The following is a 57,671-nucleotide window of genomic DNA, read 5'->3' on the forward strand; positions in this document are numbered from 1 at the left end:
CGCACCGTCAACGCTTCCGAAGTGATCGCCCGATTAAAACTCAAACTGGCCGAATTGAGCGGCGTTACCTTGTATTTACAACCGGTACAGGATCTGACTATGGAAAATCGGGTCAGTCGTACCCAATACCAGTTTACCCTCGAAACCCCGGATCCGGAGGAACTTAACCGCTGGACCCAACGGCTGGTAGAGCAACTTACCGGCCAACCTGAATTTAGCGATGTCACCAGTGATGTCCAGGACCAAGGCCGGCAGGTCTATGTCAATATAGACCGCAGTACCGCCAGTCGCCTTGGCATCACGACTGCTGCAGTCGATAACACACTGTACAGCGCTTATGGGCAGCGACTGGTATCGACTATTTTTACCCAGTCCAACCAATATCGGGTCGTGCTTGAAGTTGATCCTGCCGACCAACATTCCCCGGAAACCCTCAAGGATTTACGTATTCCTTCCGGCAATGGCACTCAAGTTCCGTTATCGGCGATAGCTGAAATATCGGAACGGCCAACACCATTATCGATCAATCATCTCGACCAGTTTCCGGTAGCCACGCTGTCGTTTAATCTGGCTCATGGTGCCGCACTGGGCGATGCCGTGAAAGCTATCGACCGCGCCAAAGACGAGATCGGTTTACCATTAAGCATCCGTACCAGTTATCAGGGCGCGGCACTGGCTTTTAAAGCCTCTCTGGATAACACGCTATGGTTGATTCTGGCGGCCATTATTACCGTGTACATTGTCCTTGGCGTACTGTACGAAAGCTATATTCACCCGATCACCATTTTATCCACACTACCTTCTGCCGGAGTCGGTGCATTACTGGCACTGATAATTTCTGGCGGTGATCTGGGTATTATCGGCATCATCGGCATTATTTTGTTGATCGGCATTGTCAAAAAGAACGCCATCATGATGATAGATTTTGCCCTGGAAGCCGAGCGCAAAAACCTTATGCCGCCAGCCGATGCTATTTTTCAAGCCTGTTTACTGCGCTTTCGACCGATTCTAATGACCACGTTGGCAGCATTACTGGGCGCGTTGCCACTGATGTTGGGCAGTGGCGTTGGCTCGGAGTTACGCCATCCCTTGGGCATTACCATGGTCGGCGGTTTATTGGTCAGCCAGTTATTAACCTTATATACCACGCCGGTCATTTATTTATGGATGGATAATCTGGCCAGACGGGTCTCCGGTTGGGTGCGCCTTAATCCAACCGAAGTTGTCGAAAACGAGGGCAGTTTGTAATGAATCTATCGGCACTGTTTATCTATCGACCGGTGGCCACCACACTATTAACAATTGCCATCGCTCTGGTGGGTACGCTGGCCTTTTTAAATTTACCGGTGTCATCGTTGCCGCAGGTGGATTTCCCGACGGTAAGTGTGCAGGCCCAGCTTCCCGGCGCCAGCGCTGAAACCATGTCGACTTCGGTCGCCACGCCACTGGAACGGGCGTTGGGACGCATCGCGGGCATTACCGAAATGACCTCCAGCAGCTCATTGGGATCTACCCAGATTACCCTGCAATTTGATCTGGATCGTGATATCAATGGTGCTTGCCGTGATGTGCAAGCGGCGATTAATGCCGCTGCCAGCCTGTTGCCCGTCAATATGCCCAATCGCCCTACTTACCGGCGCGATAATCCGGCCGACTCGCCAATTTTGATATTGGCGTTAACCTCGGATAGCCTTAGTCGCGGTCAACTATACGATGTGGCATCGACCATTCTGGCACAGAAAATAGCACAGACTCCCGGTATTGGCCAGGTACAGATCGGCGGCGCCGCCTTACCAGCGGTAAGGGTTGAACTAAATCCCAACGCTTTGAGCAAATATGGTATCGGTTTGGAGGATGTCAGAAATACCATCACCCAAACCAACGTTACACGCCCCAAAGGAGTCATAGAAAACGGCAAGCAACGCTGGCAGGTTCTGGCTAACGATCAGGCTCGTAAAGCCATTGATTATATGCCGTTAATCGTCAGCTATCGCAACGGCGCTCCGGTTACCATCGCTGATCTTGGTGAGGCCATTGATTCTGTAGAAGATCTGCGCAATACCGGACTTAAAAACGGTAAACCGTCCGTATTGCTGATTATCAGAAAACAACCACTCGCCAATGTCATTCAAACTGTCGATGAAGTTCTGGCCTTGTTGCCGGAACTACGCGCCAACATTCCCGGCACTATTGATTTGTCGGTAGTGGTTGATAGATCGTTAACTATCAGGGCCTCAATTACCGAAGTCGAACACAGCTTGTTAATTGCCATTGGCTTGGTGATTCTGGTGGTACTGGTGTTTTTACGGGATTTTCGCTCGACAGTTGTACCGATTATAGCGGTACCTGTATCACTGATCGGCGCCTGTGCCGTCATGTATTTATTTAACTACAGTCTGAATAATTTAACCCTGATGGCATTGACCATCTCCACAGGCTTTGTCGTTGACGATGCCATTGTCGTTCTGGAAAACACCAATCGCCATATCGAAAAAGGTGTCCCGCCTTTTAAGGCGGCATTATTGGGAGCCAAGGAAGTCGGCTTTACCGTAATGGCGATGAGTGTCTCGCTAATTGCCGTATTCTTACCTATTTTATTGATGGGTGGTGTAGTCGGCCGCTTGTTCAGGGAGTTTGCGGTAACGCTGTCAGCGGCGGTACTGGTGTCGTTGCTGATCTCGCTGACGGTCACGCCGATGCTCTGTGCGCGTTGGCTGGGCAAGGAAAGTCCAAAGCATGGCTGTATTTATAATGGTATAGGATCTGCCTTCGACTGGTTGCAAGCGGCTTATGAACGTTCACTACGCTGGGCACTGCATCATGGCCGTATCATGATGTTGATTTTGCTCGGCACCATCGGCCTCAATGTTTATCTGTACACAATAATCGACAAAGGCTTTTTCCCGACTCAGGATGGCGGCAGATTAATCGGTGAGATTCAAACCGACCAAGGGACGTCTTTTTTGTCCCTGCAAAAAAAGCTTTATGAATATTCCGAACTATTAATGAAAGATCCGGCCGTCAGTAATGTGGCCGGATTTGGTGGAGCCGGTTCCAGCAGTAATAGTGCCAGAGTCTTCGTGATACTCAAACCGCACAATGAACGCGCGCCCATTGAAGAAGTCATGGGGCGCTTGCGTGATAAAGTCAAACGCATTCCCGGTGCCGAACTGCACATGTTTCCTGCGCAAGAATTACGTATCGGCGGCCGCCCGTCTTTCGGATCTTTTGACTATGCGCTGCAATCCGACGACCTTACCCTGCTTCGGGAATGGATGCCAAAAGTCATTGCTGCGCTGTCCAAGCTACCGCAACTCAGCGATGTCAATACCAGCCAGCAAGACAAAGGCCAACAGATCGGTTTGGTGGTTAATCGGGATATGGCATCCCGCTATGGCATCAGCCAGGCCATGATCGACAACAGTCTTAATAGCGCCTTTGGTCAACGTCAGGTATCGGTGATTTACAATCCGCTTAACCAATATCGGGTAATCATGGAATTGGCACCCGAATACTGGCAAAGTTCTGAAGCCTTAAAACAGATTTACATTAGTGTCCCCGCCGAACGTTTACCATCCGGCGAACAGGTTGGTGCACGCCAGGTACCATTGTCGACGCTTGCCAGCTTTGCACCGACCACCACGCCGTTGTCGGTTAATCATCAGGGTCAGTTTGCTGCGGCTACCTTGTCGTTTAATCTTCAACCCGGCACTTCACTGTCTACTGCTACCCAACTAATCGAGAAAACCATGCTTGATATTGGCGTGCCTAATTCGATACAAGGTAGTTTTCAAGGTTCTGCAAAAGCCTTTCAGGAATCGTTACACAATCAGCCTTTTTTAATCCTGGCCGCTTTGCTCAGTATTTATATTGTGCTGGGAATTTTATACGAAAGTACCATTCATCCGTTGACCATCCTGTCCACTTTACCCTCGGCAGGAGTCGGTGCCCTGTTGGCGTTGATAGCTTGTAGCACCGAATTCAGCATCATTGCCTTGATCGGTGTCATTTTGCTCATTGGTATCGTCAAAAAAAATGCCATCATGATGATAGATTTTGCCTTACAGGCCGAACGTGAGCAAGGACTGGAGGCTTCCGAAGCGATTTTTCAGGCCTGTTTGCTGCGTTTTCGCCCGATCATGATGACGACACTGGCAGCAATGTTCGGTGCCCTGCCACTGGCTCTGGGTAGTGGTTACGGCGCAGAACTACGTCAACCACTGGGCATTGCCATTGTCGGCGGACTGATTTTCAGTCAGCTGCTAACGTTGTACACCACTCCCGTCGTTTATATTTATCTGGATCGTTTCCGGCTGTGGTTTCATCGCCGTTTTTTTAATCGCGCCGCTACACTGGCTGATAAACCTGCTTAGTGCATCTGAGATTTTCATGAATTTTCGTATTATCCCAACCCTGATTTATTCATTATCAACCCTGCCACTGACCGGCTGCACCGTCGGGCCTGACTATGTGCGCCCACAAACAGCCATTCCCGATAACTTTAAGGAAATAAAAGGCTGGAAGCAGGCTCAGCCCCGTGACAATTTACTGGCAGGCAAATGGTGGGAAATCTTCAACGATGCCCGGCTTAACGGTCTGGAAGAGCAGGTTATCAGCGGTAATCAATCGATTGCCCAGGCCGAAGCACAATACCGCCAGGCTCAGGATCTGGTGCGCTCCGCACAATCGGCTTACTTTCCCACCGCGACTGTTACCGGTACTACTAACCGGTTTCGTGCTGCCAGTGGTCAAAATGTTGCTGTCAGTGGCGTTAAAAATCTTTTCGGTGCCGCCGTGGCATTGGCTTGGGAGCCGGATTTATGGGGCAGTATCCGACGCCAGGTTGAAGCCAATGAAGGTAGCGCCCAAGCCAGTGCCGCTACCTTGCAGGCTTTGCAACTATCTACCCAGGCGACTCTGGCTGAAGATTATTTTATATTGCGGTCTCTGGATGCACAAAAAGCAGTATTTGATGAAACCGTAACCGCTTATACCAAAACCCTGGAAATCACCAAAAATCGTTATGCCGCCGGTGTTGTCGCCAGAACCGATGTCGTACAAGCCCAAACCCAGCTGGAATCAGCCCGTGCACAAGGCATTAATCTTGGCGTGCAGCGTGCAAAACTGGAACATGCTATTGCGGTTTTGACAGGTAAATCGCCTACCGAGTTATCCCTGATTGCAGTACCGCTGGATATCACACCGCCGCCGATTCCAGTCAGTCTGCCGTCGGAATTACTGGAAAGACGTCCTGATATTGCCGGCGCTGAACGTAAAATCGCCGCTGCCAACGCCCAGATCGGTGTTGCAAAAGCCGCCTTTTTCCCCACGATAAATCTGGGCGCCAGTACCGGCTTTCAAAGCAATACCTTGTCGACACTATTTACTGCCGCCAAACGTTACTGGGCCTTGGGACCTGCAGGAGCAGCGTTGACGCTCTTGGATGGTGGCGGAAAAAACGCACAGTATAAGCAAACCCTGGATGGTTTCGACGCCAGTGTGGCTTTCTACAAACAGACCGTACTTACCGGTTTTCAGGAAGTTGAAGATAATGTGGCGGCACTGCGGATTCTCGAAGAAGAAGCGCAAGTTCAGGACAAAGCCGTGACAGCGGCTCGCGAAGCGTTGGCGATGATCTCCAATCAATATCAGGCCGGCATGGTCAGTTATTTGAATGTAATGACCGCTCAGGCGGTGGCGCTAAATAACCAGCAAACGGCGGTACAACTCTTGGGCAATCGACTGGGAACCTCGGTTCAGCTGGTTAAAGCCTTGGGCGGAGGCTGGAATGTTGCCATGTTACCGACACCTGACGAAGCCGGTGGCGAAGTTAAGTGGACGGATTTTTTACCATATCCGGTTAATTGAGCAGTTTGACTGATAGCAGTCAGGTAGCAGCCCAATAGCGGTCATTAATCGGTAAACATAGTCAATATGCAATGTAGGTGTTTCATTTACCTTGTTAAATTTATGTCTATCTTTATCTAATCTTAATCAAACCTACAGGCTTCCTCTCATCTTGTTTATGTAAGCTGTACGCAGTCGTAAACTTGCACGTAAAGTCGGCTTTAAATCAAACAATATAAGAAGTAGTAACTTAGCGGTGACTGGAAATGGACAATGAACTTTTAATAAATCAAGCCCAACATCTTTTTGTTCTGTTGAATACCAAACAAAAAGAATCCGACCTGGAAAACAGGATGGGGTTTGATCGACTGTACCCTATCGTAAGACGTGCTTTCCGCCGTTATCATCGTCGACTAAGACACTTAAACAGGTAAAACCTGCCTCCAATATTTACTATTTTCAGTGACTGCTATTTCAGTCCATCATGATAGTAACCGCCATAAAATCAGTAAACTAGCGATGATTACCGGAAAATTTTTCACGCTATTTGACCTATATCCTTTTTTGGAGAAAAACATGAAAAAATATAATTTACCCATAATATTGGTGGTTTCCGCATTAGCCACAGGGTGCGCCTCTATGAGTGGCTGGCGTCCGATTCTTGATCCTCGCATGGACGAACATCCGGAAACCGTTCAGCGCGACATGGCTGAGTGTAAGACACTGGCAGATCAAGCATCCGATATCACCAAAGAAGTCGCTATGGGTGCCGGTGTTGGTGCTGTTACCGGTGCAGCAGGTGGTGCAGCTATTGGCGCTATAGCCGGCAGTGCGGCAACAGGTGCCGCAGGGGGTGCTATATTAGCTATCCCCGTTGGCTTGTGGAAAGGCTATGAAGCCAACGAGGACTTTAAACGAGCATTCAGAACCTGTATGCGTCAACGCGACCATAAACTGGTCAACTAAAGATAATCTTGAAAAATCGTCATTTTGGGCAAAGCAGTTGTACCTGAAAAAAACCGAAATTTCTGCTGTAGATTGTCTTAATATTTATTGACAGCAGCCATTAACCTGACTAATCCCACTCAATAGCGCCACCAAAATATCGTATCAATCACGAACGATGCGCTTCGTACCTCAGCACAGCCCATGACTTTGGTGCCTGTAGAGTACTTGTTACCATTCAAAACCCGACTCACTATTTTTAGTCGTTATTGTTTATTTACGGTTTTGAAATAGCAACAATTTTAAGCATTTATAAGCAGGCCAGCTTGCCTGCTTAAAGAAATTTCAAGATTATGTCCCACTTTTATCCAAGTGCGCATGATTGACGAATAAAAAAGCCAAACTTATTACAAGATAAGGACGGACAGCCACGGCGCCTTATAAGCCAGTCGGGTTACATTAAATTTAATAAAAATTTTCTATAGGTAACAATATGCAACCTAAAAAAACACGTTTAGCACTAGCCTTGATTATTGGCCTCGTAGCAACTGGTACTGCCCATGCGTCATTAATCCCCAGTGGCCCTTTGACGGTTTATGACTCATTGCAAGACCTTACCTTGATCCAAAATGCCAGCGCTGACTACCCGGGCCCTTCCATTCAGTCTAAGGAGCTGGATGCATGGGCTGTTCATCCGGGCAATGTTGCCGCCGCTTCAATAACTGCTGCTATGCCATTACCCGGTGCAGTCTGGCTATTCTTGAGCGGCATGATCGGCGTAATGGGCTTAAAACGTCGTAAAAATATCGGTTTATTCGGCGATTGACTGGTTCCCAATCGAAAATAATTTCTTAATGGCAGTAAAGCTTCAGCTTGAGAATTAGTCAGAGTAAAACAATTTTACCGATAACATCCCTTACCGGAAAAGCAATAAATTCGTGCCTTTTTTCGTAATTTCGTGGACATTGGCTTTTGCTTGTTAACCTTACTTCTCCAATATGACACGTTGTATTGCGCTCTATTTAGGATAAGACTAGCTTTTTTTCCCACCAATACAGGCAATATTTGCGGCCTTCTTAAATTCCACCTTCAGCCAGTGGACGCTGATCATAAAAAACTTCTCTCGGTAAGGTAGACAACGATTTTTTGCCCACTGCTTTTGGCCGATGACTTAATTAACCGGATGAAGTATAAAAAGATTGCAAACCCAATCCCCGCTTAATAATTAATAACAAAAACTCCGTATTTATTTCGTGTCTTTCGTGCTTTTCGTGGACAACAAATAGATAGATGCTTTTCTACACCCCTCCCGCCTTACCCATGATTTAACTCCAGCATGTCTTTCCTGTTGACCCTATTGTCTGAAAATTGGTCAGGCCTGACTTCATAAACTGTTGCTCAGGAAACACCCAAGTAACAAAAGGTTATTCAAACTGATGATCAACAAACAGTCGTTCATTGAGTAATCATTACCATAAAGTCAAATTCTCACCCTAAAAACCTGCTTTACAAAACTCGTCGCAACGCTTTAAAACCATTAAATACAAATGGTTGTCGTCATTTTTTATAACACTTCCCTCTAATCTTTATGAATTTAAGCAGATATGGCACGGTACCTGCTTTATCTATATCAACAGTATTAATTAAAGCCGGTCAGCACTTGAGTTATCACGCTGATTCATTATTGAACAGATAAAGTCCGGCGACTTTTAAACAACGGGAGATATCGCATGAGTAGTCAATTAAAGGTTTTTAATAGAGTTGATCCAGCTACATTTGTACCGGAAAAGAAAAAGGGTAATGTCATTTCCATTAATGCGGGTACCAGTCGCCTGATAAAAAGATTCTCCGGTTCATCGGTCGCCGTAGTATTGAGTGATTTTAGACATAACTCAGAAGTTCGCGACAACAAAGCCATCGATTATCTACTTATCGGCATCTTGTCGATAGTCATACACTCCTTTGTAGTCGATCACTTCAAGCAGTTACCTGTTGAGGAAGAGTTGGTCGAACCGGTTAAACCGCCATCAAAGGTGCAAATTTCATTTGTTCGCCCCCAGCCACCCAAGCCGGTTATTCAGCCACCGCCACCGCCGCCACCCAAAGTAGTTGCGCTTAAAAAACCGCCCAAACCCAAGGTAAAACCCAAAGCGACGCCACCGGTCATCGAACAGCCACCTGCTCCATCAACCAGTACGATCACTGACGCCGCCGCTCCGGTAGTTCCGGCTCCTGCCGCACCGATAGTAGAAAAAGTAACTCAACCACGTGCAGGTGCCGGTTATCTGAATAATCCACCGCCGGTTTATCCTGAAATAGCCATGGATCGTGGCTGGGAAGGCAAAGTACTAATGAAAGTACATGTTCTCGCCAGTGGCAAACCTGACACTGTTGCTGTACTTAAATCCAGCGGCAAAGATGTCTTGGATGATGAAGCGGTTAGAACCGTTAAAAAATGGTCATTTGTTCCGGCTATGCGCGGAACCACGCCAATCGATGGCTTGGTAACAGTTCCTATTTCTTTTAATTTACAAGGTTGAGGTTTTAATCATGACAGAAACAACATCTGCTGCAGCGGAAATTCCACAAGCAGCTACTCAAACACCCCTTTCAGGCTCACCAATTTCAGGTACTGATATTGGTGGCGCGGCTAAGGGAGCGGCAACAACCGTTGCGGATGCTGCACCTGCAGCGACCAATCTGGCTACTTCGGCAGCGGATATAGCACCTGCAGCTCCTGAAATCACCTCAGCTTTGATTGTGGACGCCACATTATGGATTTTAATCGCTTTTTCTGCCGTAACATGGGCTTTGATACTGATTAAGGGCATACAGCATCTGCGGATTTCGCATCACAATCGGGTTTTTAGCAAGAAGTTTTGGGGAGCCGAGGATTTTCAGGCCGCATCTGCGCTACAAGGTAATAACGGCCCTGCCGCCAGAGTTGCTGAAGCGGGTTTCGCTACGTTACTGGAAGCCGATGGCGGTACAACGACCCATGATCTGGAACATACCGGCGATCGCCAGGAACTGCTGGACCGACGTTTACGCCAACAAATGCAAAAAGAACGCAGTGCGTTGGAAGGCGGACTGGCCATATTGGCAACCGTAGGCAGTATCTCGCCATTTGTGGGTCTGTTCGGTACCGTCTGGGGAATTATGGGCGCACTGACCAGTATCAGTAAAAGCGGATCAGCCAGTCTCGATGTAGTTGCAGGCCCCATCGGTGAAGCCCTTGTTGCTACCGCCGTTGGTATTGCCGTCGCGGTACCGGCGGTAATCGGATACAACTTTTTTATTCGCAGAAACAAGGTGATTTGGGCATTTCTTGACGATTTTTCTATCGATTTTGTTCATCTTGCCTTAAAAACGGCATTTTTGATTAAGCGCCAAGGTTACAGTACGGTTGCCCCGTCACGCTCTAACGAGTCGATAACAAGAAAATCCGCTCTCAAAACCAATCATGATGAATTACAACCAGAAGGAGCACAAATCTAATGGCTTTTAATACCAAAGATAGCGGTGATGATGATGTGATGAGTGAAATCAACGTCACACCGCTGGTTGATGTAATGCTGGTACTGTTGGTCGTATTTATCGTAACAGCGCCTTTATTGACTCAAGCCGTACACGTCAATCTGCCCAAGACTGCAGAAACTGCGGCCCCCGAAGAAAAAGATGCGGTTTATATCAGCGTTGATGCCAAAGGGAAAGTATTCATGGACAAAACAGAGATTGCTATTGAAGCCTTTGAAAATGAACTGATAACCCGTAAGGCCGCTGATCCAGAAATTGCTCTCAATCTTAACGCAGATGACGCCGTCCAATACGGCATTGTCGCCAAAGTGATGGCATCGATAGAACGCTCCGGCATTACCAAGTTAGCAGTATTAACGATCCCCAAGTAATCAGGGCAAAAAATCAGACAACTGACCGGCTCTTTTAGGGCTGGTTAGCATCTACAACCGGTTTACCAGAAAAGATCTGAAATCACAGGCTACAAATAAGACTAAAAGCTGATTGTTATCCGCCAAACTTTTACTTTAAAAGACTATTTAAGATTAATTCAAAGGATAAAATAGATGTTACTTAAAACTTCACACACGAAATTATTTTTAGCGTTGGCTGCCTTGGCGTTTACCGTCTCGGCGCAAGCAGACGATCCGGTTACCCCTCCTATTCCTGGCGTGGCAGCAGGCGGTGTGGTCATTGAATTAATCAAGGATGGTTTTAAAGGTACCGAAGGACCTATTGGCTACTCGGATGGTAGTTTGTTGTTTACAGAAACACAAGCTAACCGGATTATCCGTATCGCACCTGATAATACTGTTTCAACATTCCTGGAAAACTCTAATGGGGCTAACGGCCTTGCCTTAAATGCCAGTGGTGAGATTATAGCCGTGCAAACCCTCAAACCTCAGGTAGGCATTATTTACCCGCTTGATAAACAAAAAACCTTCACTGAAAATTTTGAAGGAACACCGTTTCAACGACCCAACGACGTCGTCCTGGATAAGAGTGGCGGTATTTTCTTTACCGACAGTGGTACGCGTCCGACGAAAGAAATCCCGACCCCTCCTGTTTCTCATCCGGGTGTATTTTACATTACCCCGGCCGGTCAGTTAACGCGACTGGCTAACGATATTGAGCGTCCCAACGGTATTCAGCTGAGTAAAGATGAAAAAGTGCTGTATGTCGCCAACACGCTCGGCGAAAATATTTTGGCTTATGACGTTGGCACTGATGGTGCAATCTCAAATAAAAGAAATTTTGCCAAGCTGGATGGCTGGAAAAATGAAGATAACACTTGGTCTAGCGGTGCAGACGGTCTTGCCATCGATGATAACGACAGACTTTATGTCGCCTCCAATTCCGGTATTGAAGTATTTAGTGCCAAGGGCGAAGCGCTGGGTATTATTATTCTGCCCAAAAAGCCGCAAAACATCGCTTTTGCGGGCACCGATAAAAAAACACTTTATGCCGTAGGACGCGGAGCGGCTTACAAGATTCCTCTGCTTGCGCAAGGATTTAAAGGCCGCGCGAAATAATTTTGTTGCACGGCAAGTTCAGGTCGGGTTAGGCGCTAGCCGTAACCCGACACAGATACGTTGATTTGTAATATCCGTAAATAAACAATATCCAAGGAAATCCTATGACACGTAAAACCGCGAAAGACTTCGAACCGGAAGTGCTGAAACTATTTGACAGCTATGTCCACGGCCAATTATCACGCCGGGGATTTTTGGCTTCGGCGGCAAAATTTACCGTATTGGGTTTGACTGCCGAAGGCTTGCTTGAAGCCTTAAGTCCAAACTTTGCACAAGCGCAACAAATAGGCAGTGATGATCCTCGACTGACGGCAAAATACGTTGAATATCCCTCGCCTGCCGGTTACGGAAAGATTCGTGGTTATTTGGTTCAGCCGGCAAAATTTACCGGTAAATTACCGACCGTGTTGGTAGTGCATGAAAACCGCGGCCTTAACCCACATATCGAAGATATTGCAAGACGTATTGCCCTTGATAATTTTATCGTTTTTGCTCCCGATGCCCTGTTTCCGTTAGGGGGTTATCCCGGTGATGAAGATAAGGCGCGTGAGCTGTTTAAAGGACTGGATCAATCTAAAACGCACGCCGACTTTATCACCGCTGCCGGCATCTTGAAAAATCTGCCCGAAGGCAACGGTAAAGTGGGCGCGGTAGGTTTTTGCTACGGCGGCGGTATTGTTAATTTTCTGGCAACACAAATTCCTGATCTGGCCGCTGGTGTACCTTTCTATGGCAGCCAACCCACTGCAGAAGACACGGCAAAAATCAAAGCGCCCTTATTACTTCATTATGCCGGCGAAGATGAGCGTATCAATGCGGGTTGGCCGGCTTACGAGGTAGCCTTAAAAGCCTCCGGCATTCACTATCAAGCCTACATTTATCCGGGCGTACAACATGGTTTTAACAATGACACCACGCCGCGTTTTGACGAAGCTGCCGCAAAATTGGCATGGCAACGCACGATCGAATTTTTTAACCAACAATTGCGTAGTTAAAGCCGAGGTTGGTTTCCAATAAGGAATCAACCCACAAAAATCTTGTAATAATATTATTTTGACTATTTTTTTCGTGATTTTCGTGGCCCCTATTTTTTCTTGGCAATCAGATTCTTGATACAAGATTCTTTCTCGGGAATCACTTTATTACCGATAATTCTGGATGTTTATGTTTGAATTTCGCCTACTGACTATTATATTTATTTTGCTTGGCATGTGCAGTCTTAACGCACAGGGCGACTCGTTTGCAGCAGAAACCGATCAGGTCAAGGCGCAACTGATTGCCTCTGTCGGTGCCGTACATCCGGGCGATGAAATTTTGGTAGGTGTGCATCAACGCATTATTCCTCATTGGCATACCTATTGGATAAACCCCGGAGATTCCGGTTTACCCACGACAATTGTCTATACTCTGCCTGCCGGCGCAACAGCCGGTGAAATTCAATGGCCGACTCCTGGTCGCATTGTTATGGGACCGGTAACCAATTACGGCTATGAAAACGAAGTTACCTTACTTTCCAGCATTAAAGTGCCGCTTGATAGTGTCGTCGGCAGCGAATTTCGTATTAATGCCAAAGTAAAATGGCTGGTTTGTGAAGAAATATGTATTCCTCAAAAAGTCGATTTAACGCTGTCTTTACCGATTGTTTTACCCGGTACCAACACTGGAAACGGCAGTCCGCTGATCAAAACCGCTCTTGCCGGTTTGCCGAAGATAAATCCTTGGCCGATAAAATTGACGCACAGCGAAAAGACCTTATCGTTGCAAATAACGGATGCCGAACTACAACCCATCGCGGTTAAAAATATCCGGTTTTATCCAGCCAAATGGGGAAATGTTGCACACGGTGCGGAACAACCCTGGCAATTTTCAGGTAATACCATTGAGTTACAACTAAAACCGGGAGATGCACCATTATCTCCCGGCGAAAACCTGACCGGTATTTTAACAATTACCGAAAATGGTAGCAGCGGCACGGTTACACGCGGATATAGTGTAAACGTTACAGGCAAAGCGGTTGCCGGTATCGCACCCATCAATACCGAAAAACCCGACTTGGTGCTCGCCTCCGCCTTACTGTTGGCCTTCCTGGGCGGCATTATATTAAACCTGATGCCCTGCGTTTTTCCGGTATTGTCCATTAAAGCCTTGGGCTTAATAAAACATGCACAGCAAGCACCGCGGCAAAACCGCCTGCATGGCTTGGCCTACACGCTAGGCATACTGGTGAGTTTTGGGTTGCTGGGTATCGCACTGATTGCGTTAAAAGCCGGTGGAGCTGAAATTGGCTGGGGCTTTCAATTTCAATCACCGCTGTTTGTGCTGACAGTTGCCTATTTAATGTTTACCGTCGGACTTAGTCTGTCCGGTGTATTTTCAATTGGCGGCTCGGTAATGGGAATCGGTTCCTCATTGGCCGGACGCACCGGGTACAGTGGCAGCTTTTTTACCGGTGTCTTGGCCACTATTGTTGCGACACCTTGCACCGCGCCGTTTATGGGAGCGGCACTGGGCTTTGCTTTAACCCAACCACCCGCAGCCTTGTTAGCGGTATTTTTCTGCCTGGGTTTGGGACTTGCATTACCTTATCTACTATTAAGCCAGTGGCCCTCCTTACAAAAACGATTACCCAAGCCTGGCCTGTGGATGGATAGGTTAAAACAGGGCTTGGCATTTCCCATGTATGCAACAGCAGTTTGGCTGGTTTGGGTGTTGGCACAACAAGCCGGCGTTAATGCCGTTGCTATCGCTTTAGGCGGGATGGTTATCATCGCCTTTGCTGCCTGGCTCTACGAAGCCACCAAAACAGCAAAAAGATCCACACAACTCAGTGGCGCCAGCGTTGCCGGATTCTCGCTGTGGCTGGCTTTAATCGGAAGTTACTTTGGTATAGAAACTGCCCCTGCCTCGCCCTCGCTAAAGGTTGCCTCTGCAAATAATTACGAATCTTACTCGGCAGAGCGTTTAACCAAGTTACGTAGCGAAGGCAAACCGGTGTTTCTTAATTTGACAGCAGCATGGTGCATCAGTTGTTTGGTTAATGAAAAAGTTGCCCTCAGTCAGGATTCTGTCATTGATGCTTTTGAAAAAGCGGATGTTACTTATCTAAAAGGCGACTGGACTAACCGCGATGCTGAAATCACCAAAATTCTTGCCGAATTTGGCCGTAGCGGTGTACCGCTTTATGTCTTTTATCCGGGAGGAATCGGCAATTTAAAAAATCCGGTTGTACTCCCCCAGATATTGACCCCGGAAATTGTAACAAAAGCCGTTGCTCCCTCGCTACTGGTAGAAACAGCGCTCTAGTCATTACCCGGGCAAATAATGCAGGAATAGTAAGAATTAAGAAGATATCCATGGAGCGGTTATCTCCTTATCAGGAAACGAATAAACTGACAAAGGTAACGTCAACAGGCAAGTCGATGTGATCAAGTTCCTTGTTTAGGAAGTCGATAAAACCAATAAACATTACCAATCAGTTAATTATTCGCCAGTGATGGATCAGTTTTGGCAGGAACACAATGGATTGATTTTCTGCCTTTTTAATATTTTTTGGGATCTCGTTATATGCATACTCAGCACGGTCATGTTTACAGAATTTATGATCGAGTTATGACAGTGTGGAGTATATGTATAAAGGGATCATTGAATGTATGGCAATTTAGGTCGGATTTATACTGACAAATCATCACCAACGACTTGTCACGATTTTTACCGTCCCTTTTATAATTATTACGGAGTTTGTATGTTTTTATATCGATTTTACCCAATGGCTTTATTAAGCCTGGCTTTCGCTTTTACATCCGTGGCAGTACACGCCGAATCCATAATCGATAAGCCGGCACCTTTATTCTCCGGAGCAGCCGCTGATGGCAGTACCATCAACCTTGCCGACTTACGCGGAAAAACAGTGGTATTGGAGTGGACCAACCATGAATGCCCGTTCGTCGTAAAACACTATGAAAGCGGCAATATTCCTGCCTTACAAAAAGATGCCGTCGCTAAAGGCATTGTCTGGCTACAAGTCATCACTTCAGCACCAGGTAAAGAAGGTAATGTTACCGGTGAAACCGCGCAGAAACTGAATACTCATCGCGGCGCAACCCCAACAAATACCGTTCTGGACAGTAATGGTTCAATCGGCAAGCTTTACGGCGCAACCAATACGCCACAGTTTTTCATTATCGATCCGCAAGGCGTATTGGTTTACAAAGGTGGTATAGACAGCATCCCTTCTGCCGATCAATCTGACATTGCCAAAGCCGAAAATTACATCAGTGCAGCCTTGGCCGATCTTGCTGCAGGCAGAAAAATCACCAAAGCCAATACCAAACCATACGGCTGTTCAGTTAAGTACGCCAGTTAAATATAAGGTGAATCAAGATGAAAGTTACTATTCATATTTGGGACTTGCCACACAGGCTGTTTCATTGGCTACTGGCAGTTTCTGTGGCAGCCTCTTACATCACCGCCAAAATCGGTGGATCGCTCATTGATTGGCATGGTCGTTTAGGTATTTTTATTTTGGGTTTACTGATTTTTCGGATTATCTGGGGCTTCATTGGCTCGACACATTCCCGATTTTCGACCTTCTTTCCGACCTTTTCACGACTTGCCGCTTATCTTAAAGGTCGCTGGCAGGGTATCGGTCATAATCCGTTAGGAGCGCTGTCAGTTATAGCCCTGCTGACTACAGTTGCTGTGCAGGTAGGTACCGGATTGTTTGCCAACGACGATATCGCCTTTGAAGGGCCGTTGTTCGACTTTGTCGACAAGTCTTTTAGCAACAAGTTAACCGGCTTGCACAGTACCACCTTCTATGTCTTGTTAGGGTTTGTTGTTTTGCATATAGTCGCCATCATTTTTTACCGATGGGTAAAAAAAACCAATCTGGTGACTCCCATGCTGACCGGAAAAAAAGAGATCCCCGTCGCCTTGGCAGAAGCAATGGCAATAACCCCCGATAAAAGCTTTGGCCCAATGCGCTTTATTTTGTCGATGATTATTTCCGGCACTGTGGTGTGGGGTGTTTCTGGCGGAATAACGCAACTATATCCCGTTCAAAGCCAACAACAAACAGCACAGGCACCATCAAGTTTTTAAGGCGATGTCCAAGAATGAATAGTCCCAAGTGGCACAGGATTTTTGTTTATTTTCAACGACTGCAAGGATGCAGGAGGTAGAGTAACGCAGGAGCAGTTGCCGAGGCGGAAAAATAGGCGCGTAGCTGACTACGTAACTATTTTGACAACGCAGCCAATGAATAAAAAGACCAGCGACGTGGGTATATTCTTCACAGGAAATCGCCTAAGGCATCAACATTTTTATAACACTCAATAAGGAACCAAAAAATGAAAAAAAAATTAACACTCGCGATTTTGCTTGCTGCAACCGGGACCGCGGCCATAGCCGGTCCCATTGAAGAACAAATAAGATTTCGTCAGTCTGCCTACTCATTTGCGGCCTGGAATGTTCAAAAAATAAAAAGCCAGGTAGTCGATCACCCCGAAACCTATAACAAAGATACCGTTACGGCAGCGGCCAATGCCATTGCAGCCATTGCCAACTCAGGATTGGGCGCACTCTATGGTGAAGGGACAGATCAGGGTATTGGCTGGGTAAAAACCCGTCTTAAACCGGAATTTTTCCAGAAAAAAGCCGAAGTGACCGTCGCGGCCAATACCTTTAATGAAGCGGCAAACGAATTGGCAAAAGTGGCAGCAACCGGTGATGTCAATTTGATCAAGACCCAGTTTGGCAAAGTCGGTGAGTCTTGCAAAGGCTGCCATGACCTGATTCGTATCAAGGAGTAAAACCCTGTTCAAAATAGCGACTGCATGATCTTTTGACAAAAGGCGGGTTGGCGATTGTTACCCTAACCCGCCGAAGGTTTTTTAATAAAGTCCTCCCCTGTTATTCGCTTTAATTACCCTACCTGCATTCAGCGCATTTCTTCTAAAAAACAGCTTCCTCCGTTTTACAAAACTTTCAGTTCGTTGCCTGTCATCAACATTGAAATACCTGAAAATCCAATCCGTATAAATCCCCTCGATATTTAAGCGACCTTATTCCCTACAAGACTTGATTAACCCATGGTTTTGCCTCGGAAGCCTGCAAAAAAAAAACAGGGTTATTGATGTTACGCAGCCGTTTTTCATGATAACGGCACTAACAATTATTGGTGAAACATCAACTGATTAACAAGGTACGACTGTTGATTAACAAACACTATATCAACAGAGGGTGCATATTCATAAGCAGGTAAAAGAACCTTAATTGCCTCTGCCTATCTTGTTAATTACAGAAAAATATCTCCGCAAAAAAATATAATTATCACTATAAATCAATATCTTGCCTTATTACTTCACTCTATTTCAAAGAAAAATTCCAGCTATTTCAAAATTGGTACAGAGCTTGCTTTAGTACCTGATAACCCTGCCCGTTTCAGGGATGTCACCAGCTAAATTGGCCATAAAATCAACGTGTGCTGGCATTAGCTTAGCAAAAACCAAAAATACATTTCAAATGCTTGAAGCTGTCACATGGGTTTGAATTTTTAATCAAGGAAAATAAATAATGAACTATAACTCAATAGGTGCTTTTTCAGACGGCATTAGCCGACAGCAGGGTATCCCTCAGACGGTAAGCCGTAAAAGAACACTTTCTGTCTGCGTGGCAGCAGCTTTGGTGGCCTGCTCTTCCATAATGGCTATTGAGGATGCTGACGCAGCTGACAGCAAGAGAAAATCAAAAAACAAAATTCATAAAGTCGATGTGGTGAATCAATTGCAGGCGGAAAATGCCCGTTTACGCGAGCAACTGGAGCAATTACAAGCGGCGCAAAAAGTTGGTGCAACATCTGGTACGGGAGCGATACCGGCTACATCCGCTACATCTACTATTGGCGCAGAAACTCCAGATGCAGCGACAACCGAGCCTGCCGAAGTGGTTGCTCAAGCAGAAGTTGAGGAAACCAAGGATCTTGGTGAAGTAGTTGTTAGTGGCCGCCGCGCAAAACCATTGCTTGAAAAGCTACATGATGTAAAACAGTCAGAATCAATTATTTCAGGCAAGGATCTTGATAAACAACTTGTGCAAGATTTGGGTGGTATTACACGACGCGCTTCAAACGTCCAGTTTAACCAAAATAATACCCGAGGCGCCTCCCTTTCTGTTCGTGGTGTAGGCAAACGGTCATTTACAGAAACCCAAGATCCGAGCGTTGGCATAACGGTCGACAATGTCAGCTATGGCTTATCGCAACTGGCCAACTTTAGTTTTTACGATGTTGATAACGCAGTTGTTACACGAGGCCCAAGAGGTACCGAAGGCGGTTTAAGTGCCAGCTCAGGTAAAGTTATTATTACCTCCAAGGCGCCTACATTTACTCCTACAGCCGATCTCTCCGTAGCCTATGGGCAACAAGAAACCCTTGTTATTAAAGGTGCACTTGGTGGCGCTGTGGTTGATGATCTATTGGCCTGGCGGGGCTCCTTCATTGTCGACAAAGCAAAAGGTTACTATGGGCAGGAGTATGATTCAAACTACAGTCTTTATAACAGGGACCGACTCAGTGGACGGATGCAGTTACTGTTTACCCCTACCTCTACTATAACTACAAGATTAATGGCTGATTTTGAGCCCAAACAACCACAACTTCAAAATGGCCTGAATTTCTATCATGCCCAACCCCAAAATTATGCCAATGGCAGCCTTGTAGATCCGAATGGTGCAGGGTCGCTGGCATCAACAAGGCTGTATGGTTTTACCAATACTTCCGGCGCATTTACCGGCCCACGTGCTTATTTCCAGGGCCGGGGTTTTAACTGGAACGATTATATTGGCGGTGAAGCGCGCAAAACCGTGTGGTTTGATCAAAATAAAGGTCAAACCGTATCCAATCAAGGGGCTTCACTACAGACTGACTGGAGTGTTGCTGACCATGTTTTAAGTTCCATTACCGCAGTGCGCCAATATAGATTCGACGCACACAATGACGAATACACACCTTTCGATATCAATGTCGATAACGGTGGCGGCGTAAATTATTCACAATACACCCAGGAAATTAAAATCAAAAATAACCTCGGCGGTTTTTTTGATTATAAAGCCGGTCTATTTGGAATGAAAACCAACGATACCATTGATTCAAAAAATGGTTGGGGATCTGATGCCGGCGCGTGGTTTGCCACCAATGCGCAATACAATATCCTGGATAAAAATGCGGGTACCAATCGGGGTGCCGGACTGGCACTGCTTAAAGATTCTTTACAAGACGCACGTGTCAAGCAGGCAACCAAAGTCAGTACGTTATCCGGCGCTATTTTTGGTGAAGGAGAATTGCATTTTACCGACAAATTTTCTTTAATTCCCGGCTTACGAGTAACCAAGGAGCATCGCGAAACAGCTGATAACAGAATCGTCACTGCCAACGGAGCGGGGTCCGCCTTAAATCCTGTTGCCGTGCGCGGTGTCCAAACGGGAGGATTTAACTCCAACGCTACAGGTGTTTTAGGCGCCAACTCTGCTACTCAATTACAACTGGCAGATAGTGTGGCTAACCGCTACTTTGGCACGGCGATAACCAATACCGCTGGGGCGGCTTACAATAGCCTGACCGCTGCCCAAAAAACCCAGATTGGCACCGCAAAAACAGTCCGCGCCAACCAAATTGGGCAATTATATAATACGGCTAATAGTGAATATGACGCTGTATTGTTTACCGGTCAATTTACACCGACTTACAAGATCAATGACGACTTAACCACCTATGTGTCTTGGCAATATGGTCAAAAATCGGGTTCTGCAATTGTTACCAATGGCTTACCAGATACCGTTAAACCCGAAGAAACCAACGCCGCAGAATTGGGACTGAAATCATTCTGGCTGGATAAGAAGGTGATCGTTAATGTTGATACTTTTATAATGGATATAAAAAACTATCAACAAACCGTTCAAGTGGTCGACCAATTTTCGACTAATCAAAATATTGCCAACGGTGTAGTCAATCCATTGGCCTATACGGCGGCACAAGGCAACGTTAACAAAGTCCGTGTGCATGGTGTCGAGTTGGATAGTGTATTTAATCTAATTCCTGACTTGTCATTGCGCTTGAATGGTGCCTACAACATTGCCAAATATGTAGACTACAAAAATGCCGCCAAGCCGGAAGAGTTGGCGTACCTGCCCGGCAGCTTTGTTGATATGAGCGGTAAAACCTTGCCCGGTGCTTCCAAATGGAGTTTTGTTGTCGGTGCCGATTATAGCAAGCCCTTTTATAATAAATATGTGTTCCATACCAGCGTGACGACCAATTTCCAGAGTGGTTACAATAACACCGACAATTTGTCAGTTTACGGCACGACTAATCCAAGAAGTTTAACCGACCTTGCTGTGGGTGTTGGTACCAAAAACAATATTTTGGATGCCAGCTTTATAGTCAAAAACTTATTTAATAATAATGAGCACGAGCAGGGCTGGAACTCTTATAGTCCTTACCCTTATCCGGTTTGGTATGGTCTTCAGTTAAGCGCAAAAATATAAGACTTTTCAAACGTAATCAAGAATAAACGTTTCAGGCATGCCGTACGAGAGTGTGCCGAAAATCTCTATGACCGGATTAACCGCTTTAAGATATGACGTTTTTACAGATACCATCCCTTGAAGGAATTAAGGGTTATTACGATGCCGGTCAGGATTTGCAACCCTGACCGAAACGTTTGAAGGCTTCAAACGTTTTCAAAACATGAGTGACGGGGTTGCAAATCCCCGTCACGCTTCACAGATACAAAACTGCTCCTGTATTAATCAGTAATACCCCCAAGAAGCCTGCACCAGCATTTTTTACCGCCGTCATCTCATCTGATTTTTGGCTACCAACCAAGCCAGAACAGATACCATCCCTTGAAGGGATGTTATCTGTAAAACCATCCCACTTTAAATTGGTAGTCTGATTTTTATATTCTCCAGTGCATTAATTTCCCGCGAAAACTTATCGTAGTCATTATCTGTTTATCCAGCGACAGTGCCTGATGCTGGGCTGCTGTTTTTTCAACAAACCGGTTTAGGTCTTATATATCACAGCCAATCAGCAGTACCAATCACAGCTACCACAAAAATAATTTTATTATTAAAAATCAATAGACTAACAGTTTTTTAGGCCGTTTTTTTTATCCCTGTGATGGCTACGGCAGCGTTGGCATGATAGCTGCTTATCTATAATTGACTGTATCACTATGACGCGTGCCCTGCACGCTTTTAACAATTAATCAAAGAGAAATAACCATGACGAAACCTTCAAAATTACTACTATTATTATTGATTTTTGCTACTCCCATCGCCTTTGGAGCGACCAAAAGCTCACAAAAAGTAGAAGCGCCAGCTGCTGGAGCTTATAAACCCAAGTCTCCACAAATTAACCGCGCAGAACTGGATGCTTTACTGGCCAAGCCGGATCAACTCCTGATTATCGATTTACGACGCCCGGATGAAGTCAGCTCAATTGGCGGTTTTCCTGTCTACCTGAGCATTCAGGCTGATCAACTGGAAAAAAGCCTGGATTTTATTCCCAAAGACAGAGCAATTGTTACCGTATCCAACCATGCCGGACGTTCAGGCAAGTCGGCTGATTTATTAGCCAGTAAAGGCTATAAGGTAGCCGGTTACGTTGGCGCACAATACTATGAAGCCGAGGGTGGAAAACTGACCAAAATTGCCATACCTGCGCCCAAAATCAAAACCGCAGAAAAACCCAATCACTAATTTTTGATACAGCGATGCTAACGAAGGTTTCAAACGCTTTTATTTTTGGAGTAAATCAATGAACAAAAAGAAACTGTATCTCGCAATTTTGTGGGGGCTTACCGGCGCAATAGCAGGGGAAGCTTTGGCAACGACGGATTTATTCAACAATCCGGTTGGTGTTATAGGTGAGAAGCCACAAGTGGATCTATTTAACAGCCCGGTCGGTGTAATCGGTTCACCAACTGCAGCAGCAGTTCCAGCTCCGGCATTAGCGCCCACAGCTGAGAGCCAGCCAGCCGCAGTAGTAGTAACTCCAGAGGTAAAAGCATCAACACCTACGCCAGCACCGCAAACAGCTCCATCGGCAGCGGTAACGACAGACACCAAAGTAGCGGCTGCAGAGGCTCCGGCACCTCAAACGACCAAATCAAAACTCTGGTCGTATCAACCAGTAAAATCACCGACACCGCCAACCGTTAATAATAAAGCGTGGGTACGCACACCTATTGATGCTTTCGTTCTGGCACCTTTAGAGGCAAAAGGCCTGACACCTTCACCTGATGCAGATCGCTCGGCGTTTATACGCCGCGCCACTTTGGATGCTTGGGGAGTTATTCCCTCACCGGAAGAAGTCGCCACTTTTGTCAATGACACGTCACCCGATGCTTATGAAAAGCTCGCGGATCGTTTGTTGGCCTCGACTAAATACGGTGAGCGTCAAGCACGTCGCTGGCTGGATTTAGCCCGTTATGCGGACAGTACCGGTTTTCAGAATGATGAGACACGACCCAATTTGTGGCGTTATCGTGAGTATGTGATAAACGCGTTTAACCATGACAAACCTTATTCACAATTCGTTAAGGAGCAAATTGCCGGTGACGAGCTATTACCTGATAAACAGGAAGGCTTGATAGCGACTGGTTTTCTGGCAGGCTTCCCTGACAATAGCAACTCACGTGACCTAGTGCAGCGAAAATATCAAATTGCCACCGATATGACCGATACCGTAGGTAAGGTGATGTTGGGCCAGACCGTTGAATGCGCACGATGCCACAATCATAAATTTGACAAGATTAGTCAGAAAGATTACTTCTCGTTACAATCGTTTTTTGCCAATGTCAGCGCTGTTGACAATATCCCGGCTGTAAAAGGCACCGTCGAACGTAACTATGATGCGGCGTGGAACAAATGGGAAACCGCTACCAAAGAAATTCACGATAAACAAAAAGCAATTATCGATACCGTCAGGGAAAAAGCGGAAAAACATCATAAAGAACGCTACCTGACCGATAGCAGAGAAGCTATTTTTAAACCCAAGAATGAATGGAATGCTCAGGATCGCTGGGTTAACCATCGCTTGGCGAACGTAACCAATGAGGCCAGCTTAACGTCTTATCTTAGGGATGCCGCGGAAAGCAAGGGCAAAGATACCGATTCCAGCCCGGAAATCACGGCAAAGTGGGAACAGTATGAAAAGTTAACTGATGATTTGAAAAAATTCAAGGATCTTAAACCAACTACCGGTTCGACTCAAATTTCTGCAATGACCGAACTTGGTCATGCTGATGCCCCCCCTAGTTATGTATTTTTTGGCGGCGATCATGAACGGCCATTGGAGCAGGTACAACCCGCGTTTCCTGAAGCGATTACAGACGAAAAACCGGATATTAAACCCACCGCATTTTCATCAGGTAGGAGAACGGCTCTGGCAAACTGGATAGCTAGCGATACTAACCCGCTGACAGCAAGAGTTTACGTTAATCGTGTCTGGGAAGAATATTTCGGACACGGTATCGTTGAAACCGTCAGTGATTTTGGTAAGGCGGGTCAAAAACCTACCAATCCTGAGTTGCTCGACTATCTGGCATCCAATTTTATCAAGCAAGGCTGGAGCGTAAAAAAACTGCATCGTGAGATTTTATTATCCAGCGTATACCGTCAATCTTCTGATTACCGTCAAGATATTGCCAAAGCCGATGTAGACAACAAGTTATTGGCAGTATTCCCACGTAAACGTCTGGAGGCAGAACAAATTCGGGACTCGTTACTGGTCGCTTCGGGAAAAATTGAGGATCAAGTAGGTGGACCGAGTGTATTCCCACCGGTTCCTGCAAATCTGGGTGCCGGTAATTTATGGGAGGTCTCCAAGAATGCCCATGATTATAATCGACGTAGTTTGTATATTTTTACCCGTCGTAGCGTCCCTTATCCATTACTGGAGTCCTTTAACATGGCCTCAGCACAAGAAGCGCACAGTAAACGTGAAGTAACAACTTCGCCATTACAATCACTTGCCTTGATTAATAGTGATGTCGTTTTCGAATGGTCACAAGCGTTGGCCGGAAGGGTTATTAACGAGGCGGGTAATGATGAGCCGGCTCAGTTGGACAGGCTCTATCAAATATTATTTTCACGAAAAGCTTCCGATAGCGAAAAAGAGACTTTGCAAAAGTTTTTGAATAATCACGAAAAGGTCGTCAGAGAGAAAACATCAGAAGGTAAATTTGCGGTCAGCATACCGACCGGCTTAAAGGATAATAAAAAATTGGATCCTATACGTGCCGCTGCTTTTGTTGATCTGGTGCATACGGTCGCGAATTCCAACGAATTCATTTACCGGTTTTAACGACAACCATCATTTTTTAAAGGAAACAGGCATTATGAACAATCAATCACGTAGAGATTTTTTACTCAAATCAGGATATGGCATTGGCGGACTTGCGCTGAGTGGATTACTGCCGGGCGCAGGTGGCATCTTTTCCAGCGCAATGGCAGCCGACCTGCTTGATCCCCTGGCACCCAAACAGCCGCACTTCCCCGGTAAAGTCAAATCGGTAATTTGGCTACATCAACACGGCGCGCCAAGCACGCTTGATCTGTACGACTATAAACCTGAGCTGATAAAAATGGCAGGGCAAGAGGTTCCGACTTCTTTCCTGAAGGGCATCAAGACCAGTACGCAAGGCGGACTCGGCAAACTGTTTGCTTCGGACCGAACCTGGAAGCAACATGGGCAAAGCGGTGCCTGGTTCTCTGACCTGTTGCCAAATATTGCCCAACATGCCGATGATATCGCTTTCATCAAGTCCAGCGTAACCGTAGGCGCTACCCATGATATTTCAATACTCAAGTTAAATTCTGGCGGCTTAAATCCTGGAAGGCCTGCCTTGGGTGCATGGATTCAATATGCCTTGGGCTCGGCTAACCCTGATTTACCGGCTTATGTCGTTCTCTACAATGGCAAGAAGGAACCCAGTGGTGGTGCTGTAAACTGGAGTTCAGGCTTCCTGCCGGCTGTTTATCAAGGTACGGCTTTCCGTTCAGGAAAATCGCCTATTCTGCATTTGGATCGTCCTGAGCTGGTTGCTGCATCACAACAAAGCGATAATCTTAAGTTGTTAAAGCAGTTAAACGAGATCAAAGGCAGTGCATATCCAGAAGATACTGAACTTCAGGCACGTATCCGCGCTTACGATCTGGCTGAACGTATGCAAACTTCAGCACCGGAAGCCGTTGACCTCAGTAAAGAATCCGACGCCACCAAGAATCTTTATGGTCTGAATGATGATGTTACCAAAGAATACGGTACCAATTTGTTACGTGCACGACGTCTCGTAGAGCGGGGTGTGCGCTTTATACAGGTCGTTACCGGCCCGGTGGATGTAGATGGTGATGAAAGAGACTGGGATGCTCATACCAAACTGGAAGAAAATCACGGCAAACATGCCAGAGTTGTCGATAAACCGATTGCCGGTCTACTGACAGACTTGAAAGCCTTAGGCTTGCTTGATTCGACGCTAGTCGTATGGACATCTGAATTTGGACGTACCTCATGGGGCGAAAGTGGCACCGGACGCGACCATAACGCTTGGGGCTACACGCAGTGGCTTGCCGGTGGTGGTGTTAAAGCGGGTACAACCTATGGCGCAACCGATGAAATTGGTTTGCAGGTAGCTGATAAAAGTACGGCAGTCGATACCTATGATTTACATGCAACGGTTCTTAATCAGATGGGCCTGGATCATTTAAAGTTAATCTACACCCATCAAGGCCGTTCGGAGCGTCCTACCGTTGTTTATGGCAAGGTTATTAAGGAACTTATCGCTTAAGGTAATTTACTGCGCTACTTAGTTATATTTATTACCTTGATAACCTTATCGTATTGACTGGGTTCAATAATAACCCGGCAGGATTATACCTTCCGGGTTATTTTTATTTTATTCATTTTTCCAACCAGTAAACTTAATGAAAACATCGACTATAAACGTTTATGCACAGGGCATGGCAAGCCGGAAACCAGCCTTTTAAGGATCAAAATAATATGCGTAAAACAATTAATCTTTGCGGAATTATTTTCGTGCTGGCAAGCAGTATTGTCTATGCCGAAGCCGAATTTGATTTCGAAGAGCTAATGGAGTCAATAGACAACAATTCTCATAATTTGCAGGGCAATATTGCCAGCAAAGATGCTACTGCAACGATCGCACTTGCAAAAAAAATGCAGAGCGATTTTAAACTGGTCGAAGGTTTTTTTGAAAAACGAGGCAATTCCGCTGATGCGGTAACTGACGCCAAAAAATACGAAGATATGGCCGCTGAAATTGTGGCCTTTGTAGAAGCCGGTAATTTTGATTCGGCATCAGTCAAGGCTATTGAAATATCAAATTCTTGTGATGATGCTTGTCACGATACCTATAAACCACTTTAACCCATCCCCTTTTATTTAAAGAGTAAAACTATGAAACGTCTTTTATTGAGCTGCCTCTTGTCGAGTGCCATCACATTTCCCGCCATCGCCGCATTGCCTACAGGTCATCCAGCGCCGGATTTCAAAACCCAAGCTTCTCTGGCTGGTAAGGTATTTAGTTATTCACTGAAAGATGCCCTGCAAAAAGGTCCTGTCGTAGTCTATTTTTACCCTTCTGCCTACACCGGCGGTTGTAACATTCAAGCACACACCTTTGCTGTCAACGCTGACAACTTCGCTGCCGCTGGTGCCACCATTATTGGTGTGTCTCTGGACAGTATAGAAAGACTTAACGATTTCTCGGCCGACCCGGACTATTGCGCCGGAAAAGTCGCCGTTGCCTCCGATGCTAACGGCGCTATAGCCAAATCCTATGATTTGACCGTTAAAGATGCTGCCGAGGGCAAAAAGGATTCACGCGGCGTTGAAATCACTCATGGCTTTGCCGAGCGCACCACTTTTATTATTACCGCTGATGGTAAAATCGCAGCGACTTTGGAAGGACTTAAGCCTGCTGAAAATGTTGCAAAAGCACTTGAAATCGTGCAAAAACTTGCCACTGACAAGCAAACGGCAAAATAAGTATGAGGTTGTCACGTTTTGTGTCGCGGCTAAACATCGTCGCTGTTGCAATAGTTTCTCAAGTAGATTTTTCTCAGCAAAGGCGACACAAACAACTACTGCATCAATACTGGAAAAGGAGTTCTTTTCTCGCTATCAGCACCCTCGCGCTAATCACTTCGGTCAAGAGTATAGCGGCAGATGAGCCTGTGGTAATTTCCGCACAACAAATTGGGAGTGGTAATCCTGTTATCGGCAAGGAGAAGTCTGATTCCGGTCGGTGCCAGGAATGTCATGGTGTAGATGGCAACAGTAATGATGAAAGAATTCCTAATCATGCCGGACAACATCCCGGATATCTGATCAAACAGTTGAGTAATTTCCAGTCCGGTGAACGGTATCATGTAGTAATGACCATTATGGCTGAAGACTTAAACGCTACTGACAAGGCCGATATAGCCGCTTATTTCGCCAGTCAGAAAATCATGCACGGTGAAGGTGGCAGCGATAATACGTCCGCCAAAAATTTGTTTGTGAACGGCGACCAGACCAGAGATATTGAAGCCTGCCTCAGTTGCCACGGCGATAACGGCAAAGGCAAAATTACCGACAAGGTTATCTACCCTGTCATTGGCGGACAGCAGAGAGTTTACTTACGCTCTCAATTGATTAATTGGAAGCTTGGCGATCGAAAAAACAGTCCTGGTGATGTGATGAACAAAATTGCCAAATCACTTACTGATGATGAAATCGATGCCTTGGCCAATTATATTTCCGGGTTGTAGGCAGGAAATAAAAATAACACACTCGAGCATTTACAAATTTGTGAGAGTGGCTTTGGCCGCGCCCACGTATTCCATCGCGCTCAGGTTATTTGGATAATTCGCAATCCTACCCCCCCCGTAGGATGTGCTGAACGCAATGAAGCGCATCGTTCTTGATTGGATGATGCGCTTCACTGCGTTCAGCACATCCTACAAAGTGGTGGTTTATTTTTGCGTCTTGCCTTAGGTGATATCCGAGAATTAATAGTCCCAATTGGCACAGGATTTTTGTTTATTTACAAGGCGGGAAAATAGGCACGTAGCTGGCTACGTAACTATTTTGACAACGCAGTAAATGAATAAAAAGACCAGCAAGCTGGGTATATTATTCTCAGGAAATCACCTAAGTATTACCTCACTATGTATTTTTTTAGAGGATAGCAATGAAATCTTTAAATTGGCTGTTATATCAAATCCATCGCTGGGTAGGCGTCGTATTGGGCTTATTTATGTTTTTTTGGTTTGCTACCGGTTTGGTGATCATGTATTCCACACCGACCACGCAAAACCGTAGTCAGCAGCTCGCCCATGCCGAAACATTGGCTCCCGAATTCGGCTGGCTGAGCCTCGGTGAAGCTTGGGATCGTAGCGCTGAACCTCGTAAGGCTGCAGCGGAACATAAAGCCAAAACCATGGCTGGTACCGGTAAACAGCCTCCCGGTAACGGTAATATTGTCACCACTGACATTGCTGATGCCCGATTGGTACGCAGTGCCGGTGAACCCTTGTGGCTGGTCGAGGATGCTCGCGGTCAGTATTTTGCCTTATCTGCACTTGATGGTTCAGTGCACAAAACCTCGGTAGATCAGGCATTAAAAATTGCCGAAAACTGGTTTGAAAACACTGATAACACCGATATTATCAAGACCAGTTTTCTGGAGACAACTACAAATCCCGTTATCTTGCGCAATCAGGAAGCCTTAAGCCCTTTTCATCGTATTGCCGTCAATAAAGAGGGCGGTGAATTACTGATATCTGAACGTACCGGCGAAGTATTGCACGCCTCCACACGAACCGACCGGGCTTTCTTCTGGGTAGGCAATTGGCTGCATTTACTTAAACCGCTAGAGTCCATAGCTCTGGGTAAAATTCGCAATGACGTACAACTTTGGCTGGGCTTGTCTGCAGCAATAGCCACATTAACAGGTCTTATTATCGGCTGGTTGCGCTGGCGACCAGGTTTACGAGGCAAACCCACTTATTCTCAGGGTCGCACCCAACCCTACCGGGAATTCTGGTTTAAGTGGCATTTCTGGAGTGGGCTGATCGGCGGTATCGTAATATTGTCTTGGGCTACCAGTGGTTTTGTTGATACCAATCCGGGAAAAATATTTTCTCAGGCTAATCCCGGCAAGGAAGAAATAGCGCGCTATTTAGGTAAGGGTGTACCGGATGCCATGCGTAACTGGCAACCTGCTCTGCCCACCATGTTGGCCATAGCAACCGATGGTGCGGATATCGTCGAACTGGGCTGGCGGCATCTGGCTGGTGAAGCCGTATTACTGGCACATACCCGTGATGGTCAGCGACTGCCGCAAACCCTGATCGATACAACGACTACTCAGCAGTTTAGTGAGACATCGTTACTCGCTGCCGTAGAACGCATGGCTGGCAAGACCACCGTAGAGTCACAAACCGTTTTAAATGACTACGATAGTTACTACTATCCAAGACACCATCAAAGCTTGATTGAAAAGCCGCTGCCAGTCCTGCTGGTAAAAATGGCTGACGATACCGGCACGCTGTTTTATCTGGATCCACAGGATGGTCGACTATTGGCCAAACTGGATCGAAGTCGCCGGGTTTTCCGCTGGCTTTACTCAGGATTACATCACTGGGATTTTGGTTGGCTTTATCAACGGCCACTATGGGATGCCTGGATGCTGATATGGGTATCGTTTGGCTTGGTGCTCGGCGCCAGTTCGCTGGTGGTTGGCTGGCGACGTCTTAAACAAACCTTCTTCCCTAAAAAGAGGGCTGTTCGTATCAAAAAAACTGAAAACCGAAAGCCTGTACCAACCTCGCCCAGATATCTATGACTCTTTAAAAAATATCCTGAATCAAAATATATAAATTGCCTCAAATAAAAACGCCTCTACAAGCCTGTCACTTTATTGAAAGCAATGTAAACCCAAATAATGCTCTGTCAGGAAACTGGCAGGACATTATTTATGACTATCAAAGACATCTATTTTTTAGTGAGTCCCTATAGGTATTTATACGTATTGTGCATGGGGCTAATAATAATATAATTTTTGGCAAATGACAGTGATAAAAAAGGATTTTCTGGCTGGTTTCTCCGCAAAAAATCGGGATACACGGCACTTCGCCAAACAACAATAAAAAAACTGTCACTAAAAATGGCTGAGGATCATTAAAAACAATCCTGTAGCCGTTACAGTAATTATTATTTTACCAGCCATTGGTAGTTGCCTGGCAAATCGTATTCCATACGAAAACTGATCATACTCATCGTTACCATACTCCGCGAGGTCGAAATTGCGGAAAATAGAAATACATTAACCCATTGTAATATAAGCTTTTAAACACTTTTTAAACCAACAGTCGTAACCTTGCGGAGTACAACTTACCCAGTTCAATTAAACATGTTATGTAATAAATATTTGATTTGAAAAAATTTTTATGGAGTACCTAAACACCTGATTAATCTAATGTCGAAAAGTAATGCGCCACACTATAGCCGTTTGACTATTTCCTTTCAATTATGGCCGTTTTAGCTAACATTCATTTTTTTAATGAGTCCTAATATTATTTTCCTGCAATTAAGATACCCGGCTTGCTGGCCTTTTTATGCATTTACTACCTTTTAAATAAGCAAAGATCCTACGCCACTTGGATATATCAATTTTAAACATCATCTAATTATAAAAACGTAACAACTCTTTTTCACTGACAACACAGTTAACTTTGAATTTTATTTAAAAAATAAAAGCTCAAAAATCATCTAACGAACCATTTTGGTTTAACTTAAAAAGCCTTGATATTACATGGCTACATACGCAATTTAACTTGAACCGGGGGTTATCGAAAAAGCTGCCAACCCGTTATAAACATACACAAAAAAAAAGACAAAATATGATTTAGTAAAACTTACCGAAAACACTTTTCAATAATTTCATTTTAAACGCAACAAAAACCTTTGAGGTACTTATTATGTTTGGTAATGCTTTTGAAAAAAATGGTTTCATAATTTATGGTCGGGTCGTTTGCAAGGATAGCGGAGAACCTATAGAGGACTTAACAGTTGAGGCCTTGGACAAAGATCTGCTCTTCGATGATCGCCTGGGTTCTGCGCAAACAGATATCGACGGGTATTTCGAAATAGCCTATAACGAAGACGATTTCAGGGAATTGTTCTTCGACTCCAGACCGGATATTTATCTTAGAATAATAAATCCGGAAGGGGAAATCATCTATACCACCGAAGACAAAGTTAAATACGGCGCTATCAAGAAAGAGAATATAGATATAAAAATACCTGATGATCTGATTCATAACATCCACATCGTCGAAAGCCAGCGTATCCAGTTTAAGCAACTGATTGCCGTCAATCCCAATTATTTTGGTAACGTAACGGATGCTTCGCTGAAGTCAGAATACAAGCCAGTCAGTTCCATATCCGGATCGACGAAATACGAGCAACTGGTCTGTGTCGGCTTGCAATCAGATGAGGATCTTCTGGAAGCTGTCATTGAGGTAAAATTACCTTACGGTTTCAAGGGATCGCTCTGTTCAAAAGGCAGTACCGAGTACGTGGCATTTTATATCGACTACGGCGATGGTGGCGGATTTACCAGCATCGGCGCTGCGGCCACAATCAATGTCCACGACCTTGCCTTTGTTGACGGCAAACATCTTTTCTATGCCGTAAGGCAAGGATTTATTCCAAAGACTTACCTGAATTGCGACCATCCGCAAATCGTCAAAGTTAGGGCGATTCTTTCTTGGGAAAAGCCCCCTACCGGACCGTCTTATGCGCCAGTGTGGGGGAATGTCACAGATACCTGGGTTCAAATCAAACCGAAGAAAAAGTTCTGGCCTTGGCCCTTACTCAAAACCGAATTCTTCCCAATAGAATTACCGGAACAATTCGTCTTTATCGGCGACAAGTACGAGCTTAAGGCACTGGTCGACAAGTCCATTGAGGCAGAGCAAAACATCAAAATCGCAGGTAAAGTCGAAGCGGATCGCATTGAATTTAAACAACTGGTCACGACAAATCCCAATTACTTTGGTTCTATCTGCACATCAAGCGACAAGGACGAAGTATTGAAGGCTATTCATTTGCTTCCCAGGGATACCCTTAAGTCCCTGCTGCCCAAATTAATCATAAATCCCGAGCTATTCAAGCCCATAAAAATAATTGCCTACAACACAACCTACGAGCAACTGAAATGCGTGGGTTTTAATCCTGAAAACGACCTTATGGAAGCAGTAGTCGAAGTTAAATTGCCCTATGGATTCAACGGTGATTTATGCACGCTGGGTAGCCAGGAATACGTCACCTTCTATATCGACTGGGGCGCTGGCTATCAATACGCAGCTACCGCTCAAGTCGGAGTTCATGACATACCTGTAGTTGCTGATCGGCATCTTTTCTATGCCGTCAAGGCAACCATTCCGAATATAGAAAAGAAGCTAAAATCCTGTAAGACCGAGAACATCGTCAAACTCAAGGCGATCTTGTCCTGGAATCAGGATCCTACGCCTTTTGGACCTGCCTATGTGCCGCCTTGGGGCAACATGCTGGAAAGATATATCCAAATCAGGCCAAAGGATGGGGAAAGCACCAAATGCGTCATTGAGACCGTTAATGATGTCCATGTTGCGGAAATTAGCCAGAGCGGTGCGAACGAAGGACTGGCCGTTAAAATTGACGCATTGGGCCATGCTGTTCCCTTCACTTTTGACAGGCCTTTCGGAGGAGTTATCGCTTGTACTTGCGGAGGCAAAATTAACAGCTCCGCAACCTATTACCGTTTTAGATACAGCGATAACGATGGCGCTTCCTGGAAAAATATCACAGATACCAGAACAGCAAGAAATCCTTTACCGTGGTGGGTGACTCGCATCAGAACTCCCGATGCCGATGGCTGGTTCAGTGCTCAGGAATTTAACGAGGACATGGACAACTATAGCCTGACCCATATGGTACATTGGAATAGCGGATCGAAAAACGGACAATACAGGCTAAGGCTGGAATTGGCTAATTCCCTTTATACGGTCGAACAAACCAGCGAGGTGTCCATTATGCTGGACAATATAGGTCCGGAGCTCTTTGCCTTCGGTGGTACACCGGTACCGCTGCCATCCACGGGAATCGTCGTCAAGGATGCCGGTGACACCTACAGGAAGTGCGGAAAATTTTTCGGATCAGATGAAATCCGCATCTACGGTAATTTCAGCGACGATTATTTTTTGCAGTACAGTCTGAAGGTATTCGGTGGCAACATCACTGCATCCGGTGTAGTATTTGGCGGCCATCCGGTTGCATCAGGAGTTACAAGATACGATTCGGGCGCATCAGGGATCAATGTAGAGGGTATTATAGGCGCAGGAACCGGATCTTTAGGTCAAAAAATAGAAACATTAAACCTGTGCAATATATCGCAAAGTCCGGATAAAGTTAGTTGCGCTTATGGCATTGAACTTACGGTGTGGGATAGATCAATCGTCGGCTATGTCAGCGGATACGAGTTTTATAAAACCTGTCACGGCATAGAAGCTTTCGTAACCTTCGATTGGGATCCTTCGGGTTGTTGATAAGAACCACTCTATAGACTGCCGGATTTGCGGCATTATTTTGCAAATCCGGCAAACCGGTTTTGTTCGAGACTATCAAGAAATTAATTAAATAATCAAAAAAAGGAAAGCCAACCAGTAAGCGACTCTAACCCCTTACTGGTTGAATTCTGCCACGCAATTTCATTGCCACAAAAAACCATTTTTGCGAGTTCAGATATTGGTATTAAGCTTGAACCTAAATTCCGCCAGAAAAAAGTACCTGTATTGGTATAGCCGCTATTTCAATCAAAGCTGTTCGTATAAGCCCATATACTCTTTGGCACTGTTATTCCACGAATAGTCTTTTTGCATACCGTTAGTTTGCAATTGTTTCCAGATTTCAGGTTGGCTATAAACAATCAAGGCACGTTTAATGGTTTCCATTAACGATCCGGAAGTCGCCTGGTTAAAAACAAAACCGGTTGCCGTCTTATTGCCCAGTGTTTCCGGTAACGTATCAACAACCGTATCTGCCAAGCCGCCGGTTTTTCTAACAATGGGAACAGTGCCGTAGCGTTGGCTATATAACTGATTTAGGCCGCAAGGTTCAAATTTTGACGGCATCAGAAAAACGTCGGCACCGGCTTCAAGTTGATGCGCCAAGTCTTCATCGTAGCCCAGAGTAATCGCTATTTTATTGGGATATCGGCTGGCAAAAGTTGATAATTGTTGTTCAAAAGACTTTTCACCCTTACCGAGCAAAATAAACTGTAACGGCAATGTCAGCATCTCGGGAAGACACTCCAACACCAGATCTATGCCTTTTTGTTCCACTAAACGGCTAATAAGCACAAAGACCGGAACAGCATTGTTAACAGGTAGCGCGTGTTGCTTTTGCAGGGCCATTTTGTTGAGCTGTTTTTTTGGCAACGTTAAAATATCAAAACGTTCGCTAATAGCGGGATCCGTTTCGGGATTCCACTGATCGGCATCTATACCGTTAATAATACCGGTCAGATCATCTTTTCGATAACTTAACAAGCCCTCCAGGCCATAGCCAAAAGCAGCCGTCTGAATTTCTACAGCATAAGTCTGGCTAACCGTAGTAATACGATCCGCATAGGCCAAGCCACCTTTAATAAAAGACAGCATCCCGTTAAATTCAAGCCCTTCTGAACTCCAAAGCCGGCTGGGTAAATTCAGCGAGGTCCAGGTCGCTTTTGGAAACAGGCCTTGATAAGCCAAATTATGTATTGTAAATACTGTCGCCGGTCGATTGGCTTCCAGAGACAGCAAAGCCGGAACCAATCCACTTTGCCAGTCATTACAGTGAACAATATCAGGAGTCCAGTCCAAATACCCACGGTTCATTGCTACTTCAACCGCTATACGACAAAACAGGGAAAAACGTTCCGCACTATTACCCCAGGCATTACCTTGCTCATCGACATACGGATTACCCGGAAAACCAAAAAATTCCGGACAATCTACCAACCAAACCAATAATTGAGTGCCGGGCAGGCGGGTTTCCAGAATGTTTGCATCGATATTATTTACCCGGACCGTGCTTTTATAATAAATTTCTTCAGTAGTTTTTATGGCCTGATAATTAGGTATTATCAAGCGAACATCAACACCCAAATCCAGCAATGCCTTGGGCAAGCTACCGGAAATATCGGCAAGCCCGCCTGTTTTAATCAAGGGATACGCTTCACTGGTAACAAACAGTATTTTTCTTGGCATTTATTTGACGTCAACTATAATTTTAAAATTAAGAGTAATAGCAAAGTGTTATTGTAAAATAAACTTAAGCCCGATCAGTAACAAAATCGTCGCCAAAACCGGACGTAGAACTTTTTCAGGAATCTTTGCACTCAGATGACTGCCGACCCAAATACCCGGCAGCGAACCTATCAATAAGCTACTTAATAAAACCAGATCCACATTGCCTAAACTAAGATGGCCAATCCCTGCAACGGCGGTTAACGGAATGGCATGCGCCAAATCAGTACCGACAATTTTAAGTGTTGTCATCCGGGGATAAAGAAATAACAGTGCTACCGTACCCAGCGCACCCGCCCCTACTGATGAAAGGGTAACCAGCACACCCAAAACAGCGCCAATAAGCACTGTCGCCGGTATTTGTAAATGCTTGAAGCGTGATGCGTTATCGGGATTGCTATGTTCATCATCAATGGGCTCAAGCTTTGCCGCCCGGTTTAACAACACGCTTCGTACAAATAGCGCACAAGCCGTTAATATGAGAGCAATACCCAGAGTAAAAGTAATGGCTCCCGTTGTTTGCTTGCCTACCGCCATATAATATTTAAGTACAAACAACGTAATAACCGCAAAAGGTAGACTTCCCAGCGCCAACCAGCCCACGATTTTCCAATCGACCGAACCATGTTTACCATGATGTACCCAAACACCACACGTTTTGGTAATGGCAGCAAATAAAAGATCGGTACCGACCGCTACCGCCGGATTGAAACCGAATAAAAACACCAGTAAAGGCGTCATCAACGATCCGCCCCCTACGCCAGTCACGCCAACCAATAAGCCGACGGCAAAACCCGAAATCGTATATGCCAAATTCATTACAACTAACCTGTATTTTATGGGTTTAAAAATCTGCCCACTATAACAGTTAATTAGCTCAAGCTGGAGGATTTAAGCCATAAACCAGATCTCTCAGTGCAACTCATGCAGTCATAATATTTATCGATTAATAAGATATAAGCATCTAAATATATCGTTTTATTAAACATAAAAACTGCCTTAAAATGTTTTCCAAGAGTAAGAAGCCGAGTGATAACGACGATTTAATGGTCTATGACTTTTTACAAAGGACTCTAAAGTTTTGCCTCCTGATCCACAAGGATGTTTTTTTGGCGGGCTATAAGCCCGCCTTTTTTTTCATTAGTAAAAACTGGTCAATCATAAATAATCGCCTTACGCCAGTCTGCAACTCAATGATTGAATAATAGTAAATTTGAGGAAAGTTTATGCCGTTACAAGATTTAGTCGAATATTTTAATGACCGACTGGGACGAGAACATCGTTCCAGTTTTCGACCCTTTGTTCTCAAAGAAAGTAAAGTAAGCGGACTTTTCGGCCCCATTCGAATCGACAGCTTCTTTACTCCGTTACGACAAACATCCAAGCCTACCGTTATTGTCGGTCATACGGCGCAAATTTTGGTTGCTCCCAATAAAACCCAACACCTGTATGCCAACGAAATCGAAAATCTGTTAGCCAATAACTCCGTACAAGCCGGTGATTTTGAATCCATCATTAATTTCGACCGCTTGTCCCGTACCGTACACATGCTGAACTATCTCACTTTGGCGCATCTACAAGGCGTACTGTTTTTAGAAGTTGATCCACGGCATATACTGGGTATTAAACACGATCATGGCGCTTACTTTGAAGACGTAATAGCACAGTGTGGCTTGGAAACAAAAAATGTCGTCGTTGTATTATCTGTCAGCAGCCAATATGCGCCCTATTATCAGGAACTGATTAATGGCTTGCATAATTATCAGCGTAGGGGCTATCAAATTGCGCTGAAATTTGAATACCTTGGCCAGGAAAGCGAAGCGTTTGATTTGATAGCCAGAATAGCCCCGAATTACGTTAGCTCCTCAGCGCGAAACATGGAAAATCAAGCACATGATGAGCTGCTACTGACAAAATTGCAGCAGTTGAAAACACAAATAACGTCAGTTGGTGGACAAAGTATTCTGCAACAAATTGATGAAAAAAAATCAGATTTATTGGCACGTAATATTGGTTTTGACCTCGTCGAAGGTAGTTACTATAGCGCCATTGCATTTGACTATTTAAATGATTCGAAACCGGATCATCATGATTTGAATACCGATCATTATGGCTGATAACTTAACCTGTCAGGTTATAACGACAATACGTCAGTAATACCAAAGCGTGTTTCCAAAGCATGTATCGAGCTATTAATTAATTTGGCTGCTGTTTATAAAAAATATAACACGCTTTATTTGTTCGATATTTCTGACCAATAATGTTACTTTGTAGATGAGCCAAGCGGTTATAACAAACAACTATCGACACATAATAAATCGACAATCTGGAGCCATACCATGCGCATTGGACTACCCAAAGAGATTAAAGATAACGAAAATCGCGTCGGCATGACGCCGGGTGCAGTCAAGGCTTTGACACGCCGCGGCCATCAAGTTCTGGTTCAAAGTGGAGCCGGTATCGGCAGCTCACTTTCCGATGAAGAATATCAGGCCGCCGGTGCTGAAATTGTGCCTTTCGCAGAAGATGCGTGGGCGGCACAAATGGTCGTTAAAGTAAAAGAGCCGATTGCTTCTGAATATCGCTATCTGCGCCCGGACTTGATTTTATTTACCTATCTGCATCTGGCCTCCGACAAGCCCCTTACCGATGCCCTATTAGCCGCCGGCACGACAGGAATCGCTTATGAAACCGTGCAAACGGAAACCGGACAACTACCGTTATTGACCCCCATGAGTGAAGTTGCCGGGCGCATGGCAACGCAAGTAGGTGCAACCTACTTACAAAAATCCCATGGTGGTCGGGGTGTATTAATGGGCGGTGTTCCCGGCGTGGCTCCCGCTAATGTTGTTATTTTGGGTGCCGGTATTGTCGGCACCAATGCCGCACGGGTTGCTGTTGGCCTGGGCGCACAAGTGACAGTGCTGGATATTAGCCATGATCGCTTAAAATATCTGGATGATATTTATCGCGGGCAATTACAAACACGCATCAGTGATGAATATAATATTGAAGAGGTTATCTGCGAAGCCGATCTGGTGATTGGTGCGGTGTTAATCCCCGGTGGACGCGCACCCTGGTTAATTACCCGAAACATGCTGCCAACCATGCCTAAAGGCTCGGTAATCGTTGATGTGGCGGTCGATCAAGGCGGTTGCGTAGAAACTACCCATGCGACTACCCATAGCAATCCAACGTATGAAGTTGATGGCGTCGTGCATTATTGCGTCGCCAACATGCCTGGCGCTGTCCCACGCACCAGTACTTTTGCCCTTAATAATCAAACCGCAGTTTATATACTACATCTTGCCAATGACGGCCTGGACGCTGTGCGTAAAAACCGGGCATTGCAATATGGCCTTAATACCTACCAAGGTAAAGTGACTTATCCTGCTGTGGCTGAAACTTTTAATTTGCAATTTACAGAACCGTTACAAGCCTTGGCATAATAAACAGATAAGCGATGCGTAGCTGAATGACTAATCAGCAAATACGCAGCCATTCTAAAAATGGCGACTAATACTGGTTTTATGGGTGTGGTGAAAGTTTTTTAAAAAACATTGCGACATCATGGTTCCCATATAAACTATGGGAACCACAAAATGCAACTAGCGGTTAAATGATTTGACCGCCCTGTATCTTTTTAACAGTACTAACCAATCGATCAATTTCTTCGTAAGTGTTGTAAAACGCCAACGAAGGACGTACCGTACTTTCCAGTCCAAAACGACGCAAGATGGGTTGTGCGCAATGATGGCCGGTACGAACAGCAATACCTACCTTATTTAAAGCGACGCCAATATCCTGATTGCTGTGACCGGCCAGTACAAACGATAACACACTGGCTTTTTCAGGAGCCGTACCAATCAAGCGCAAGCCTTGAATGCTTTTAAGCGCCTCCATTCCATAAACCAGCAACTCATGCTCATAACGCGCGACATTATGGATACCGATTTTGGTCAGATATTCAAGCGCCGCTCCCAAACCTACCGCGTCAGCGATGTTACCGGTACCGGCTTCAAAACGGGCAGGCGCAGGTTGATAGACCGTTTTTTCAAAAGTGACATCTGCTATCATGTTACCGCCGCCTTGCCATGGTGGCATGGACTCAAGTAACTCGGCCTTGCCATAGACAGCACCAATACCGGTTGGACCAAATACCTTATGTCCGGAAAATACACACCAATCACAATCAAGCGCTTGCACATCAACCTGTAAGTGTGAAACAGACTGAGCGGCATCCAATAAAACCCTGGCACCAACACGATGGGCCATGGCAATAATTTCCTGTGCTGGCGTAACGGTGCCAAGAGCATTGGAAACATGGGTAAACGAGACCAGTTTAGTGCGTGAACTCAACAGTTTCTGATATTCACCCAGCAATACCTGACCGCTTTCATCAACCGGTACAACACGCAATATTGCACCGGTAACTTCGGTCAGTTGTTGCCACGGTACAATATTGGCATGATGCTCAAGCCAAGTGATGATAATCTCATCACCGGCAACCAAATTTTGTCGCCCCCAGCTTTGTGCAATCAGATTGATGCCTTCCGTAGTACCTCGTACAAAAATGATATTTTCTGCAGAAGGTGCATTGAGAAATCGCGCAACTGTATCACGAGATTTTTCATAGGCATCGGTAGACCGCGCCGCCAGCTCATGCGCCGCACGATGAATATTGGAGTTTTCGTGTTCATAGAAGTACGAAACCCGATCAATCACCACTTGCGGCTTTTGGGTTGTCGCCGCATTATCCAGCCACGCTAACGGATAACCGTTAACACGCTCTTGTAGAATCGGAAAATCGCGGCGTACCGCATGCACATCAAAAGGTGGATGCGCAGAACCCAGAGCTGGCGCATTAAAACCACCGCTCTTCAACTCATCAAGAAAATAAAATGCTGAGCCCGACCCTGCGCTTTCCGAAGTACTTGAGGAAGGCGCAGGCAACGGTGCGAAAAACTTTAGCAACTCGGCTTCGCCCGGCAAGCCATAGATCTCGGGTGAAAGACCCGCAATCAGTGAAGCATCCAGACTGGCAAAGGAGCTTGTCAAACCTGGCGTTGCCGTAGTAACCGGAATACCCGGAATCGAGCCACTTGTCGTTGTACCGGCAGCAAAAAGCTTTTGCAATTCGGTTTCAAAAACCTGCGGTGAAATAGCTGTATCCGCTGGTTTTTCAACAGCTTCCAGCGGTTCGCCAATCAACTCTTGAGCCGGCACCGATGTCGGAATACCGGCAGTACCAATACTTTCAGAAGGCGTATGCGAAACCAACAACTTTTGCAATTCAGCTTCACTGGGCAAGCCAAAATCATGCGGAAAAATACCCGACAAGACGGCTTTGTCCAGACCTGCAAAAGATGAGGGCAAACCGGCAGGCGTATTACCTAAAACCGATCCCGTATCCAGACTGTCAGGAACGCTCTCGAAAGACGACTTACGCGGTGCAAATAACTGCCGCAGTTCCACCTCGCCAGGCAAACCAAGACCCTGCGGGGCAATTCCGGCTACCCCGGAATTGCCCGGACCAGCCAACGGTGAAACTGGTCCGCCAGGCGCTGCAGATGCCCCAATACCCAGTCGTGAACCATCACAAGGTAGCGCTGAAAACAGCTCGTTGGCAAGCTTGGTTAAATAATCGACATCAGGCAGCCCTGCGACACCTGAATTTTCGGTAAAACCCTGTGGCACTAAATTGGTTTGATCAAATTCACTTGTATTCATGGTACTTGCCCACTTCGACATTCTCAAGTACCCCGAGCGCATCATCAGTCAACACCGCCAGCGAGCAATACAGAGAGATAAGATAAGAGGCAATCGCTTTGTGATTAATGCCCATAAATCGGACTGAAAGGCCCATACTCAACTCACCGGTCAGGTTAGGTTGATAAAGACCCACGACACCTTGACGACTTTCACCGGTGCGTAACAATATTATTTTGCTTTTACCGTCAACAATTCTGACTTTGTCAGAAGGAATCAACGGCAAGCCACGCCAGGTCAAAAACTGCGAACCGAACAGTGTGACGATTGCAGGCGGTACGCCACGGAAGGTACATTCACGTCCAAAAGCAGCAATAGTTTTGGGATGCGCCAGGAAAAACGCCGGTTCTTTCCAAACACGAGAAATAAGTTCATCCAGATCATCGGGAGTCGGTGCGCCATTGCCACCTTTAACGGGCTGTACTACCTGCGCGGGTGCCACATTATTAAGCAAGCCATATTCAGCATTGTTAATCAACTCACTTTCCTGGCGCTCTTTAATGGTTTCGATAGTCAAACGCAACTGTTCATGGATTTGGTTATGCGGACTACTGTATAAATCAGAAATACGGGTATGCACGTCAAGTACGGTATTAACGGCATTCAAGCGGTATTCACGACCCCATTCTTCGTAATCAACAAAGGTTTGGGGCAGTTCTTTTTCATCAAGGCTGGAACAATCAACAAAGAGCTCATTTTCATTTTTAACTTTGTTAACGCGATAAATACCTGCCTCAAGCGGTTTCCATTGCATCAAATGCACCAACCATCGTGGCGTGATGGTTGATAACATAGGTACGGTTTTGGTGGCATTCGCTAAGGTACGCGCAGCGACATCGCCTAGTGCGGTATGGGCTTCATGGATATCGGTCATGACTTTATTCCTGTTGTGGTGGTGGTGGTTATAAATAGTGTGTTATTTCTAATCCCGAGATCAGAAATTAAAGAGAATAATGAAATTCCTAACATTCACTGTCAAGCGCAAAGTTTTCACTATAATAAAAGGGCTCATTCCATTTTTAAAGTCGAAAAATACTTTGACATCACGCAATATATCGATTGATGCCCTGTCGGATAACCTGGTATTTTTGCCAGGCTTTCTATCGGTAATCTCTCATACAATAGTTTTGAGAAAAAAACGTTATATTCCGGCTCCGCCATGGAACAATTCGCTACGGGCATAGGCTTGGGTGATATTACTGCCAGGGGCTACGCTATGGGTAAGCCAGACATTACCGCCAATGGTCGAGCCGTGACCAATCGTGATACGACCCAGAATGGTAGCACCGGCATAAATGACAACATCATCTTCAACAATAGGATGCCGTGCATTACCTTTAACCAGCAATCCGTTATCATCTTTTTCAAAGCGTTTGGCACCCAGAGTTACGGCCTGATACACGCGAACATGTCTTCCAATGACGGCGGTTTCGCCGATAACAACACCGGTACCGTGGTCAATAAAAAAACTCTCACCTATTTGTGCACCGGGATGAATATCGATCCCCGTCGCGGAATGGGCAACTTCTGCGATAACGCGGGCAACCAAAGGCGCACCCAATTGATAAAGAATATGCGCCAGTCGATGATGAATAATGGCCGTAATACCGGGATAACAAACCAGTACTTCGTCCGGGCTTCTTGCTGCCGGATCACCTTCAAAAGCCGCCTGAATATCGGTATCAACTAATGCCCTTACCGTGGGCAACCGGGCGGCAAACTGACGGGCAATACTAATTGCCTGCTCATTAGCGACCTTGTCGACACCCTCATGTCCGGAAATAAACTGTAATTCACGGCGAATTTGCTTATAAAGCTCGCGTAACAGGGTTTCAAGGGTATGTCCCACAAAGTAATCGATGCCTTCGTCATTAAGATCAGGCAGTCCCAGACGATTTGGAAACAATACCGCACTCAAGCCCTCCAATATGATTTGAAGCTCTTTTCGTGAAGGCAATTTGGGTGGTTTATCGCGTCGACTTCGGGTTTCCAGCGATTGCACGCGTAAATCACGTAATTGGGCAACCAGGGTATCAATACCCCAATCATACTTACCATTTAAATGGGTAATATCATTCATGCAGCCAAACCACTGGCATCGAAAATACCTTCAAACAGCGGCGAGCTTAAATAACGTTCACCTGAATCCGGTAACACCACAACGATGGTTTTACCGGCATTTTCAGGTCGCTTGGCAACACGTATTGCCACAGCAACGGCTGCGCCACAGGAAATACCAGCCAATATGCCTTCTTCCCTGGCAAGACGCCGTGCATATTCGATAGCGTCTTCGTTGGTCACCTGCTCGATTTCATCTATCAAGGAAAGATCCAGCACACCAGGAACAAAGCCCGCGCCGATGCCTTGAATCTTATGGGGACCTGGATTAAGCGGCACACCTGCACGAAACTGGGTCAGTACCGGACTGGCAGTCGGCTCTACCGCAATTGCAATAATCGCCTTACCTTTTATCTGTTTGATATAACGGGTAATGCCGGTAATGGTGCCACCAGTACCCACACCGGATACCAAGATATCAATCGCGCCATCGGTATCGTTCCAGATTTCAGGTCCGGTGGTTCGCTCATGAATAGCCGGATTGGCCGGATTTTGAAACTGCTGCAATAAAACATAACGCTCAGGATCGGAAGCGGCAATTTCCTCGGCTTTGGCGATGGCCCCACTCATGCCTTTGGCTCCTTCCGTCAAAACCAGTTTGGCACCATAAGCAATCAACAATTTACGACGCTCCAGACTCATGGTTTCCGGCATGGTTAAGGTCAATGGCATGCCTCGCGCGGCGGCAACAAAGGCCAGCGCAATACCGGTATTGCCACTCGTGGGCTCAACAAGCTCTTTACCCGGCCCGAGCAAGCCACGCTGCTCTGCATCCCAGATCATCGCGGCACCAATCCGGCATTTAACAGAATAAGCAGGATTACGTCCTTCAATTTTTGCCAGCACGGTAGCCGAGGCTCCATCAGTGATACGATTAAGCCGAATCAGCGGTGTATTTCCTATGGAGTGAGAATTATCTTCGTACCAATGTGACATAAAAGTCTCCTGTGATTTAATTATCAAGCTGATTATAGCCAAATTTTGGCCAAAAAAAAGCCAGTGGTCATTATAGACTCACTGGCTTCCGGTTGTCCGGTCAGCTTGTAATTTTAGGTTAAAGTACTGTACACGTTATGTTTTGTCAAGCGTGTAAAGCAGCTTATCGATTCTACCCAAGACATTATTGCCAAGCAATAACGCTTTAATATTTCACCTAAAAACCATCGAATTTAAATTACACAAACAGATAATTCATCATCAATAGCGTCTAATGTACAAATAATAAATCATGGCATCCATTTAATAAAATGATATTATTCGATAGTTATATCTGTTTTAGTGAACAAAAGAAATACCTTACCGGGCTAACCAAGGATTGATAAACAAGATGAGTAAGCCCATAGCTCCACAAACGGCAATGACAGGAATAACGCCTGCCTTAAACCGTAACAGCGCCAGCAAGGCAAACGCACCGATCAGTGCGGCAATGCCATCAAATCGACCTGAGAATCCTTGCGGCCAGAATACATGCCAGGCAAAAAATACGGCAAGATTAAGAATAACGCCCACTACGGCAGCCGTTATCGCCGATAGCGGCGCAGTAAACTTCAAATTACCATGAGTGGATTCCACCAGCGGACCGCCCGCGAGGATAAATAAAAAACTGGGTAGAAAAGTAAAATAGGTCACCACAAGCGCCGAGACAACAGCCGCCATTAAAGCTGCATCAGGGCCAAAGGGCAACTGATTCCATCCGCCCAGAAAGCCAACAAAAGTGACAATCATAATTAATGGACCGGGAGTGGTTTCACCCAACGCCAAACCATCAATCATTTGCGTGGCACTCAACCAATGGTAATGCTCTACTGCGCCCTGATAAACATAAGGCAATACCGCATAAGCACCGCCAAAAGTCAGCAACGCGGCCTTGGTGAAAAACCAGCCCATTTGTGTCAGCGCTCCATTCCAGCCGTATTGCCCACACAAATATCCCATCATGCCAGCCCACAGAAATAATCCTGCTCCTGCAATTTTCAACAGATGCAGTCCACGGAACCGGGCATGTTCAGGAACCGGTGTATCGTCATCAATCAAAGCAGGACCAAAACTGTGTTTAATGGCCCCGTGTCCACCGCCGACGGTAAAATTTTGCGGAGCGATGCGCCCACCAAGAGCTCCCAATAAAGCAGCGAGCAAGACAATTAACGGAAATGGCGCATGCAAGACAAAGATGGCCAAAAAAGACAAGGCCGCTATAGCCCACAGTAGCCAATTTTTTAAAGCACGCGAGCCAATTCGATGCGCAGCAAACAGCACGATAGCCGTGACGGCTGGTTTGATGCCATAAAGTACACCGGCGACTTCCGGCACCTCACCGAAACGCATATAAATCCAGCTTAGCAAGATCAACAAAAACAACGAAGGTAAAATAAACAGCAGCCCCGCGATTACCCCGCCCCAAGTGCGATGCATCAACCAACCAATATAAATTGCCAACTGCTGCGCTTCGGGCCCGGGTAATAACATGCAGTAATTAAGGGCATGCAAAAACCGCTTTTCTGAAATCCAGCGCTTTTGTTCGACCAAATCCTGATGCATGATGGAAATCTGTCCGGCCGGCCCGCCAAAACTGATAAAACCGAGCTTCAGCCAATACCAAAAGGCTTGTCCCAAAGTAACCGGTTGCGGAGGTGTTATTGGAGGCTGCGGTTTATTCATAAGTTATTTCCAGAAAAGGCTTGATAAAAGTCGTCGAGGTTTTTCACTTCGGCGAGGAGTTTATCATCAATTCAGAATGGCAATATAGCTTATGATTGCTAGCGGGAAACCTTCATTTAAGACACTATGCTACGGCGCTCAACATACCCGCAGTAACTATAAATTGAGTAATGGTTTCCAGCCCTAAACCGGTTTTAAGATTTGTAAATACAAACGGTCGCTCACCGCGCATTTTTTTGGCATCACGATCCATAACCTCCAAAGAAGCACCGACATAAGGCGCCAAATCAATTTTATTAATCACCAGCAAGTCAGAGCGGGTAATGCCTGGGCCGCCTTTTCGCGGTATCTTATCGCCTGCCGAGACATCAATCACATAAATAGTTAGATCAGCCAGCTCTGGACTAAAAGTTGCGCTTAAATTATCACCACCGCTTTCCACCATAATAAAATCGAGATTATCAAAGCGCTCACAAAGCTCATCAACGGCCGCAAGATTCATTGAGGCATCTTCCCTGATTGCCGTGTGCGGACAGCCGCCGGTTTCCACGCCAATAATCCTGTCTTCCGGCAAGGCCTCGCTGCGAATCAAAAATTGCTGGTCTTCACGGGTATAAATATCATTGGTTACCACGCCGATTTCAAATTGATCGCGCATGCGTTTGCACAAAGCATCGACCAGCGCCGTTTTCCCCGAACCTACCGGCCCGCCTATACCTACCCGAAGTACCTGTTTATCACTCATCATTAACTCTCTTTAAGAACGAAATAATCTGGAATATTGTGTTTCATGCCGGCTACTGGCCAAGGCCAAACCAAACACGCTGCCGCCAATGTCATCATCAGCCAGCAGCAACGCACGATTAACCTGTTCCGGTAGACTGGATGCCAGCGCAATTAATAAGCGCTGACCGGCAACCTGACCTAATGGCACCAATTTAACGGCACACAATACCTGATTTTCCAACCAACTCCACAGGTAACCAATAGCGGCCTCACGTTTTGGAATAGCCCAGCGCACTGCGGCGAGACTAAATAAAGTGGCGAGTGTTGCCTCCGGCTTGCGTAACCACACTTGCGCCTCGTCCAGCTCCAGCGCAACCAGCAACCGTGCTAGGGCCTGCCCGGTTTGCCGGTCTTCAGCACGTAATTCAGAGGTTTCGCGGCAAGCGTTCAAGGTTTTGCTCCACCGGACAACAGCCGCGTTATCAGCCAATGTCCAGGCATCAAACAAGCGGGCCATGACCGGCAGATCAAGCTGCGTCATGCCATGCACCAGTAAACCTTCAAGCCATTCATGGACCTCATCGGCATTGGTCACCAAGCCATCGTCAATAGCACGCTCCAACCCTTGTGAATAGCTGTACATGCCAATCGGCAAGCCCGGACTAATCAGTTGCAACAAGCGCAGCAGGGCAAGATCATTAATCATGACTATGATAAGCACCGGCTTCCGGTTCAAACGGCATAATATCGTGCGCCACTACCAAACCCAGGCCCTCAACCATGTGATCCAGAACATGATCACTCAAATAGCGCAGCTCACCCGGTAAAATCTGTAAGGCGACATGACGATTACCCAAGTGATAACAAACACGTGCAAATTGCAGGGCATCATCGCTGCACACTACCGAAACCGTTTCCGGAGCCGCTTTTATCAGCACTTTAAAGCGCTCTGTCCCGGTCAAAATAACGCCTGAGCGCAAACGATGGCCACGCGGCAAGAATACACCGACGGCCACGCCGCCATCAGTGCGAGCAGGTAAACGGCTTTTCTGGCGATACTCAAAAGGCAATGTCAGAACATCGTCAGCCTGGGTTTCTGGTGGGGCAAGTTCGGTCAATTTCAACATAGTGGTCATTAGAGAAGTATCCATTGAAGAGCTACCAATTAAAGTGGGACAGATAAATAAAACTGGCCTATTGATTCCGGGAGCGCTGAGCCCCAGCTCGGCGTAGTCAGTAATCGGCTTGACTATACCGTGCCGAGCTGGGGCTCGGCGTTCCCGGAAAGTTATCTGTCCCGGCTTGGTTGGTAACCGCATTGAAGTAAAAATTTTTCACTGCTTAAAATTTGGAGGATTTTCTTAAAACAGAAAATAGCGTTGTGCGAACGGTAAAACAGCCACCGGCTCGCAGGTGAGTAACTGCCCGTCGGCACGCACCGCATAAGTTTGCGGATCCACTTCGATAGTGGGCTGGTAGTGATTATGCACTAAATCTTTTTTACCGATATTGCGGGTATTTTTAACAACACCAACGCGTTTTCGCAAGCCCAAAGCCTCTGAAACACCGCCATCAATAGCAGCTTGTGGTAAAAAAATCATCGATGTGGCCGATGCAGTCTCACCGAACGAACCAAACATCGGGCGATAATGTACCGGTTGCGGCGTTGGAATTGACCCATTGACATCGCCCATGGCCGCTAATGCTATCAAACCACCTTTGATAATCAGGCTGGGTTTTACGGCGAAAAAAGCCGGATTCCATAACACCAGATCGGCCAACTTACCAACTTCTATCGAACCAACTTCGTGCGAGATACCATGACTAATCGCCGGATTAATCGTGTACTTGGCGATATAACGTTTAATGCGAAAATTATCGTTGTTTGCAGAATCTTCCTGCAAACTGCCGCGTTGCAGTTTCATTTTATGCGCTGTCTGCCAGGTACGGATAATCACTTCACCGACTCTGCCCATTGCTTGGGAATCCGATGAAATCATCGAGAAAGCGCCCAAATCATGCAATATATCTTCCGCCGCTATGGTTTCGCGGCGGATGCGTGATTCGGCAAAAGCCACGTCCTCGGGGATACCGGGATCAAGATGATGGCACACCATCAGCATGTCCAGATGTTCATCTACCGTATTAATCGTAAAGGGCCTCGTTGGATTGGTTGACGACGGTAGCACATTAGGCAAGCCGCAAGCTTTGATAATATCCGGCGCATGACCGCCACCGGCACCTTCCGTATGGTAGGTATGAATCGTACGATCTTTAAAAGCGGCAATAGTATCTTCAACAAAACCGGATTCATTTAAGGTATCGGTATGAATCGCGACCTGTACATCAAAACGCTCGGCTACCGACAAACAGCAATCAATCGCCGCCGGCGTGGTGCCCCAATCTTCATGTAATTTTAAACCCATGGCACCGGCACGAACCTGTTCTTCCAACGCAGCCGGCAAACTGGCGTTACCCTTCCCCAGCAAACCAAAATTCATCGGAAAACCGTCAAGCGCACGCAACATCTGCTGAATATTCCAGGGCCCGGGCGTACAGGTCGTCGCATTAGTACCGGTCGCAGGCCCGGTGCCACCGCCAATCATCGTGGTAACGCCGGATGAAAGGGCTTCTTCTATTTGCTGTGGACAAATAAAATGGATATGTGCGTCAACGCCACCTGCGGTTAAAATTTGCCCTTCACCGGCAATAATCTCGGTACCGGGGCCAATAACAATATCAACACCGTTTTGGATATCGGGATTACCGGCCTTGCCTATAGCGGCAATACGGCCATTCTTGATACCAACATCCGCTTTGATAATACCCCAGTAATCGACAATTAATGCATTGGTGATAACCAAATCCATCGCCACCGAGGAATCAACCTGGCTTTGCCCCATACCATCGCGGATAACCTTGCCACCACCAAACTTAACTTCTTCTCCATAAATCGTACGATCCGCTTCGACTTGTAAAAACAAACCGCTATCGCCAAGGCGCACTTTATCGCCGGTAGTCGGGCCAAACATATCACTATAAGCCTGCCTGCTGATTCTGCTCATACGGACTCCTTTAGTTCGCCCATGACTGCCTGACGAAAACCGTAAACACGGCGTAACCCTGAAAAGGGTACCAGATGTATTTCCCTAAACTGTCCCGGTTCAAAACGGACAGCGGTACCAGCAGGTATATCCAATCTGAAGCCCAGTGTTTTGTCCCGATCAAAATACAGCGCCGGATTGGTTTCAAAAAAATGGTAATGTGAACCGACTTGTATTGGCCTGTCACCGCTATTGGCGACAACCAGCGTGATAACTGCGCAACCTGCATTCAGCTCGATATCACCCTCGGCAGGGATAATTTCTCCAGGTATCATGGCTGTGCTCCTAGTCTTTTATAGTCATTATTATGGCTACCAATTTAAAGCTGGACGAATTTACAGATAACATCCCTTGAAGGGATGGTATCTGTCCCGGCTTAAGTGGGTGCCTATTATCGTCTTTGGCGCACATGGTGCGCCCTACTTTGCTATTCAATGGGGTTATGAACCGTAACCAACTTGGTACCATCCGGAAAGGTTGCTTCTACCTGCACATCCGGTAACATTTCAGCGATACCGTCCATAACATCATCGCGATTTAGCAAAGTGCGGCCAAATTCCATTAGTTCGGCAACCGTGCGTCCATCCCTGGCTCCTTCCATAATTGCTGCAGTAATATAGGCAATGGCTTCGGGGTAGTTAAGCTTTAACCCTCGGGCTTTACGTCGTTCAGCCAACAATCCGGCGGTAAAAATCAGTAGTTTGTCTTTTTCACGTGGTGTTAAATGCATTAATTATCCTTTTCTGGTTGGTCAGGTTGCCCAGATACGCGGCTCACAAGCCTTACGCTGCAAAACGTCGGGCCTTAACGCGGCCCAAACCTGCTGAAAAAATCCGCGTAACCGGTCGGCCCTGATATCAAGAGCCCGACAGATCAGCAGATCGTCTATTAACGTAACACCGCGCCCGGCCGTCTCGCCAATAAGTTGTTGCACCGCTTCCAACTGCACGATTGAAGCGGGACAGGCGAACATTGTCCCACAAGCGGAATGTCCGTTCAGCCCCCAACGCGCAGCAAAGGCCTGGGCATCCAGCTTTAAACGTTCCCGATAAAAAAGCTCATCGGCACGAAAAATCTGCCAACTCATGCAGGCTTCACCCACTGTAAAACCTTCATTGGCGGCAGGACGACCCAAAACGAGAACTTCCCAGCCAATAAAGCGGGCATCAGTCTCCAGGTTAACACGAAGCTCTGATGCGACCCGTGCACCTTCATAAATAATGGTTTCCTGTGGCAACCATTCTAAAGCGGCACCTGCCGCGACTGACAAGGTAACGGATTGCCGGGCCAGTTCTCCGGTACTGCGATAAAATTTGCCGGCGGCTGGCGTTGTTACCAGTGCTGCGCTGTTGGCGGCGGCAGTTATAGTGATCGTCAAGCTGTCACCTGCCACTACGCCACCTGGCGGATGCAACAAATACAGATGACAAACGCCGCCCTCAGGATAAAACGGTCGTTGTACGGTTAACGGACCATGATGGCGACGATGCGCCAGAACAGTCTTGTCGTTGCCGAGCTCAAAGCCCAGCTCCAATGTTGCTTCCCAACCAGGTACGGGAGTATTTTGTCTATTAACGAATCCGGCATCCATAGATTCTACAAGCACCCACTCAAGCTCCAACCAGTAAGGTCGTACCGACGACAGTACACAGCAAACCAAATCCCGCAGTCATTATCTTTAAGCTGGACGTTCCTGACAGCAATAATCCCATAATAATACTCAAGCCTTGCAATAATACCGTCGTCAACAGAAAGCCTCCCATATATCCGACTGCATCAGCTCCTGTCTGTAACGCCATACCGTGAATATAACCATGACTAAGTGCAAATATCGCTACAAAAGTAACTGCCACGGCTGATGACATTTTATAATTTGTCGACACGAATAACCCTGATACGACAACCGAAAAAGCCAGCCAAGTTTCTGCGGAGCTTAACGTAAAACCCGCAAAACATAATCCGGCACCTGCCGCCATCATCAGCAAAAAACTGCACGGCAATAACCACAATTCTCGCCTGCCACGCAGTACTGCCCATAAACCGACAGCCAGTATAACCAGTAAATGATCAACACCCGTTAAAGGATGCAATAAACCCTCAGTAAAACTGAGTACCGCATTGATGCCAGTATGCGCATAAACAGGTAGCGACTGTATCAATAACAATCCGGTAACGATGACTAAACATTTAATTTTCATCAAAATACCTCATTATTTTTTAGGAACATCGCTAAATATAAACCGGGTAAACAGCATTAATTTAGCGTAATTATGCCACAAAGATCAGCCTTATTCAGAACCAGCAATAGCCAATATTCCTGATTCTGAAGATAATCGACTCATAATACTCAAAAAGAATAATTAAGAGACCTTAAATCTGCCATTGAAAGCCAAGAACAAGCGAGTTAACGTTATCGCCTGTTACGTTCGATTTATAATTGGTAATACCTTTAGTCGCCATGTCGCCGTAAATATAATTTAAAGACACAACCGCGTTATGACCATCAATGACGTAGTTCACACCGGCCTGGTAAGAATTACGATTGGAACTGGTGTCAGGCATAATATTGACATAACGAATATAAGGCTGAATCAAACCAATACCGATTTTTTGCGGAAACAGATACATACCGCTGACATCATAGGAGTTACCTTCAAACATCGCGAAACTATTGGGGTAATTTGCATTACGCGTAGCTTGACTATAGCCACCAGAAATATCATAGTTTTTGTATTCGCCGTTTAACGTAACCACGCCATTATTGGGCAGCACTTTTTCCATCAACACATCAACTCCGGTACCACGAAAGTTACCCGGATCAGCAGCAATTGCAACATTATTTACACTCGTTGCACCTTGACCTGCACCATCTTGCTGATACTGATTGCTGGCAGCAACGGTTAAGATATCACCACCTTTACCATAATAGGTACCCGAGGTGTAATAACCGGGATTTTTCTCGACTTCCCAAAAATTATAGGATACCCGTTGGGCGTACAGAATATTGTCATTAACGTTGGCACCGCCTCTTAAGCCACGAAAAAAGCCGATAGCATATTGAAAACGATCATTAAATACCGAGCCCCAAAAAGTGGCACCGTCATCACGACCAAAAGAACCGGCTGAAGTACCATTATTTTGAATCGTTGTATTAAAATCAGCAGGCTCAAACGGCGAACCGGAACTATAAACCTGGTAGATAGGACTGTAAAACGGACCGTTCATCTCCCTGCGTTCAGCAGGAACCAGCATTCTACCAACCCATAAATTAACCATGGAGTTGTATTCGACCTTTCCTATCGCATCCAGTACCCGAAGCTCGCCACCATTACTACACGTTTGACAGTCAGTGTTAAACTCCACTTTCAAATATTTATGAATTTGTCCGTTAACATACAAACGGGTATTATCCAGATTGAAATCGTTACTCCACTTATTGCCGTTATTACCGGCCGCGCCCTCGACAGTTTGAAAGCTGCTACGCAGGCCTAAACCAAGACTAATCCATTTAGTATCATCAATTTTGAAAGTTGCTCCGGCATACCCGGAAGATGCATGACCGGCAGCCATTGCAGTTACCAAGGCTGTGCAGAGTATTCGTGTGTTTAGGCCACCGACTGCCTGTTTGATATAACTTTTCATCTAAAATCCCCTGGCTCACAAGCTCAAATATAAATACATCGACCCAATAGCGATGCCACCAAAACTGGCAGAGTCGATTATTCAGTTTGCAGCCGATTCCCACAATCCGTCAGATGACTCATTAGTTATTTGACGTATAACAAAAAAACCGGGGTTATTGGCTTGCAGGAGTCTGAAATAGACATATCGACAACCATTTTAAAGTTGAAACTGTGTAAATATATGCGGACACACGGGCTTTTCTAATAAGAATACCGGCATCATTCGCAGTTCGTTTTGAACAAGTCAAAGACAAGACTGAATGGCAATAGAGGTAACCGCAGAAAGAAACGTTCATGGTACTGGATAACCTGATTGAAATAACCGCAAAAACTTCACGTTTAGCCTAAAACAACCGGCAAAAAGGTTCTACTGATGCATGCCTTTGCGATAAATTAGCGACTAAAGCGGGTAACTGGTTAAGGTAAAAAACGACAACGTGTTAGATGCTATAGATTTCCAAAAATAAAATTTCCAATTCCCGTCGCTGTAAACTCATATAGGTAACATCCCTTGAAGGGATGGTATCTATCGACAGAAAAATTATTTATCTGAAAATATATATCGGGATTTGGAAGTTCAAAGCGGTTAAAGACTTGTTGTGCATTAAACGACGATAGACTGGAGTATGGCTGATGTAATAAAAAAAACACCGTGTCAGCCAGAAGATGGCTGATTATCTGAACATTTAAATGAATCAATGGATTGAAGTGTTTTAATCGTATCAGCTGACCGTGATCCCTTGCGACTGAAAACCAACGGTCAGAGTTAGAGCCATGAATTAATTACGTAGGGCGTGCCGTGCACACCTTAGCTTTCAAAGCGCGCACGGCACGCCCTACAGAAAGTAATGTCGAGTAATTAACTTCGGACTCTATATTTGAGGTAATAAAAAGTTGGTTAAGACATGCCCTCTGTCAAACCGACAAATATTTTTTAATTTGCGCGGCATCCACTTCACCACGTTTATCTTCATGGATAAACTTGCCCTTATCCATCACAATTATACGGTCAGCAATTTCCATGGTAAAACTGAGTACTTGCTCAGAGACGATAATGGTAATCTCACGCATTTTCCTGATTTCATTTAAGACTTTGGCAATGTCTTTAATAATGGAGGGCTGTATGCCTTCGGTGGGTTCGTCCAGCAAGAGCACTTTAGGGTTGGTGACCAAAGCTCGTGCAATCGCTAACTGTTGCTGTTGACCGCCGGAAAGATTACCGCCTTTACGTTTACGCATATCATACAACACCGGAAACAAGGCATAAATATCATCGGGAATCTCCCGGGTTTTGGATTTTTCCAAGCCCGTTTCAATATTTTCCTGTACGGTCATGGTTGGAAAAATCATTCTTCCCTGGGGTACGTAAGCCAGTCCTTTTGCAACACGTTGATAGGTTTCTACACCGTTTAAATTAACGCCATCGACCATGGTTTTAGAGGCATTACTGGGCAATATGCCCATCAGGGATTTAAACAATGTCGTTTTGCCCATGCCGTTTCGGCCCATAATGGCCAGTGTCTCGTTTTTTTCTGCCTTAAAACTTAAGCCATGAATCACCTGACTTTGGCCATAACTGACTTGTAAATCCGCTACTTCAAACATGATTAAATTCCTCTTGCTGGTTAACCGGTTTTATCTTGCAATCAAAAACCGTCTAGTGACCTAAATAAACTTCAATAACTTTTTCATCCGACTGAACTTTTTCCATCGATCCTTCTGCCAAAATTTTACCTTGATGCAGTACCGTCACTTTATGGGCAATTTTTTTCACAAACTCCATGTCGTGCTCAATCACCAAAACAGAACGATTTTGACAAATTCGATTGAGTAAATCGGCTGTTTGATCACGCTCTTTAGCACTCATTCCGGCTACTGGCTCATCCAACATTAACAATTCCGGGTCTTGCATCAACAACATGCCAATCTCCAGCCATTGTTTCTGGCCATGACTTAACAAGGCCGCTTCCATTTGTAAATGCTCAGTCAGTAACACTTCTGCCGCGATTTTGTTAACTTGTTCGCTCAATGCCTGCGTGCGCTTAAAAGTTAAGCTGCCCCAGACCGACCGTCCTACCGGATAAGACACTTCAAGATTTTGATAAACGGTCAGATTCTCATAAATGGAAGGCGTCTGAAATTTCCTGCCGATCCCGGCACGGACAATCTCATGCTCGGCAAGCTGGGTCAGTTCTATATTATTAAACTTGATGGAGCCTGATGACGATTTTGTTTTACCGCAAATCAAATCCAGCACCGTGGTCTTACCGGCACCATTGGGGCCAATCACTACACGCAATTCATTTTTGTCGATATACATCGATAAGGCATCAACTGCCTTAAACCCGTCAAATGAAACCGTTAAGTCTTCAATAGCCAATACAAAGTCGGTATTACTCATATTTTTCTCCGATCATTTTGGCGGCTTTTTTACTGAATTTGGCAACGTATTTAGACGTGACTCCGGCGATATTAAATTTCCTGGCATACTTGTCATAGATTCCAGCCAGACCGTCAGGAAAAAACATGACCACAGCGATAAACAGCCCACCCATCAAAAACAACCATAACTCCGGAAATGTCTCGGAAAACATCGTCCTGCCAAAATTAACCAGCAAGGTGCCATAAACAGCGCCAATCAAGGACATACGCCCACCCACTGCGGCAAAAATAACCATTTCAATGGACGGTACAATACCGACAAAACTGGGCGACATAAAACCGACCTGAAGCGTAAACATGGCTCCGCCAATTCCCGACATCATGGCCGCAACACAAAAAATGAATATTTTAAAATTTGAAACATCATAGCCGGAGAATCTGACGCGCTCTTCTTTATCACGCATCGCCAACAACAACATCCCAAATTTAGACGTTAATATGTAACGTGCCAGCAACATACAGCCGATTAACAAGCCTGCATTAACAAAATATAAAATGTATTTCGCGCTGTCCGTTCTGATATCCCAGCCCAGCATGGTTTTTAAGTCAGTAATACCGTTAACACCACCGGTATAACCTTGTTGACCGATAATTAAAATACTTAATATCAGGGCAATCGCCTGGGTAATAATGGCAAAATAAACACCACCCACACGCCGTTTAAACATGGCATAACCGATGATAAAAGCCAATAACGTCGGTACAACCAACACAAGTACCAGTGTTAAAGGCAAACTCTTGAAGGGTAGCCAAAACCAGGGAAGCTCGGTTAATTGATTCCAATCCATAAAATCAGGAATACCGGGCGTAGTTTGAATCTTGGTACTGACAGGGTCTGATGCTTCCAGTTTGAGAAACATGGCCATACAGTAGCCGCCCAAGCCAAAAAACATACCTTGCCCGAGACTTAAAATTCCGCCATTACCCCACAA

44 protein-coding genes and 1 riboswitch (2 of these 45 cut by a window edge) are annotated in these 57,671 nt (G+C 45.8%); of the genes, 25 read left to right on the top strand and 19 right to left on the bottom strand.

Annotation, left to right across the window (positions count from 1 at the left end; all coding sequences use genetic code 11):
- From N7974_RS02435 to N7974_RS02545, 23 genes are all read left to right on the top strand, one after another.
- On the top strand, positions 1 to 1,248 hold the final stretch of the coding sequence (locus N7974_RS02435; protein WP_243220936.1) for an MdtB/MuxB family multidrug efflux RND transporter permease subunit. It extends 1,896 nt beyond the left edge of the window; only the last 1,248 of its 3,144 coding nucleotides appear in the window; the start codon falls outside the window, past its left edge; it ends in the stop codon at positions 1,246 to 1,248.
- A complete protein-coding gene (locus N7974_RS02440; RefSeq protein ID WP_262964099.1) occupies positions 1,248 to 4,373 on the top strand; it encodes a multidrug efflux RND transporter permease subunit in 3,126 nt (1,041 codons plus the stop codon). The genes N7974_RS02435 and N7974_RS02440 overlap by 1 nt, the downstream gene beginning before the upstream one ends.
- Before the next feature lie 16 nt (positions 4,374 to 4,389).
- Positions 4,390 to 5,868, top strand: coding sequence for an efflux transporter outer membrane subunit (locus tag N7974_RS02445; RefSeq protein ID WP_262964100.1), 1,479 nt, complete (start codon positions 4,390 to 4,392; stop codon positions 5,866 to 5,868).
- A gap of 555 nt (positions 5,869 to 6,423) precedes the next feature.
- Complete coding sequence (locus N7974_RS02450; RefSeq protein WP_262964101.1) at positions 6,424 to 6,813, top strand: glycine zipper family protein; 390 nt, start codon at positions 6,424 to 6,426, stop codon at positions 6,811 to 6,813.
- 366 nt (positions 6,814 to 7,179) lie between these two features.
- Positions 7,180 to 7,254: riboswitch (cyclic di-GMP riboswitch) on the top strand.
- 31 nt (positions 7,255 to 7,285) lie between these two features.
- Positions 7,286 to 7,618, top strand: a complete 333-nt coding sequence (locus N7974_RS02455; protein ID WP_262964102.1) for a hypothetical protein — start codon at positions 7,286 to 7,288, stop codon at positions 7,616 to 7,618.
- A 904-nt stretch (positions 7,619 to 8,522) separates the two neighbouring features.
- On the top strand, positions 8,523 to 9,332 hold the full coding sequence (locus N7974_RS02460; protein WP_262964103.1) for an energy transducer TonB: 810 nt from the start codon (positions 8,523 to 8,525) through the stop codon (positions 9,330 to 9,332).
- Between the two features lie 10 nt (positions 9,333 to 9,342).
- A complete protein-coding gene (locus N7974_RS02465; RefSeq protein ID WP_317451574.1) occupies positions 9,343 to 10,290 on the top strand; it encodes a MotA/TolQ/ExbB proton channel family protein in 948 nt (315 codons plus the stop codon).
- Complete coding sequence (locus N7974_RS02470) at positions 10,290 to 10,700, top strand: ExbD/TolR family protein (RefSeq protein ID WP_262964104.1); 411 nt, start codon at positions 10,290 to 10,292, stop codon at positions 10,698 to 10,700. The genes N7974_RS02465 and N7974_RS02470 overlap by 1 nt, the downstream gene beginning before the upstream one ends.
- Before the next feature lie 174 nt (positions 10,701 to 10,874).
- Positions 10,875 to 11,840, top strand: a complete 966-nt coding sequence (locus tag N7974_RS02475) for an SMP-30/gluconolactonase/LRE family protein (protein ID WP_262964105.1) — start codon at positions 10,875 to 10,877, stop codon at positions 11,838 to 11,840.
- A gap of 104 nt (positions 11,841 to 11,944) precedes the next feature.
- Entirely contained in the window at positions 11,945 to 12,835 is an 891-nt protein-coding gene (locus N7974_RS02480) for a dienelactone hydrolase family protein (protein WP_262964106.1), read from the top strand.
- A 169-nt stretch (positions 12,836 to 13,004) separates the two neighbouring features.
- The gene (locus N7974_RS02485; RefSeq protein ID WP_262964107.1) at positions 13,005 to 15,143 is read left to right on the top strand and encodes a protein-disulfide reductase DsbD family protein; all 2,139 of its coding nucleotides are present in this window, start codon (positions 13,005 to 13,007) and stop codon (positions 15,141 to 15,143) included.
- A 439-nt stretch (positions 15,144 to 15,582) separates the two neighbouring features.
- Positions 15,583 to 16,203: a redoxin domain-containing protein gene (locus N7974_RS02490; RefSeq protein ID WP_262964108.1), complete on the top strand. Its 621-nt coding sequence runs from the start codon at positions 15,583 to 15,585 to the stop codon at positions 16,201 to 16,203.
- 17 nt (positions 16,204 to 16,220) lie between these two features.
- Positions 16,221 to 16,940: a cytochrome b/b6 domain-containing protein gene (locus tag N7974_RS02495; protein WP_243220925.1), complete on the top strand. Its 720-nt coding sequence runs from the start codon at positions 16,221 to 16,223 to the stop codon at positions 16,938 to 16,940.
- Between the two features lie 248 nt (positions 16,941 to 17,188).
- Positions 17,189 to 17,650 (top strand): c-type cytochrome, encoded by a 462-nt coding sequence (locus tag N7974_RS02500; RefSeq protein WP_243220924.1) that lies wholly within the window; start codon positions 17,189 to 17,191, stop codon positions 17,648 to 17,650.
- Positions 17,651 to 18,413: 763 nt separating this feature from the next.
- On the top strand, positions 18,414 to 21,380 hold the full coding sequence (locus tag N7974_RS02505; protein WP_262964109.1) for a TonB-dependent receptor plug domain-containing protein: 2,967 nt from the start codon (positions 18,414 to 18,416) through the stop codon (positions 21,378 to 21,380).
- Between the two features lie 741 nt (positions 21,381 to 22,121).
- On the top strand, positions 22,122 to 22,598 hold the full coding sequence (locus N7974_RS02510) for a rhodanese-like domain-containing protein (protein WP_262964110.1): 477 nt from the start codon (positions 22,122 to 22,124) through the stop codon (positions 22,596 to 22,598).
- A 58-nt stretch (positions 22,599 to 22,656) separates the two neighbouring features.
- Positions 22,657 to 25,206 carry a DUF1549 and DUF1553 domain-containing protein gene (locus N7974_RS02515; protein WP_262964111.1) on the top strand — a complete coding sequence of 850 codons (2,550 nt, stop codon included), beginning with the start codon at positions 22,657 to 22,659 and terminating at the stop codon, positions 25,204 to 25,206.
- Between the two features lie 34 nt (positions 25,207 to 25,240).
- Complete coding sequence (locus N7974_RS02520) at positions 25,241 to 26,689, top strand: DUF1501 domain-containing protein (RefSeq protein WP_262964112.1); 1,449 nt, start codon at positions 25,241 to 25,243, stop codon at positions 26,687 to 26,689.
- Between the two features lie 212 nt (positions 26,690 to 26,901).
- Positions 26,902 to 27,288, top strand: coding sequence for a hypothetical protein (locus N7974_RS02525; RefSeq protein ID WP_262964113.1), 387 nt, complete (start codon positions 26,902 to 26,904; stop codon positions 27,286 to 27,288).
- A gap of 30 nt (positions 27,289 to 27,318) precedes the next feature.
- Entirely contained in the window at positions 27,319 to 27,909 is a 591-nt protein-coding gene (locus N7974_RS02530; protein ID WP_262964114.1) for a peroxiredoxin, read from the top strand.
- A 2-nt stretch (positions 27,910 to 27,911) separates the two neighbouring features.
- Complete coding sequence (locus tag N7974_RS02535) at positions 27,912 to 28,673, top strand: c-type cytochrome (protein WP_262964115.1); 762 nt, start codon at positions 27,912 to 27,914, stop codon at positions 28,671 to 28,673.
- Between the two features lie 422 nt (positions 28,674 to 29,095).
- The gene (locus N7974_RS02540; RefSeq protein WP_262964116.1) at positions 29,096 to 30,751 is read left to right on the top strand and encodes a PepSY domain-containing protein; all 1,656 of its coding nucleotides are present in this window, start codon (positions 29,096 to 29,098) and stop codon (positions 30,749 to 30,751) included.
- A gap of 1,135 nt (positions 30,752 to 31,886) precedes the next feature.
- Positions 31,887 to 34,496, top strand: coding sequence for a transthyretin-like family protein (locus tag N7974_RS02545; RefSeq protein ID WP_262964117.1), 2,610 nt, complete (start codon positions 31,887 to 31,889; stop codon positions 34,494 to 34,496).
- Positions 34,497 to 34,763: 267 nt separating this feature from the next.
- On the opposite strand, the gene glgA is transcribed toward N7974_RS02545, so the two are convergent.
- Positions 34,764 to 36,200, bottom strand: a complete 1,437-nt coding sequence (gene glgA, locus N7974_RS02550) for a glycogen synthase GlgA (RefSeq protein ID WP_262964118.1) — start codon at positions 36,198 to 36,200, stop codon at positions 34,764 to 34,766.
- Between the two features lie 48 nt (positions 36,201 to 36,248).
- The gene (locus N7974_RS02555; RefSeq protein ID WP_262964119.1) at positions 36,249 to 37,058 is read right to left on the bottom strand and encodes a sulfite exporter TauE/SafE family protein; all 810 of its coding nucleotides are present in this window, start codon (positions 37,056 to 37,058) and stop codon (positions 36,249 to 36,251) included.
- Positions 37,059 to 37,465: 407 nt separating this feature from the next.
- On the opposite strand from N7974_RS02555, the gene N7974_RS02560 reads away from it, so the two are divergent.
- Positions 37,466 to 38,356, top strand: a complete 891-nt coding sequence (locus N7974_RS02560; RefSeq protein WP_262964120.1) for a hypothetical protein — start codon at positions 37,466 to 37,468, stop codon at positions 38,354 to 38,356.
- A 222-nt stretch (positions 38,357 to 38,578) separates the two neighbouring features.
- The gene (gene ald, locus N7974_RS02565; RefSeq protein WP_262964121.1) at positions 38,579 to 39,688 is read left to right on the top strand and encodes an alanine dehydrogenase; all 1,110 of its coding nucleotides are present in this window, start codon (positions 38,579 to 38,581) and stop codon (positions 39,686 to 39,688) included.
- Positions 39,689 to 39,854: 166 nt separating this feature from the next.
- On the opposite strand, the gene N7974_RS02570 is transcribed toward ald, so the two are convergent.
- The 17 genes from N7974_RS02570 to urtC form a co-directional block, all read right to left on the bottom strand.
- The gene (locus N7974_RS02570; RefSeq protein ID WP_317451575.1) at positions 39,855 to 41,969 is read right to left on the bottom strand and encodes a family 2A encapsulin nanocompartment cargo protein cysteine desulfurase; all 2,115 of its coding nucleotides are present in this window, start codon (positions 41,967 to 41,969) and stop codon (positions 39,855 to 39,857) included.
- Positions 41,956 to 42,882 carry a family 2A encapsulin nanocompartment shell protein gene (locus N7974_RS02575; RefSeq protein WP_262964122.1) on the bottom strand — a complete coding sequence of 309 codons (927 nt, stop codon included), beginning with the start codon at positions 42,880 to 42,882 and terminating at the stop codon, positions 41,956 to 41,958. Before N7974_RS02575 ends, N7974_RS02570 begins: the two co-directional genes overlap by 14 nt.
- Positions 42,883 to 43,149: 267 nt before the next feature.
- Positions 43,150 to 44,088 (bottom strand): serine O-acetyltransferase EpsC, encoded by a 939-nt coding sequence (gene epsC / locus N7974_RS02580; protein WP_262964123.1) that lies wholly within the window; start codon positions 44,086 to 44,088, stop codon positions 43,150 to 43,152.
- Positions 44,085 to 45,062, bottom strand: a complete 978-nt coding sequence (gene cysK / locus N7974_RS02585) for a cysteine synthase A (RefSeq protein WP_262964124.1) — start codon at positions 45,060 to 45,062, stop codon at positions 44,085 to 44,087. The genes epsC and cysK overlap by 4 nt, the downstream gene beginning before the upstream one ends.
- A 360-nt stretch (positions 45,063 to 45,422) precedes the next feature.
- Positions 45,423 to 46,784: a chromate efflux transporter gene (chrA, locus tag N7974_RS02590; protein WP_262964125.1), complete on the bottom strand. Its 1,362-nt coding sequence runs from the start codon at positions 46,782 to 46,784 to the stop codon at positions 45,423 to 45,425.
- 124 nt (positions 46,785 to 46,908) lie between these two features.
- On the bottom strand, positions 46,909 to 47,529 hold the full coding sequence (ureG, locus tag N7974_RS02595) for an urease accessory protein UreG (protein WP_262964198.1): 621 nt from the start codon (positions 47,527 to 47,529) through the stop codon (positions 46,909 to 46,911).
- Positions 47,530 to 47,541: 12 nt separating this feature from the next.
- Positions 47,542 to 48,216 (bottom strand): urease accessory protein UreF, encoded by a 675-nt coding sequence (locus N7974_RS02600; RefSeq protein ID WP_262964199.1) that lies wholly within the window; start codon positions 48,214 to 48,216, stop codon positions 47,542 to 47,544.
- A complete protein-coding gene (gene ureE / locus N7974_RS02605) occupies positions 48,209 to 48,646 on the bottom strand; it encodes an urease accessory protein UreE (protein ID WP_317451577.1) in 438 nt (145 codons plus the stop codon). Before ureE ends, N7974_RS02600 begins: the two co-directional genes overlap by 8 nt.
- 225 nt (positions 48,647 to 48,871) lie before the next feature.
- Entirely contained in the window at positions 48,872 to 50,575 is a 1,704-nt protein-coding gene (gene ureC, locus N7974_RS02610) for an urease subunit alpha (RefSeq protein ID WP_262964126.1), read from the bottom strand.
- The gene (locus N7974_RS02615) at positions 50,572 to 50,889 is read right to left on the bottom strand and encodes an urease subunit beta (RefSeq protein WP_262964127.1); all 318 of its coding nucleotides are present in this window, start codon (positions 50,887 to 50,889) and stop codon (positions 50,572 to 50,574) included. Before N7974_RS02615 ends, ureC begins: the two co-directional genes overlap by 4 nt.
- Positions 50,890 to 51,041: 152 nt before the next feature.
- Positions 51,042 to 51,344, bottom strand: coding sequence for an urease subunit gamma (gene ureA, locus N7974_RS02620; protein WP_262964128.1), 303 nt, complete (start codon positions 51,342 to 51,344; stop codon positions 51,042 to 51,044).
- A gap of 21 nt (positions 51,345 to 51,365) precedes the next feature.
- Positions 51,366 to 52,220, bottom strand: coding sequence for an urease accessory protein UreD (locus tag N7974_RS02625; protein WP_317451578.1), 855 nt, complete (start codon positions 52,218 to 52,220; stop codon positions 51,366 to 51,368).
- Between the two features lie 4 nt (positions 52,221 to 52,224).
- Positions 52,225 to 52,812 (bottom strand): HupE/UreJ family protein, encoded by a 588-nt coding sequence (locus N7974_RS02630; protein ID WP_262964129.1) that lies wholly within the window; start codon positions 52,810 to 52,812, stop codon positions 52,225 to 52,227.
- A gap of 172 nt (positions 52,813 to 52,984) precedes the next feature.
- Positions 52,985 to 54,256, bottom strand: a complete 1,272-nt coding sequence (locus N7974_RS02635; RefSeq protein WP_262964130.1) for a hypothetical protein — start codon at positions 54,254 to 54,256, stop codon at positions 52,985 to 52,987.
- Between the two features lie 956 nt (positions 54,257 to 55,212).
- On the bottom strand, positions 55,213 to 55,902 hold the full coding sequence (gene urtE / locus N7974_RS02640; protein ID WP_243220900.1) for an urea ABC transporter ATP-binding subunit UrtE: 690 nt from the start codon (positions 55,900 to 55,902) through the stop codon (positions 55,213 to 55,215).
- A 52-nt stretch (positions 55,903 to 55,954) separates the two neighbouring features.
- Positions 55,955 to 56,698, bottom strand: a complete 744-nt coding sequence (urtD, locus tag N7974_RS02645) for an urea ABC transporter ATP-binding protein UrtD (protein WP_243220899.1) — start codon at positions 56,696 to 56,698, stop codon at positions 55,955 to 55,957.
- On the bottom strand, positions 56,691 to 57,671 hold the 3' portion of the coding sequence (gene urtC / locus N7974_RS02650) for an urea ABC transporter permease subunit UrtC (RefSeq protein WP_262964131.1). The gene runs 168 nt beyond the window's last position; the window shows 981 of its 1,149 coding nt (coding positions 169-1,149); the start codon falls outside the window, past its right edge — the gene reads right to left on this strand; the stop codon is at positions 56,691 to 56,693. Before urtC ends, urtD begins: the two co-directional genes overlap by 8 nt.

Origin of the sequence: Methylobacter psychrophilus (assembly GCF_025583945.1) — a bacterium.
GTDB lineage: Bacteria > Pseudomonadota > Gammaproteobacteria > Methylococcales > Methylomonadaceae > Methylobacter_C > Methylobacter_C psychrophilus.

Excerpts from the sequence above, each read along its gene's own strand:
- N7974_RS02440 (WP_262964099.1), top strand. The coding sequence starts at position 1,248 with ATGAATCTATCGGCACTGTTTATCTATCGACCGGTGGCCACCACACTA.
- N7974_RS02445 (WP_262964100.1), top strand. The coding sequence starts at position 4,390 with ATGAATTTTCGTATTATCCCAACCCTGATTTATTCATTATCAACCCTG.
- N7974_RS02450 (WP_262964101.1), top strand. The coding sequence starts at position 6,424 with ATGAAAAAATATAATTTACCCATAATATTGGTGGTTTCCGCATTAGCC.
- N7974_RS02455 (WP_262964102.1), top strand. The coding sequence starts at position 7,286 with ATGCAACCTAAAAAAACACGTTTAGCACTAGCCTTGATTATTGGCCTC.
- N7974_RS02460 (WP_262964103.1), top strand. The coding sequence starts at position 8,523 with ATGAGTAGTCAATTAAAGGTTTTTAATAGAGTTGATCCAGCTACATTT.
- N7974_RS02465 (WP_317451574.1), top strand. The coding sequence starts at position 9,343 with ATGACAGAAACAACATCTGCTGCAGCGGAAATTCCACAAGCAGCTACT.
- N7974_RS02470 (WP_262964104.1), top strand. The coding sequence starts at position 10,290 with ATGGCTTTTAATACCAAAGATAGCGGTGATGATGATGTGATGAGTGAA.
- N7974_RS02475 (WP_262964105.1), top strand. The coding sequence starts at position 10,875 with ATGTTACTTAAAACTTCACACACGAAATTATTTTTAGCGTTGGCTGCC.
- N7974_RS02480 (WP_262964106.1), top strand. The coding sequence starts at position 11,945 with ATGACACGTAAAACCGCGAAAGACTTCGAACCGGAAGTGCTGAAACTA.
- N7974_RS02485 (WP_262964107.1), top strand. The coding sequence starts at position 13,005 with ATGTTTGAATTTCGCCTACTGACTATTATATTTATTTTGCTTGGCATG.
- N7974_RS02490 (WP_262964108.1), top strand. The coding sequence starts at position 15,583 with ATGTTTTTATATCGATTTTACCCAATGGCTTTATTAAGCCTGGCTTTC.
- N7974_RS02495 (WP_243220925.1), top strand. The coding sequence starts at position 16,221 with ATGAAAGTTACTATTCATATTTGGGACTTGCCACACAGGCTGTTTCAT.
- N7974_RS02500 (WP_243220924.1), top strand. The coding sequence starts at position 17,189 with ATGAAAAAAAAATTAACACTCGCGATTTTGCTTGCTGCAACCGGGACC.
- N7974_RS02505 (WP_262964109.1), top strand. The coding sequence starts at position 18,414 with ATGAACTATAACTCAATAGGTGCTTTTTCAGACGGCATTAGCCGACAG.
- N7974_RS02510 (WP_262964110.1), top strand. The coding sequence starts at position 22,122 with ATGACGAAACCTTCAAAATTACTACTATTATTATTGATTTTTGCTACT.
- N7974_RS02515 (WP_262964111.1), top strand. The coding sequence starts at position 22,657 with ATGAACAAAAAGAAACTGTATCTCGCAATTTTGTGGGGGCTTACCGGC.
- N7974_RS02520 (WP_262964112.1), top strand. The coding sequence starts at position 25,241 with ATGAACAATCAATCACGTAGAGATTTTTTACTCAAATCAGGATATGGC.
- N7974_RS02525 (WP_262964113.1), top strand. The coding sequence starts at position 26,902 with ATGCGTAAAACAATTAATCTTTGCGGAATTATTTTCGTGCTGGCAAGC.
- N7974_RS02530 (WP_262964114.1), top strand. The coding sequence starts at position 27,319 with ATGAAACGTCTTTTATTGAGCTGCCTCTTGTCGAGTGCCATCACATTT.
- N7974_RS02535 (WP_262964115.1), top strand. The coding sequence starts at position 27,912 with ATGAGGTTGTCACGTTTTGTGTCGCGGCTAAACATCGTCGCTGTTGCA.
- N7974_RS02540 (WP_262964116.1), top strand. The coding sequence starts at position 29,096 with ATGAAATCTTTAAATTGGCTGTTATATCAAATCCATCGCTGGGTAGGC.
- N7974_RS02545 (WP_262964117.1), top strand. The coding sequence starts at position 31,887 with ATGTTTGGTAATGCTTTTGAAAAAAATGGTTTCATAATTTATGGTCGG.
- glgA (WP_262964118.1), bottom strand. The coding sequence starts at position 36,200 with ATGCCAAGAAAAATACTGTTTGTTACCAGTGAAGCGTATCCCTTGATT.
- N7974_RS02555 (WP_262964119.1), bottom strand. The coding sequence starts at position 37,058 with ATGAATTTGGCATATACGATTTCGGGTTTTGCCGTCGGCTTATTGGTT.
- N7974_RS02560 (WP_262964120.1), top strand. The coding sequence starts at position 37,466 with ATGCCGTTACAAGATTTAGTCGAATATTTTAATGACCGACTGGGACGA.
- ald (WP_262964121.1), top strand. The coding sequence starts at position 38,579 with ATGCGCATTGGACTACCCAAAGAGATTAAAGATAACGAAAATCGCGTC.
- N7974_RS02570 (WP_317451575.1), bottom strand. The coding sequence starts at position 41,969 with ATGAATACAAGTGAATTTGATCAAACCAATTTAGTGCCACAGGGTTTT.
- N7974_RS02575 (WP_262964122.1), bottom strand. The coding sequence starts at position 42,882 with ATGACCGATATCCATGAAGCCCATACCGCACTAGGCGATGTCGCTGCG.
- epsC (WP_262964123.1), bottom strand. The coding sequence starts at position 44,088 with ATGAATGATATTACCCATTTAAATGGTAAGTATGATTGGGGTATTGAT.
- cysK (WP_262964124.1), bottom strand. The coding sequence starts at position 45,062 with ATGTCACATTGGTACGAAGATAATTCTCACTCCATAGGAAATACACCG.
- chrA (WP_262964125.1), bottom strand. The coding sequence starts at position 46,784 with ATGAATAAACCGCAGCCTCCAATAACACCTCCGCAACCGGTTACTTTG.
- ureG (WP_262964198.1), bottom strand. The coding sequence starts at position 47,529 with ATGAGTGATAAACAGGTACTTCGGGTAGGTATAGGCGGGCCGGTAGGT.
- N7974_RS02600 (WP_262964199.1), bottom strand. The coding sequence starts at position 48,216 with ATGATTAATGATCTTGCCCTGCTGCGCTTGTTGCAACTGATTAGTCCG.
- ureE (WP_317451577.1), bottom strand. The coding sequence starts at position 48,646 with ATGACCACTATGTTGAAATTGACCGAACTTGCCCCACCAGAAACCCAG.
- ureC (WP_262964126.1), bottom strand. The coding sequence starts at position 50,575 with ATGAGCAGAATCAGCAGGCAGGCTTATAGTGATATGTTTGGCCCGACT.
- N7974_RS02615 (WP_262964127.1), bottom strand. The coding sequence starts at position 50,889 with ATGATACCTGGAGAAATTATCCCTGCCGAGGGTGATATCGAGCTGAAT.
- ureA (WP_262964128.1), bottom strand. The coding sequence starts at position 51,344 with ATGCATTTAACACCACGTGAAAAAGACAAACTACTGATTTTTACCGCC.
- N7974_RS02630 (WP_262964129.1), bottom strand. The coding sequence starts at position 52,812 with ATGAAAATTAAATGTTTAGTCATCGTTACCGGATTGTTATTGATACAG.
- N7974_RS02635 (WP_262964130.1), bottom strand. The coding sequence starts at position 54,256 with ATGAAAAGTTATATCAAACAGGCAGTCGGTGGCCTAAACACACGAATA.
- urtE (WP_243220900.1), bottom strand. The coding sequence starts at position 55,902 with ATGTTTGAAGTAGCGGATTTACAAGTCAGTTATGGCCAAAGTCAGGTG.
- urtD (WP_243220899.1), bottom strand. The coding sequence starts at position 56,698 with ATGAGTAATACCGACTTTGTATTGGCTATTGAAGACTTAACGGTTTCA.